Origin of the sequence: Gracilibacillus saliphilus (assembly GCF_010994085.1) — a bacterium.
Lineage (GTDB): Bacteria > Bacillota > Bacilli > Bacillales > Amphibacillaceae > Gracilibacillus > Gracilibacillus lacisalsi.
In genome coordinates this window covers 57,672-115,342 of sequence record NZ_WJEB01000006.1, presented here as the reverse complement: position 1 = coordinate 115,342, position 57,671 = coordinate 57,672, and the positions used below count along the sequence as shown (strand labels likewise).

At 37.4% G+C, this 57,671-nt stretch carries 49 protein-coding genes and 1 riboswitch; of the genes, 26 read left to right on the top strand and 23 right to left on the bottom strand.

Features of this window, described 5'->3' with window-relative positions:
* The first annotated feature begins 506 nt into the window (after positions 1-506).
* From GHT08_RS08625 to GHT08_RS08615, 3 genes are read left to right on the top strand one after another with little or no spacing between them, the layout of a single operon-like run.
* On the top strand, positions 507-2,930 hold the full coding sequence (locus GHT08_RS08625; protein ID WP_163581020.1) for a beta-glucosidase: 2,424 nt from the start codon (positions 507-509) through the stop codon (positions 2,928-2,930).
* Between the two features lie 29 nt (positions 2,931-2,959).
* The gene (locus GHT08_RS08620) at positions 2,960-3,595 is read left to right on the top strand and encodes a hypothetical protein (protein WP_163581019.1); all 636 of its coding nucleotides are present in this window, start codon (positions 2,960-2,962) and stop codon (positions 3,593-3,595) included.
* 13 nt (positions 3,596-3,608) lie between these two features.
* Complete coding sequence (locus GHT08_RS08615) at positions 3,609-4,625, top strand: glycosyltransferase family 2 protein (RefSeq protein ID WP_163581018.1); 1,017 nt, start codon at positions 3,609-3,611, stop codon at positions 4,623-4,625.
* Positions 4,626-4,729: 104 nt separating this feature from the next.
* Here the strand turns inward: GHT08_RS08615 and GHT08_RS08610 are convergent, their stop codons facing one another.
* Both GHT08_RS08610 and GHT08_RS08605 read right to left on the bottom strand, forming a co-directional pair.
* On the bottom strand, positions 4,730-6,109 hold the full coding sequence (locus GHT08_RS08610; RefSeq protein ID WP_163581017.1) for an alanine/glycine:cation symporter family protein: 1,380 nt from the start codon (positions 6,107-6,109) through the stop codon (positions 4,730-4,732).
* Between the two features lie 118 nt (positions 6,110-6,227).
* Entirely contained in the window at positions 6,228-6,461 is a 234-nt protein-coding gene (locus GHT08_RS08605; protein WP_163581016.1) for a hypothetical protein, read from the bottom strand.
* Between the two features lie 200 nt (positions 6,462-6,661).
* Here GHT08_RS08605 and fabI point away from each other — a divergent pair, with 200 nt between their 5' ends.
* Complete coding sequence (fabI, locus tag GHT08_RS08600; RefSeq protein WP_163581015.1) at positions 6,662-7,441, top strand: enoyl-ACP reductase FabI; 780 nt, start codon at positions 6,662-6,664, stop codon at positions 7,439-7,441.
* A gap of 309 nt (positions 7,442-7,750) precedes the next feature.
* Here fabI and GHT08_RS08595 read toward each other — a convergent pair whose 3' ends face one another.
* Positions 7,751-10,777, bottom strand: coding sequence for an efflux RND transporter permease subunit (locus tag GHT08_RS08595; protein ID WP_163581014.1), 3,027 nt, complete (start codon positions 10,775-10,777; stop codon positions 7,751-7,753).
* Positions 10,778-10,999: 222 nt separating this feature from the next.
* Here GHT08_RS08595 and GHT08_RS08590 point away from each other — a divergent pair, with 222 nt between their 5' ends.
* From GHT08_RS08590 to GHT08_RS08570, 5 genes are all read left to right on the top strand, one after another.
* Entirely contained in the window at positions 11,000-11,959 is a 960-nt protein-coding gene (locus GHT08_RS08590) for a D-alanyl-D-alanine carboxypeptidase family protein (protein ID WP_163581013.1), read from the top strand.
* Positions 11,960-12,045: 86 nt separating this feature from the next.
* Positions 12,046-14,292 carry a YhgE/Pip domain-containing protein gene (locus GHT08_RS08585; RefSeq protein ID WP_163581012.1) on the top strand — a complete coding sequence of 749 codons (2,247 nt, stop codon included), beginning with the start codon at positions 12,046-12,048 and terminating at the stop codon, positions 14,290-14,292.
* A 530-nt stretch (positions 14,293-14,822) separates the two neighbouring features.
* Positions 14,823-15,704 (top strand): ATP-grasp domain-containing protein, encoded by an 882-nt coding sequence (locus GHT08_RS08580; RefSeq protein ID WP_163581011.1) that lies wholly within the window; start codon positions 14,823-14,825, stop codon positions 15,702-15,704.
* A 99-nt stretch (positions 15,705-15,803) separates the two neighbouring features.
* Positions 15,804-17,315, top strand: a complete 1,512-nt coding sequence (locus GHT08_RS08575; RefSeq protein WP_153835507.1) for a spore germination protein — start codon at positions 15,804-15,806, stop codon at positions 17,313-17,315.
* 23 nt (positions 17,316-17,338) lie between these two features.
* On the top strand, positions 17,339-18,505 hold the full coding sequence (locus GHT08_RS08570; RefSeq protein ID WP_163581010.1) for a Ger(x)C family spore germination protein: 1,167 nt from the start codon (positions 17,339-17,341) through the stop codon (positions 18,503-18,505).
* A gap of 144 nt (positions 18,506-18,649) precedes the next feature.
* On the opposite strand, the gene GHT08_RS08565 is transcribed toward GHT08_RS08570, so the two are convergent.
* Positions 18,650-19,729, bottom strand: a complete 1,080-nt coding sequence (locus GHT08_RS08565; RefSeq protein ID WP_163581009.1) for a GerAB/ArcD/ProY family transporter — start codon at positions 19,727-19,729, stop codon at positions 18,650-18,652.
* Positions 19,730-19,885: 156 nt separating this feature from the next.
* Here GHT08_RS08565 and GHT08_RS08560 point away from each other — a divergent pair, with 156 nt between their 5' ends.
* The 4 genes from GHT08_RS08560 (at position 19,886) to GHT08_RS08545 (ending at position 24,160) form a co-directional block, all read left to right on the top strand.
* Complete coding sequence (locus GHT08_RS08560) at positions 19,886-20,713, top strand: ATP-grasp domain-containing protein (RefSeq protein ID WP_163581008.1); 828 nt, start codon at positions 19,886-19,888, stop codon at positions 20,711-20,713.
* Positions 20,714-20,974: 261 nt separating this feature from the next.
* Complete coding sequence (locus tag GHT08_RS08555; protein WP_163581007.1) at positions 20,975-22,456, top strand: DUF1538 domain-containing protein; 1,482 nt, start codon at positions 20,975-20,977, stop codon at positions 22,454-22,456.
* Positions 22,456-23,121 (top strand): P-II family nitrogen regulator, encoded by a 666-nt coding sequence (locus tag GHT08_RS08550; protein WP_163581006.1) that lies wholly within the window; start codon positions 22,456-22,458, stop codon positions 23,119-23,121. The genes GHT08_RS08555 and GHT08_RS08550 overlap by 1 nt, the downstream gene beginning before the upstream one ends.
* A 184-nt stretch (positions 23,122-23,305) precedes the next feature.
* On the top strand, positions 23,306-24,160 hold the full coding sequence (locus GHT08_RS08545) for an aminoglycoside 6-adenylyltransferase (RefSeq protein WP_163581005.1): 855 nt from the start codon (positions 23,306-23,308) through the stop codon (positions 24,158-24,160).
* Positions 24,161-24,328: 168 nt separating this feature from the next.
* Here GHT08_RS08545 and GHT08_RS08540 read toward each other — a convergent pair whose 3' ends face one another.
* Positions 24,329-24,913 (bottom strand): TetR/AcrR family transcriptional regulator, encoded by a 585-nt coding sequence (locus GHT08_RS08540; protein WP_153835500.1) that lies wholly within the window; start codon positions 24,911-24,913, stop codon positions 24,329-24,331.
* Positions 24,914-25,057: 144 nt separating this feature from the next.
* Between GHT08_RS08540 and GHT08_RS08535 the strand changes: the two genes are divergently transcribed.
* Together GHT08_RS08535 and GHT08_RS08530 are read left to right on the top strand one after the other, a co-directional pair.
* Entirely contained in the window at positions 25,058-25,957 is a 900-nt protein-coding gene (locus tag GHT08_RS08535; protein ID WP_163581004.1) for an ABC transporter ATP-binding protein, read from the top strand.
* Positions 25,958-25,961: 4 nt separating this feature from the next.
* Positions 25,962-27,557, top strand: a complete 1,596-nt coding sequence (locus GHT08_RS08530; RefSeq protein WP_163581003.1) for an ABC transporter permease — start codon at positions 25,962-25,964, stop codon at positions 27,555-27,557.
* Between the two features lie 10 nt (positions 27,558-27,567).
* On the opposite strand, the gene GHT08_RS08525 is transcribed toward GHT08_RS08530, so the two are convergent.
* The 5 genes from GHT08_RS08525 to GHT08_RS08505 form a co-directional block, all read right to left on the bottom strand.
* Positions 27,568-27,945, bottom strand: a complete 378-nt coding sequence (locus GHT08_RS08525; protein WP_163581002.1) for an SLAP domain-containing protein — start codon at positions 27,943-27,945, stop codon at positions 27,568-27,570.
* Positions 27,946-28,392: 447 nt separating this feature from the next.
* Positions 28,393-29,286, bottom strand: coding sequence for a MetQ/NlpA family ABC transporter substrate-binding protein (locus tag GHT08_RS08520; protein ID WP_163581001.1), 894 nt, complete (start codon positions 29,284-29,286; stop codon positions 28,393-28,395).
* Between the two features lie 30 nt (positions 29,287-29,316).
* Positions 29,317-29,985 (bottom strand): methionine ABC transporter permease, encoded by a 669-nt coding sequence (locus GHT08_RS08515; RefSeq protein ID WP_163581000.1) that lies wholly within the window; start codon positions 29,983-29,985, stop codon positions 29,317-29,319.
* Entirely contained in the window at positions 29,978-31,003 is a 1,026-nt protein-coding gene (locus GHT08_RS08510; protein ID WP_153835495.1) for a methionine ABC transporter ATP-binding protein, read from the bottom strand. The genes GHT08_RS08515 and GHT08_RS08510 overlap by 8 nt, the downstream gene beginning before the upstream one ends.
* An 88-nt stretch (positions 31,004-31,091) precedes the next feature.
* Positions 31,092-31,198, bottom strand: a riboswitch (SAM riboswitch).
* Positions 31,199-31,342: 144 nt separating this feature from the next.
* Complete coding sequence (locus tag GHT08_RS08505) at positions 31,343-32,011, bottom strand: SIMPL domain-containing protein (RefSeq protein ID WP_238343531.1); 669 nt, start codon at positions 32,009-32,011, stop codon at positions 31,343-31,345.
* A gap of 799 nt (positions 32,012-32,810) precedes the next feature.
* Here GHT08_RS08505 and GHT08_RS08500 point away from each other — a divergent pair.
* Positions 32,811-33,815, top strand: coding sequence for a DUF3231 family protein (locus tag GHT08_RS08500; RefSeq protein WP_163580999.1), 1,005 nt, complete (start codon positions 32,811-32,813; stop codon positions 33,813-33,815).
* A gap of 422 nt (positions 33,816-34,237) precedes the next feature.
* Here GHT08_RS08500 and GHT08_RS08495 read toward each other — a convergent pair whose 3' ends face one another.
* Positions 34,238-35,599 (bottom strand): PFL family protein, encoded by a 1,362-nt coding sequence (locus tag GHT08_RS08495; protein WP_163580998.1) that lies wholly within the window; start codon positions 35,597-35,599, stop codon positions 34,238-34,240.
* A gap of 12 nt (positions 35,600-35,611) precedes the next feature.
* Entirely contained in the window at positions 35,612-35,884 is a 273-nt protein-coding gene (locus GHT08_RS08490; RefSeq protein WP_153835491.1) for an ACT domain-containing protein, read from the bottom strand.
* 115 nt (positions 35,885-35,999) lie between these two features.
* Here GHT08_RS08490 and GHT08_RS08485 point away from each other — a divergent pair, with 115 nt between their 5' ends.
* Both GHT08_RS08485 and gndA read left to right on the top strand, forming a co-directional pair.
* Complete coding sequence (locus tag GHT08_RS08485) at positions 36,000-36,731, top strand: Cof-type HAD-IIB family hydrolase (protein WP_163580997.1); 732 nt, start codon at positions 36,000-36,002, stop codon at positions 36,729-36,731.
* Positions 36,732-36,903: 172 nt separating this feature from the next.
* Positions 36,904-38,325: an NADP-dependent phosphogluconate dehydrogenase gene (gene gndA / locus GHT08_RS08480; protein ID WP_163580996.1), complete on the top strand. Its 1,422-nt coding sequence runs from the start codon at positions 36,904-36,906 to the stop codon at positions 38,323-38,325.
* A 741-nt stretch (positions 38,326-39,066) separates the two neighbouring features.
* On the opposite strand, the gene GHT08_RS08475 is transcribed toward gndA, so the two are convergent.
* The 4 genes from GHT08_RS08475 to zwf form a co-directional block, all read right to left on the bottom strand.
* Positions 39,067-40,530: a potassium/proton antiporter gene (locus tag GHT08_RS08475; RefSeq protein WP_163580995.1), complete on the bottom strand. Its 1,464-nt coding sequence runs from the start codon at positions 40,528-40,530 to the stop codon at positions 39,067-39,069.
* A gap of 105 nt (positions 40,531-40,635) precedes the next feature.
* Positions 40,636-41,190 carry a tyrosine-type recombinase/integrase gene (locus GHT08_RS08470; RefSeq protein ID WP_163580994.1) on the bottom strand — a complete coding sequence of 185 codons (555 nt, stop codon included), beginning with the start codon at positions 41,188-41,190 and terminating at the stop codon, positions 40,636-40,638.
* A 194-nt stretch (positions 41,191-41,384) separates the two neighbouring features.
* Positions 41,385-42,014: a cyclase family protein gene (locus GHT08_RS08465; protein ID WP_163580993.1), complete on the bottom strand. Its 630-nt coding sequence runs from the start codon at positions 42,012-42,014 to the stop codon at positions 41,385-41,387.
* Between the two features lie 68 nt (positions 42,015-42,082).
* Positions 42,083-43,564: a glucose-6-phosphate dehydrogenase gene (gene zwf / locus GHT08_RS08460; protein WP_163580992.1), complete on the bottom strand. Its 1,482-nt coding sequence runs from the start codon at positions 43,562-43,564 to the stop codon at positions 42,083-42,085.
* A gap of 252 nt (positions 43,565-43,816) precedes the next feature.
* On the opposite strand from zwf, the gene GHT08_RS08455 reads away from it, so the two are divergent.
* A complete protein-coding gene (locus tag GHT08_RS08455; RefSeq protein WP_163580991.1) occupies positions 43,817-44,587 on the top strand; it encodes a TIGR01457 family HAD-type hydrolase in 771 nt (256 codons plus the stop codon).
* Between the two features lie 16 nt (positions 44,588-44,603).
* Here the strand turns inward: GHT08_RS08455 and GHT08_RS08450 are convergent, their stop codons facing one another.
* On the bottom strand, positions 44,604-45,494 hold the full coding sequence (locus GHT08_RS08450) for a DMT family transporter (protein WP_163580990.1): 891 nt from the start codon (positions 45,492-45,494) through the stop codon (positions 44,604-44,606).
* Between the two features lie 378 nt (positions 45,495-45,872).
* On the opposite strand from GHT08_RS08450, the gene GHT08_RS08445 reads away from it, so the two are divergent.
* On the top strand, positions 45,873-47,489 hold the full coding sequence (locus GHT08_RS08445; RefSeq protein WP_163580989.1) for an RICIN domain-containing protein: 1,617 nt from the start codon (positions 45,873-45,875) through the stop codon (positions 47,487-47,489).
* Between the two features lie 165 nt (positions 47,490-47,654).
* The gene (locus GHT08_RS08440; RefSeq protein WP_163580988.1) at positions 47,655-48,107 is read left to right on the top strand and encodes an immunoglobulin-like domain-containing protein; all 453 of its coding nucleotides are present in this window, start codon (positions 47,655-47,657) and stop codon (positions 48,105-48,107) included.
* Positions 48,108-48,362: 255 nt separating this feature from the next.
* On the opposite strand, the gene GHT08_RS08435 is transcribed toward GHT08_RS08440, so the two are convergent.
* The 3 genes from GHT08_RS08435 to GHT08_RS08425 are packed head-to-tail and all read right to left on the bottom strand — an operon-like array spanning position 48,363 to position 51,504.
* A complete protein-coding gene (locus GHT08_RS08435) occupies positions 48,363-49,349 on the bottom strand; it encodes an ABC transporter permease (RefSeq protein WP_163581050.1) in 987 nt (328 codons plus the stop codon).
* Between the two features lie 28 nt (positions 49,350-49,377).
* A complete protein-coding gene (locus tag GHT08_RS08430) occupies positions 49,378-50,340 on the bottom strand; it encodes an ABC transporter ATP-binding protein (protein ID WP_163580987.1) in 963 nt (320 codons plus the stop codon).
* Between the two features lie 3 nt (positions 50,341-50,343).
* Positions 50,344-51,504 carry a COG1470 family protein gene (locus GHT08_RS08425; protein WP_193568284.1) on the bottom strand — a complete coding sequence of 387 codons (1,161 nt, stop codon included), beginning with the start codon at positions 51,502-51,504 and terminating at the stop codon, positions 50,344-50,346.
* Between the two features lie 122 nt (positions 51,505-51,626).
* Between GHT08_RS08425 and GHT08_RS08420 the strand changes: the two genes are divergently transcribed.
* Together GHT08_RS08420 and GHT08_RS08415 are read left to right on the top strand one after the other, a co-directional pair.
* Positions 51,627-52,187, top strand: a complete 561-nt coding sequence (locus GHT08_RS08420) for an RNA polymerase sigma factor (RefSeq protein ID WP_163580986.1) — start codon at positions 51,627-51,629, stop codon at positions 52,185-52,187.
* Complete coding sequence (locus GHT08_RS08415) at positions 52,187-52,912, top strand: anti-sigma factor (protein ID WP_163580985.1); 726 nt, start codon at positions 52,187-52,189, stop codon at positions 52,910-52,912. The genes GHT08_RS08420 and GHT08_RS08415 overlap by 1 nt, the downstream gene beginning before the upstream one ends.
* A gap of 39 nt (positions 52,913-52,951) precedes the next feature.
* Here the strand turns inward: GHT08_RS08415 and GHT08_RS08410 are convergent, their stop codons facing one another.
* From GHT08_RS08410 to GHT08_RS08400, 3 genes are all read right to left on the bottom strand, one after another.
* Complete coding sequence (locus GHT08_RS08410; RefSeq protein WP_018932536.1) at positions 52,952-53,188, bottom strand: DUF2164 domain-containing protein; 237 nt, start codon at positions 53,186-53,188, stop codon at positions 52,952-52,954.
* Positions 53,189-53,224: 36 nt separating this feature from the next.
* Entirely contained in the window at positions 53,225-54,235 is a 1,011-nt protein-coding gene (mreBH, locus tag GHT08_RS08405) for a rod-share determining protein MreBH (RefSeq protein ID WP_163580984.1), read from the bottom strand.
* A 373-nt stretch (positions 54,236-54,608) separates the two neighbouring features.
* The gene (locus GHT08_RS08400) at positions 54,609-54,743 is read right to left on the bottom strand and encodes a YflJ family protein (protein ID WP_018932538.1); all 135 of its coding nucleotides are present in this window, start codon (positions 54,741-54,743) and stop codon (positions 54,609-54,611) included.
* A gap of 138 nt (positions 54,744-54,881) precedes the next feature.
* On the opposite strand from GHT08_RS08400, the gene GHT08_RS08395 reads away from it, so the two are divergent.
* From GHT08_RS08395 to GHT08_RS08385, 3 genes are all read left to right on the top strand, one after another.
* The gene (locus GHT08_RS08395) at positions 54,882-55,529 is read left to right on the top strand and encodes an MOSC domain-containing protein (RefSeq protein WP_163580983.1); all 648 of its coding nucleotides are present in this window, start codon (positions 54,882-54,884) and stop codon (positions 55,527-55,529) included.
* Between the two features lie 6 nt (positions 55,530-55,535).
* Positions 55,536-55,904, top strand: coding sequence for a DnaJ family domain-containing protein (locus GHT08_RS08390; protein WP_163580982.1), 369 nt, complete (start codon positions 55,536-55,538; stop codon positions 55,902-55,904).
* 90 nt (positions 55,905-55,994) lie between these two features.
* On the top strand, positions 55,995-57,656 hold the full coding sequence (locus GHT08_RS08385; RefSeq protein ID WP_163580981.1) for a putative bifunctional diguanylate cyclase/phosphodiesterase: 1,662 nt from the start codon (positions 55,995-55,997) through the stop codon (positions 57,654-57,656).
* Positions 57,657-57,671: the final 15 nt, after the last annotated feature.

The following is a 57,671-nucleotide window of genomic DNA, read 5'->3' as shown; positions in this document are numbered from 1 at the left end:
TGTTTGTAAGACCCTTACTTCAAATCTTCAAGAAACACAAAGATAAGTATAGGAATAACAGACGCTAACACCCCGATAAGTGTCACTAATAATCAGTGAGAGTCCACACTCCCATTGATCATAGTCTCACTTTATTTGTAATGGTGTTTAGCTTCTATTTTGTGAAATAGCATTAGCTTTAGTTTGATAGTCTGAGTTTAGAGACTTGTTGTAAGCGTTGTTAGTAATACATCATTATCATAAAATTTATCAAATGTTTAGCTCGAGAGCTTGAAAATCTAAAGGGAGGTTAGGCTGTTTATGGATTCAAGCGCTAATTACAGATTTACTTAAACATTAACAGTGCTACCACTATTATGTAAAAGCAGCAAGTAACTAATAATATACTTTATGTATAGTGGTGTTATGAAAATAATGATTCAACGACGATGGCAAGTTGGCTTATGAAAAATCCTAATCATGCAGCTTAAAAACACCAACAGTATCTAAGAAAATGAGGTAATACTATGAAATACAGAGAATTAATCAATAAGATGACACTGGAAGAAAAAGCATCACTAATGTCAGGGAAAGATTTTTGGCAAACAGAAAGTATTGATCGTCTAGGTATTAATAATATATTTCTTGCAGATGGACCACACGGTATTCGTAAACAAGCTGAAGCAGCTGACCATCTTGGTCTGAATGAAAGTATTCCTGCAACCTGTTTTCCAACTGCAGCAACGGTAGCGAATAGCTGGAATACAAATTTAGGAGAAGAAATCGGCGAATATTTAGGGGAAGAAGCAGTAGCTCAAAATGTCAATGTGTTATTAGGCCCAGGTATTAACATGAAAAGAGACCCGTTATGCGGAAGAAACTTTGAATACTTTAGTGAAGATCCGTATCATGCAGGCAAAATTGCTGCCAGTTATATAAAAGGTATTCAATCACATGGCATATCTGCTTGTGTGAAACATTTTGCAGCTAACAATCAAGAAGAGCGAAGAATGACTATTGATACGGTAGTCGACGAACGAACCTTACGCGAGATTTATTTAACGGCCTTTGAAATTGCTATAAAAGAAGGTAAAACAAAAACGGTCATGTCTTCTTATAATCGGTTAAACGGTGAATATACCAATGAAAATATCCATTTAATGCAGGAAATTTTACGTGATGAATGGGGTTATGACGGTGTTGTTGTTACTGACTGGGGAGGTAGTAATGATAGAGTCGCTGGACTTATTGCAGGAAATGAGTTAGAAATGCCGACAACAGCTGGTGAAACAGATAAGGATATTGTGCATGCTGTCAAAGAGGGGAAAATAAGTGAAGAAGTATTAGATGTTTGTGTTGATCGTCTTTTAGAGCTTGTTTTCTCAACTGAAAAGGTATTTGAACGGAATCCTAGTCTTACGTTTGATATAGAGAAACACCATCAAAAAGCACAGCAAGCGGCTGAGGAGTCTATCGTTCTATTAAAAAATGAGGAAAACATTTTACCATTACCACAAGGAATTAAAGTGGCAACTATCGGTGACTTTGCGAAAAATCCGCGATATCAAGGTGCAGGTTCTTCGATCGTTAATCCAACTAAATTGGATAACACATTAGATGTACTTGAACAATTACCAATCGATCATATTGGATATGAGCAAGGATTTGAACGGTACGGGAAACGAAATAAAGGGATGTTGAATAAGGCGTGCAAATTGGCAGCCGAAGCGGATGTTGTCCTCTTGTATATTGGTTTAGATGAGGCGACTGAAGCGGAAGGATTAGACAGAAATAGTATGAAAATACCTGGAAATCAATTGGAATTATTAGATGCAGTCCATCAGATCAATCCAAATATTGTAGCAGTGTTATCATGTGGGGCAGCTATTGAAATGCCATGGATCGATAAAGTGAAAGGTCTTGTTCATGGTTATTTAAGTGGACAAGCAGGAGCAAAAGCCGTTTTGAGTGTCATAACAGGTGAAGTGAATCCTTCTGGAAAATTAGCAGAGTCATACCCATTTCGGTATGTGGATACACCAGCCAGCCAACATTTTCCAGGTAAAGAATTGAGTGTTGAATACCGCGAAGGATTATTTATCGGCTATCGTTATTACGACACAGCTAATGTCAATGTCCTCTTCCCATTTGGATATGGATTAAGTTATACAACATTTGCATACGATGATATTCAAGTAACAAAGGACGGCGTGACATTTAAGATTACCAACACAGGTGATGTTGCAGGGGCGGAAATCGCACAACTCTATGTACAATGCCAGTCACAAGAAATATTCAGACCGAAAAAAGAATTAAAAGGATTTAGTAAAGTCTATCTTCAACCTAATGAAACAAAAGAAGTCTATATTCCGTTTGATGACAAAACATTTCGCTATTTCAATGTGAAAACAAATAAGTGGGAGATTGAAACAGCTGATTACGGGATTATGATTGGTACTTCCAGCAAAGACATAAGACTAGAGCAAACAATTTCGATTGAGGGAACGAGCGCTCCTGTACCATATGATAAGGCTAAGCTACCATCGTATTATTCTGGTAAAGCTAATCATGTTGAACAAGTAGAATTTGAACAATTGTTAGGAAGGAAAGTACCTGTAGCGAACTGGGATCGTTCTAAACCGTTAGGCTATAATGATACGATTGCGCAATGCCAGTATGCGAAAGGGATGGTAGCTAGATTTGCTTTTCATTTAATCTCTTTTTCTCATCGGTTTTTACAAAAAATCGGGAAGCGTGATACGGCGAACCTCATTATGATGTCTGTCTACCATATGCCTTTTAGAGGAATAGCCAGAATGACTGGCGGTATAGTAAATATGCCAATGCTAGATGGAATCTTGCAAATGGTAAATGGGAATTTCTTTAAAGGATTACGCCATTTCTTGAAAGAAAGAAGAAGAATGTTAAAGTCGCAAAAGGAAACGATTTGATATAGTCAATGCGACAAAGGAGCGATATAATGAGTAATGAAAAAGCAACAGATCATAAATTGGCTTCAGGTCCGCTAGGTTTTTGGGCTAGATATAAGGAAAAACATCCAAATATCGCCCAGTTCTTAGTGTTTTTTATGTTAAGTAATGGTGTGACCGTATTACAACTAGCGTTAATGCCAATTTTAAAGAGTATATTTGCCCAAACTTCATTAGTTAGTACTAATTTTCAGATCATGCAATTCGGGGAAAATTTCGATGGCAGTCCCTACTATGTATTTGATTATGCAGCTGGAGCTATGTCAGCAGGAGGAGGAGGTGGGCTCGCCTATTTCTTAGCTGTTCAAATAACGATCGCGATTGCCCAAATTCTTAACTTTTTTGCCCAAAGAAGTATTACATTTAAATCTAATAGTAACATATGGAAAGCAGCATTCTGGTATTTAGTAGCTTATGTTATTATTACAATCGGTGCTGCAGCAGCACAAGGATTTTATAAAGCACCGATATATGATTTATTAATGAACACATGGGGGATGGGATCATTCGGTGAAACAACAGCAGATGTGATTACAATGATCATTAACAGTGCCATTTCATTCTGGGTGTTCTTCCCGATATTTAAGATTATTTTCAAACAAGAGCCAGAAAAACAAGCAGAGTAAAGGTAGTGGAAGTATGAAATTATTATCAGTCGTAATACCGTGTTATAATTCACAAGATTATATGAGATATTGTGTAGAGTCGCTGTTGTCAGGTGGACAGGAAGTAGAAATTTTGCTAGTTAACGATGGTTCAAGTGACAGAACGGCAGAGATTGCCGAGGAATATGCGCATAAGTATCCTGATGTAGTGAAAGCAATTCACCAGTCAAATGGCGGGCACGGTGCAGCTGTTAATACAGGTATTCAACATGCAACAGGGCTTTATATTAAAGTAGTGGATAGTGATGATTGGGTAGATGTACGATCCTATATAAAAATATTGGATACATTGCGGCAATTTTCAATAGAAAACCAACAGGTAGATATGATAGTAAGTAACTTTGTATACGAAAAAGAAGGCGCAAGATATAAGAAGGTTATGAAGTATGAAAATGTTCTCCCGGAAGGTCGAATTTTTAGATGGGATGATATTAAGCATTTTCATAAAGGACAATATATCTTGATGCATTCCGTTATTTACCGGACTCGATTACTCCAAAATTGTGGGTTGGAATTACCAAGGCATACTTTCTATGTTGATAATTTATATGTATTTACTCCTTTAGAGTTTGTTGAGAAAATCTATTATATTAATGTAGATTTTTATAGATACTATATTGGTAGAGAGGATCAATCAGTTCAGGAGAATATAATGATCCAACGAATTGATCAACAAATTAAAGTCAATAAGTTAATGATAGATAGAGCACAGCAAATGAATATAAAAAATGAGAATTTACAGCATTATCTATTACGTCATTTAGAAATCGTTACAGTAGTCTCGGCAATCTTATTAATAAGATCTGGTACTGCTGAGAATCTTAGAAAGAAAAAAGAGTTAATGAGGTATATAAAAGAAAACGATCTGAGACTTTACCGAAGTCTAAAGTACGGTATAATGGGTAGGCTAATTAATTTGCCTGGCCGTGCTGGTCGAAAGATATCAGTGGGGGCTTATAAAATATCACAGCGGTTAGTAGGTTTTAATTAATATAGAGAGAACAGGAAAAGCAGGAAGCCAAATGGTTTCCTGCTTTTCACGCATAAGTATTCACTAAGAGACAAGGCGAATACCAAGTTTTTATTAAGTTAAAATTATTTTTCTTCTTTTTTAACCTTCAAAAACTTATTCGTTTCTGCCACGACAATTCCAGATAAGGCAAGTAGACCAATCAAGTTTGGAAAGGCCATTAAACCGTTCATCACGTCGGAGAAGTTGAACACAACATCTAGTGATACAACTGCGCCGATAAAGACGAAGGCGATGAAAATATAACGATAAACTCTGACACCTTTAGCACCCATCAAATAATGGATAGATTTTTCACCGTAATAAGACCATCCAAGAATCGTAGAAAAGGTAAAGAATAATATACCAAATGTTACAATATAAGACCCTGATGTCCCTAGGAATTGAGCAAAGGAAGCACTAGTTAATGCTGATCCATCCAATCCAGCGTCCCATTGACCTGCCATGACAATGGTAATACCTGTAATCGAGCAAACAATGATCGTATCAAAGAAAACTTGTGTCATCGAAACCAAAGCTTGTCTTGCTGGATAATCAGTTCTGGCTGCCGCTGCCGCAATTGGTGCAGAACCTAAACCAGCTTCGTTGGAGAATACACCACGTGCCACTCCATAGCGGATAACGGTACCAAGGATACCACCACCAACAGCACTACCAGTAAACGCATCTTCAAAAATAAAAGAGATCGCTCCAGGTACTAAATCAAAGTTCAAAACAATAAGAATAAGTCCACCCAAAATATAAAATGCACCCATCACCGGAACAAAGAAAGCTGTCACCTTACCAATACTTTTAATCCCGCCAATGATAACTAAAGCAGCTAATACAGTAAAGACAATACCAGTAATAAATGGACTAATAGAAAAAGATTCCTCTAATGATGAAGCTGCCGTATTAGACTGTACCATGTTCCCAATACCAAACGCCGCAATTGAAGCGAAAATCGCAAATAATACACCTAAAAATTTACCAATTGGTTTGTTTTTTAGTCCTCGTTCCAAATAGTACATCGGACCGCCGGACATTTCTCCATTTTCATTTTCAACACGGAATCTCACCGCTAACAATGCCTCCGCATATTTGGTAGCCATTCCGACTAATGCAGTAATCCACATCCAAAATACAGCCCCGGGTCCCCCTGCAACAACTGCTGTAGCGACACCGGCGATATTACCAGTACCAATGGTTGCTGCCATCGCTGTCGTTAATGCTTGATAATGACTAATATCCCCTTTGGATGATTTATCTTGTTTTTTGCTGAAGACTAGTTTTAATGCATAAGGTAACAACTTAAACTGCAAGAAGACGAGTCGGAATGTTAAATATAAACCTGTCCCGACTAATAAAATAAGTAGGGGAGGTCCCCACACCCATCCACCAATCTCACCAAGTATCGCTGCACCTTCTTCGTTAATTGTGCTTAACCAATCCAACAAAAAATCCATTACACATCCCTCCTATTATTTTAAGAAAAGCTTATTATTAAAATTATTCCAATAATAGTGAGAGAATGCAATAGTATAGGGAATGTTTTTAACATAAAAAAGCGCAGAGGTTGAAACATTAATAATATTTAGACGTGAGATAAAAAATAAATAGAATTAAACCTCCAAAGCCGAAAATATATGTTAAAAAAATCGGATTGAACAAAATGGGGTGTTTCGCCGTTGCTTTTGTATTTGTATCATGTTCACCTTTTTGTTGATTTACAGTTTTGCCGACCTTTAATGTGTAGAGTAGCGAAATGAGCGCAATGATAATACTGATAATTGCTAAGCCTATAATCACATCCATCACCTGTCTTTTTCCTTAACTTTATCTATTTCAAACGGTATTATACACATATGAATCATTTTTATTTCGGGAAAAATATGTTATAGTAAAGATAATTAGCAGTAGGTACTAACACCAAATATAAAGGTGAGACTTCCAGGGACTAAAGGTTAGCGAAACATTTCTGGGAGTTAGCGCGTGATCAAGTTCATTAGGAGGACGTTATGGAAGATTTATTAAAATTAAAAGGGAAGAATGTCGTAGTGATGGGCGTAGCAAATCAGAGAAGTCTGGCTTGGGGCGTTGCGCAATCCTTGCATCAAGCAGGTGCCAACCTAATTTTTACGTATCGTAAGGAGCGTTCTTTAGCAAAACTAACAAAATTGCTGGAAAAGTCAGACCTAGACGCAAAGCTAGTACTTCCTTGTGATGTCAACAATGATGATAGTATCAAGGAAGCGTTCGGTAAAATTGCTGATGAAGTCGGTACCATTCATGGTGTCGTGCACTCAATCGCTTTTGCACATGGAGAAGATCTGAAAAACCGTTTTGTTGAAACATCTCGTGACGGCTATGCATTTGCACAAGATACAAGTGCATATTCATTAATTGCAGTAGCTCGTGAAGCACAGTCTTTAATGGCTGAAGGTGGATCGATTATGGCAATGAGTTACTTAGGTGCAGAACGTGTAGTGCCAGGGTATAATGTGATGGGTGTTGCAAAAGCAGCATTGGAGTCTACTGTTAAATACTTAGCGATGGACTTAGGAGAACATAATATTCGTGTAAATGCTATTTCTGCTGGTGCAATCAAAACGTTAGCTGCCAAAGGTGTTCCATCGTTCAATGAGATTTTACACAAAATTGAGGCAGAATCGCCTCTAAAACGAAATGTGACACAAGAAGAAGTGGGAGATATGTCAGTAGCAATGCTGAGCCACTTATCCAGAGGTGTTACCGGAGAAATCGTTTATGTAGACTCTGGTTATAATATTTTAGGCTAATCTAAAAGACAAGCAGACCATTCAAGGTTTGTTTGTCTTTTTAATATGGAAAGAAGCTATTAATTGTAGAAAGTATCTTTGAGAACAGCTCTCGAGGGCAAAACAACATTCAAATAGGAAAAAGTGTCTTCGAGAAGGACTCTCGAAGACACAAGAACACTTAACTACGACATATTCGTACGCGTGGCAGTTCCCCTTGAAATCTGCATAATTTTCACCTCACTTGCCAGAAAACAGAAGCTACAACAAATTACGAACTCCAGGGGAAACGGCACTAGCAAGAAGATCTATTTCCCTTTTCAAATTAACTTAAGCAGACATAGAAGCTTCTTCTTTAGCTTCTTTATTTAATTTCTTATTAGAGCTAAACAATCGATAAATCGCAGGAATCAATAATAGTGTAATAAACGTTGCGAACAGTAATCCCGAAATGATAACCGTTGCCATTGGTGCTTGATAGTTACTTGACGTCCCAGTTGTAATCGCTAATGGTAGCATGCCGGCAGCGGTTGTAAAGCTAGTCATAAAAATAGGTCGGATTCGATTTCTTCCTGCTTCAACAAGTGCATCTGTAACGATATACCCTTCTTTTCTTAGTTGTTTCGTTCGATCGATAAACAGGATCGCATTATTGAGAACAATACCAATGAGCATGATAATCCCCATAGCTGACAATGCACTTAATTCCCGTTGAGTGAAGAATAAACCTAAGATCACACCAACGACTGTCATCGGAATAATGGACATCACAATAATTGGATGGAATAAGTGATCAAATTGCACAGCCATCACTAAATAAACAAGGAAAATGGCAATCCCGATAATGATTAGAATCTCCATCATTAATTCCTGCTGTTGTTCCAAGTCACCTGCAGTTTCGATTTGATAGCTGTCCGGTGTTTCAAAATCAGCAATTAACTGTTGGATGTCGCGATTAACTGAACCTAAATCCCTTCCTTCTAATTCAGCAGATACTGATACATATCGTGTTCCGTCATCGTGTGTGATCTGATTTGGAATTTCTGTTGTATTCAAACGAATAAATTCAGATAATGCTTTATCACCTTCCATTGTCGGTACTTCCATAGCCAATAAGGCATCTTTCTTATCAATTTCATCGTCCCATGCTACTTGAACAGGTATCTCTTTATCTTCCACAACGATTTCGTCAATCGGCATACCTAAAAATGCTTGCTCTATATAATTTTTAACATAGAGGGAACTAAGACCACTATCACTGATAGCATCGTCTTTCAATTCAATTACTTCGTCAAGGGAAGCACGTTCACCAGAGTGACTAACACCGACAACCCCTGGTACTTCTTCTAATTCACTGGAGAATTCAGTTGCAATGGATTCAAGTTCCTCCAATTTATCCCCTTTTATCATCACTTGGATTGGTTGCCCGCCACCTTCCGAGAACGTACTTTGCACACTTTTAATCGGCTGTGTATCTTGCAATTCTCGTAACGATTTCAGGATTTCTTCGTTAACTTCGCTTTGCTCTTTAGTAATGGCATCTCCTTTGGTCAAATTAATAATACTGAACAGTAAGCCACCATCGTCCATCGCATAGTTCGCTTCTACATCTTGTATCGCTTCTAGTTCTCGATTAATCTCTTGGACAACCTCATTCTTTTCAGAGATGGATACACCTGGTTCTAATTCAATCATCATTTCTGCATAACGGTTATACACATCTGGCATAATTGTCATTGGTATTTTCGAGACTAAAAAGAGTGAACCAGCAAACATAAAGATAAACAAGCTAATGATGGCGAAGCTATTACGTTTTTTCTTGACAATCCATTGAGCGAATCTGGTGTAGCTATTGATAATCCAACCATCTTTTGTTTTTGCACGGCTTTTACGGATTTTTAAAAAGCGATGAGCAAAAGTTGGAATAACGGTAAAGGAGATAAGGGCAGAGCTGACTAAGGTAATGGCTACTATCATCGATAAAATAATCATAAACCTTCCAATATCTCCACTAATTAATCCAATTGGTACAAATACGACAATCGTTGTTAGCATAGAGGCGATGACTGCAGTTGCTACTTCTTTTGTTCCTTCTAATATTGCTTCCAATTTCTCCAAGCCCTGTTCTTTCTTCCGATAGATTGATTCGAGAATAACGATAGAGGAGTCAACCATCATCCCAATCCCTAATCCTAAGCCAATTAACGTCAACATATTAAAACTATAATCAAACAGCCACATAGCAATAAAGGTAAGCAAAATAGAAGTCGGAATTGCAAAACCAATAATAAAAGTAGCTCTTATATTACGCAGGAAGAGAAATAGGATAAATATTGATAAAATCCCGCCAATAAGAATGTTTGCCGTTACGCCGTTAAGAGAATCTTCTACATAATCAGCTTGGGCTACAACCTCGTGTAGTTCAAATCCATTTATAAGTCCTTCCTCTCTTATCTCTTTTATTTCATCACGGACAGCGTGAGCCATTTCAATTTGAGTTACGTCTGCAACTCGACCAATTTGTATCATGATGAAATCCTTGGATCCATTCTTCCAAACGATAGAATTACTTTCTTGCGGTTGAAGGGAAACCTCTGCGATATCTTTTAATACAATCGTTTCATTTTGGCCTTGAATTGGTATATCCTCAATGCTCGAAGTTGAATCTAATGCGGAGTGCCATCTTAAGGACGGAGTATCTTCTTCTCCTTCGAATTGCCCAATAGCCGCTTCTCGGTTTACCTCTTGGATAGTAGTAATAATTTGCTGAAGGTCAAGTCCTTGCTCCATTATTTCATCTCGATCGAATGATACAATGATTTCCTGCTTGTAGCCTCCCTCTAAAGCAACATCTCTAACTTCCCGAAGGTTTTCTAATCGAGGTTCCAATATATTCTCAGCAAAATCTGTCATCTCCACCATATCTTCGCCAGATAAATCTAGGTAAAATTCATAATCTCCCTCTGTACTAAATTGACCTGCTTGATAATCTTGAATATTATCATTGCTAGAAGCTACAGTGTGGATGGTATTTTCTATCTCTTGAAAAACCTCATCCCCTCGGTCTGTTTCAATCATAATACTGACATTAGTTCTACCTATATAAGAGGTAGAAGCAACATTTTCTACTCCATCAATTCCTTTGATCTCATTCTCTAGGGGGTTGGTAATGGTTTGCTCAACATCAAGCGCAGACATATCTCCTGCCATGATATCAACAAATGCCCCATCCATATTGACTGATGGTAGCAGTTCCCTGTCTAACTTTAAAATTGACTGAATTCCTAAGACTAAAATAAGCACAACAAGCAAACTGACAAGGATTTTCCTTTCAATAATAAATCTTAACCACTTCAATGGTATCTCCTCCTGGATCATATTATTTACAGTGCTAAGTCCCCTGATAAAAGTTGTTTTTGAATGATTATCTAAGTTGTGGACAAACTATATCTACCTAGCGATTTCATTTTATACCTTAATTATCCAATTGGGTATTGCTCTTGAGACGTAACTTTTCTAAGTCTAGAGGCTTATGTAATTTATGCTATACTGAAAGAAAAAGTTTTGGTGGTATAAAAAATGAAACGATTATTACTCGTGGTGTTATTGTTGTTAAGTGGCTGTTATCAAGCGGGAGACCAAGCAGCATTACCATTTAACAAGGCTCCTCAGACAGAAAAAGTAAAAAAAGAGATGCTATATCCCGATCGACCATTAGACAGGTTTTGGCATATTACCGATATCGATTTAGAGGCAAGTTCTGTTCTTTTAATAAATGCCGATACAGGACATGTTATTTATGAAAAAAATAGTGATATACCATTACCTACAGCAAGCATGTCAAAGATGATGACGGAATTACTTGTTTTAGAAGCAATTGAGAATGGAGAACTGAAATGGGAGCGTGATGTAGAAATAAGTGATTATGCATACACTATCTCCCGCCAACCAGGATATGCTTCAGTAGATTTATCGAAAGAACGTGATTATACGGTGGCAGAATTGTTTCAGGCGATGGCAATTCACTCTGCAAATGGTGCAACCATCGCATTAGCGGAAGAATTAGCTGGAAGTGAAGAAGTTTTTGTACAGCAAATGAATCAGCGAGCCCAAGAGTTACAGCTGGAGGATACACAGTTTGTAAACAGCACTGGATTAGATAATTTGCATTTGGGTGATTATTATTCTGTCGGGAGTGTAGATGATACAAATATGATGTCGGCACAGGATTTAGCGAAACTTGCGGAGCATTTGATTACGACATATCCGGAATTGTTAGAGACTAGTAATCAGCCTACATATTTTTTAAATAACAGGGAATATGATAATACGAATTGGATGCTGAAAGGAGACTTAGCTTTTGATGGGGTAGACGGCTTGAAGACTGGATATACCGATCTTGCTGGCTATTGTTTCACCGGAACTGTTGAGAGGAACGGTGTAAGACTTATCTCAGTTGTAATGGGAACGTCCTCAGAAATCGAACGGTTTATCGAAACAGCGAGATTATACGAAAAAGCCTTTGAACAGATTGAATAATGTCTAAAAAATAATTAACATTTGTTTCGAAAGATGTAGTTGGGTATAATTGGTTTTGTTGATTTTAAGTAGAAGAAGGCGAAAATATGAAAAATAGTTTACATCTATACAAAACCGATATGAAGAATATTATTACTAATTGGGTTGCTGCAATTTTAATAGGCGGCCTCATGATCCTTCCCTCGTTATATGCTTGGATGAATATTGAAGCAGCATGGGATCCGTATGGTCAAACTGATCAAATTAAAGTCGGGGTAGTGAATAACGATACCGGTGCCTCCGTTCGTGAGGAGGACATCGATGTCGGCAAAGAATTAGTAGAAACACTAAAAAGTAATGACTCTATGGATTGGCAGTTCGTCGATGAAGAAGGGGCCATAGACAAATTAGAATATGGAGACTACTTTGCTGTCATTGTGGTTCCGGAAGATTTTTCGGAGAAGTTGGCTACAGTGATCAGTGGTCAGCCAGAAAAAGCAGAGGTAGAGTATTACGTAAATGAAAAAATAAACGCAATTGCTCCAAAAATAACCGATAAAGGAGCTACCGTAATTGTTGAAGAAATAAGCTCAAGCTTTATTTCAACTGTTAATGGCGTTATCTTTGATATGTTTAACCAGATCGGTATTGAATTGGAAAGTTCACTGCCAGACATTAAAAAATTTGAAGACTATATTTATACAATCGAAGAAAAGCTGCCGGAAATTAAAAATTCCTTAGATGAAACGTTGGCAGATGCAGAAAATGCAGAAGGTATGATCGATGATGCTAATAGTCTTATTCCTAGAGTGAAAGAGGCAACCGATCAAGGACTTTCAACCGTAAATGAGACGTTAGCATTTATAGATGAAGCAGAAGGACGCTTAGATGAAATAGCTCCACGTGTAAACGAAGACTTAGAAACGATTCAGCAAGCAGTGCAGGATACCAATGAATTTTTGGAATCTGTCGATCTCTCTTCACAGGAGTTGCCAGATATCAATCAACAAATAAACAATTGGAATGATCAAATAGATAGTACCATTACGTCGATTGAATCTATCGAGGAAATTTTACGGCAAGTGCAAGATCAAGAGCCAAATCAGGATGAAGAAACAGCGGATAATCCAGATCAAAATGGAGAAGACAATCAGGGAGCTGAAGGAAATACAAATGAAGAAGACAATCAGCAAAATAATCAAGAGCAGATAGAAGATGCACTAAATCAAGTGACTGCGATGAAAGCAACATTACAAGAATTACAAGCACAATTGAACCAAGCTGATGAGTTGATTGCAGAACATAATGAAGCATTAGAAGAAATGATGGCGAACTTAAAAGAAACGGCACAATTTACAAATGACCGATTGGATGCCTTTATTACTGAGTATCAAGAAACGATTGAACCGAGAATCAAAGAAGAAATTCAGCATGCTAAAAGTACGTTAGAGTCAGCTAGAAATATCTTAACAGAAGTTCAAGATACGATACCAGAAGCACAAGAAATATTAAATAGAACAGCAGCTAATTTAACAGATGGAGAAGAGATGCTGCAAAATGTATTAGCAGAATATCCTTACATTCATAGCAAAATTAATGAACTCGCAGATAAAATCCGAAGTGTCGAAGGGGAAACGGATTTAGAAGAAATTATTGATTTATTGCAAAATGATCCTGATGCGGAACGAACCTTTTTTGAGGAACCAGTCATGTTAAATCAAAATAAGTTATTCCCCATTGATAATTATGGAACGGGAATGACGCCATTCTACACGGTTTTAGCGATATGGGTCGGTGGATTGCTGTTAATTTCACTGTTGGCAACAGATCCTCACCATGTAGAGACCTATACAGGAAGACAGATTTATTTTGGCAGATTATTCACCTTTATCACAATCGGGTTCTTTCAAACCATTATCGTGACATTAGGTGACATGTATTTTCTTGGTGTAGAAATAAGGGAACCAATATGGTTTATATTATTTGGCTTGTTATCAAGCATTGTATTTATTTTGATTGTATATACCTTAGTATCGGTTTTTGGTGACATTGGTAAAGCATTGGCTATCGTATTTCTTGTTTTACAAATTGCTGGTGCTGGTGGAACTTACCCAGTCGACTTATTGCCAGAGTTTTTCCAGGCAATTAACCCTTATCTTCCTTTCACCTATGCGATTAATTTGATGAGAGAGGCAGTAGGAGGAATTGTATGGAGTAAAGTCCAGCATGATGTCATCGTTCTATCGGCATTCGGACTTGTTGCCTTGATTGTTGGAGCCCTGTTCAAAGCACGCTTGAATAAGTATACACATCAATTAATGAAGAAATCGAGAGAAACCGGCTTGTTCCATTAATCATATAAACCTCACTGGGCGTGCTGAGGGAGTCTCACGTTATTAGCATATCCCCATGCTAAATCTGTTGCGCTTCACTAGGGTAATAAGCCAAGTTGCCAGATCTGACAAAGGTTGTAGCACATGCATAAAGCGAAGGCCGCCCACTTTCACTCCTGTGGGAATCGTTTGGCCTGAAGATCCACTTTTTCGAGCGGTTTTGGCTCGAAAAAGTTAGCTGAAGGACAAACCCCACGGAAAGGGAAGTGGGCAGCCGGAGCGGTGGTAAAGCTGTTCAAATATTTCATCATTACTACTAAAGTAATAAAGGACCGGCGGGGTTTGCCGGTTTTTCCTAGTGAGACAAGAAAGTATAAAATTTGCGCAGATGTCTAGCTCCGAACGCCCAGAAACTAGGCGACTTCACGAATCGCCCTACGATAAGTCATCATCGGTTCGTAAACTCACCGTGATTCCTTTATCTCAGTTGATGCGTTCCAGTCGCTACGTTTCTAAACGGGCGCTCTGCGCTTTTCTTAGGAGGTTTTGCAATGGGGAAGAGAGGCTGGATTATTTACAATGGTAATCTATACACAAAGAAATTTGCCGAACAAATCGAATGGTTACGAGAAACAGCGGAGACGTTTGACTTTGAAATAGATGTGCTCGCTAATAATCAATTACTCGTTGCTATCGAAGAAGGTGAAACAAGAATATTAACGAAAAAAACTGATCCAGACTTTGTATTCTTCTGGGATAAGGATTTATTTTTGGCAAGGCAATTGGAAGTACAGGGATTGCGTTTATTTAATTCTGCAAAAGCGATTGAAATATGTGATGATAAAGCATTAACCTATCAACAGTTAGCGAATCATGGTATTCGAATGCCGAAGACGATCATTGCCCCGAAGGTTTTTGTTTCGTTAGAAGACGACAGTCATCTTGATCAAGTAATCGAAACATTGGGCTTTCCTATGGTTATTAAAGAAGCATTTGGATCCTTTGGTGAACAAGTATATTTAATGGAAAATGAGCAGCAATTACGTCAAAAAGTGAAAGAATTACAGCATAAGCCACACCTTTATCAAGAATACATTGCATCAAGCTATGGTCGAGATGTGCGCTTAAATGTTGTTGGAGACCAAGTAGTGGCAGCTATGTTAAGAAAATCAGAGCAAGATTTCCGTGCAAATGTGACTGCAGGTGGTAAAATGTTTCGTTACCAGCCATCAGAAAGAGAGCAGGAGTTGGCGGTTCGTTGTAGTCAATTAGTTGGTGCAGATTTTGCAGGTGTTGATCTCCTTTTTGGAGAAAATGATGAACCGATTTTGTGTGAAATCAATTCCAACGCCCATTTTAAAAACATTTATGATTGCACAGGTGTTGATATTACACAAAATATGATGGCTTTTATTAAAGAGAGCATTGACTGAGTGTTAAACCGGGCAAATTTTTGCTCGGTTTTTTGTATCTATTCTATCTTTCTACAAATAATACAACTATGTATGTCAACAAGAGATGAGGTAGAAAAAATGAGGAGACATTGGAAAGTCCGAAAGAATAATCAATCTCAACAACCTAAGCAAAAGAATCAAACAGTGAAAACGGTGCTCGAGGATAATCGTTCAACATTAAAGAGTATCTTTAAAAATAGTGTTGATATCCAATTCAGAGATTTGCAGTTAAAGGATAAGAAGAATACTGAGTCATTTATTTGTTATACAGAAGGTATCGTTAGAGAAGAGTTTATTCATGATAATGTCTTAGAGCCGTTATTAGGAATTGATTTATTGGAGGAGGAAATAAACGATCATTCATTAGTTTCCTATATGGATTCTAATATTATCAAAGCATCTTCTGTAGATAAGACTTCTAATCTTGATCATGTTATCGAAAAAATACTTCGGGGACAAACCGCAATATTTATCGATGGGTTTGACAGTGCATTACTAATCAGTACAGAATCTTATGAGTCGCGAGGGGTAGAAGAACCTAACACGGAATCAACGGTCCGAGGATCAAGAGAAGGTTTTAACGAAGTCATTACTACTAACACTTCTTTAATCCGCCGGAAGATAAATAATCCTCATTTAATTTTTGAAGAGTTCATCATTGGCGGAAATACGAAAACTCCAGTTCGGATTGGCTACATAGATGGTATTGCTAAGCAAGAGACAGTAGATGAATTAAGAAAACGGCTTGAATCGATCGAGACGGATGTTGTATTAGAATCTGGTTATCTAGAGCAATATATTGAAGATCATCCTAAGTCTATCTTTCAGACGGTAGGTAACAGTGAAAAACCTGACAAAGTTGCTGCAAAGTTACTGGAAGGTCGAGTGGCGATATTGTGTGATGGGACCCCATTTGTATTAACCATACCTTACTTATTTATTGAATCAATGCAAGTGCCAGAAGACTATTATACCAAGTTTCAATTTACATCATTAATTCGTTTTATTCGAATGATCGCTTTATTTCTAACTGTTGCTACTCCAGCAGTATTTGTAGCGGCGGCTACATTTCATCATGAAATGGTGCCAGCTTTATTATTAACAACGATGGCTGCTGCTGAGGAAAGAGTACCTTTTCCGATTTTATTAGAAGCCTTAATCATGACTGTTATTTTTGAGCTGCTTCGTGAAGCTGGGGTCCGAATGCCTCGACCTATCGGTTCAGCTGTAAGTATTGTGGGAGCATTAGTAATTGGTGAAGCTGCAGTACAGGCTGGGTTAGTAGGAGCACCAATGGTTATTGTAGTAGCATTGACAGCTATTACCGGTTTTGTTGTGACTGCAATCAATAATGCTGTCATTTTAGTTCGCTTTTTCCTGATGTTGTTAGCAGGAACCTTCGGATTCTATGGTTTACTGCTCGGGACAATGTTTATCGTTGCCCATCTTTGTTCCTTAAGATCGTTTGGTGTTCCTTATCTTACACCGTTCGCACCCGCAGTGCTGAAGGAATGGAGAGATACATTTGTGAGAACGCCATTGAAGAGTTTACAAAGTAAGCCAAGATCCGTTCTTCGCAAGAAATATTAAATACATCCTAGGAGTGACAACTTATGAAGAAAATAGTACCTTTTTTTATGGTGATTTTGTTGAGTGGGTGTTGGGATGTAGAGGAATTAACAGAGGTTGGGATTGTGGCTGCGATGGCAATTGATATGGATCAACAATCAGGGGAATATCAGCTTACCTCAGAATTTTTAAGGCCATCAGCTGAGAGTACATTTGTCTCTTCTCAAGACGAACCTTTTTTAACGGTCTCGGTATCAGGAAGGTCGATGTCTGAATTATTAAGGAAAACAAATCATAAAATAGATCGAAAAGGCTTCTATGCACATAACAAAGTAGTGATTGTCAGTGAAGAAGTTGCCCGAGAAGGATTACTACCCATATTCGAAACATTTCAACGAGAACAGGTAGTGAGAAGTTATGTGTGGCTAGGCGTGACAAGGGGGACAAGTGCTTCTTCCGTTCTGGAGAAGCAAAAAAATAGTATCGCAAAGGTTCCTGCCGATTTTCTTAATGGTTTATTTGACAATGCAGAGTATGAAGCTGTTTCGTTTAATTTATTGAAGTTTTATAAGCAATCATTGAGGCAAGGGCAAAATCCCGTATTAGGTGTTATAACTTTTCAACAGAATGAACAGAGTGCAGAACCTGATGTGCATTTGTCTGGTGGAGCAGCTTTTAAAAAAGATAAACTTGTTGGGTTTATGAATAATGATGAAACAAGTGCGTATAATTGGATCACTACCATTCACAGAAATAGCCAACAAGGTGCACTAACTTTTCCTTATAAAGAGGATAAATTTATTACACTGAATTTAGTTAATATTAATTCAACTATTAAGCCCGAAGTAACGAATCAAAAGGATATCTCCTTTACAGTTGAAATAAAGCAACAATTGGAAGTTGCAGAACGTCAGGAATTACAAAAAACCGAAACAAGAAAAGAACTTGCGCAAGTAACAGTAGAACTTGAAAAAACGGCAGAAAAAGAAGTGAAAGATAAGGTAGAACAAGTTATAACGAAAGCACAGGAAGAATTTCAAGCAGATATTTTTGGGTTTGGGGCAGCGCTACGCAATAAGTATCCCAAAGTCTGGAACAACGTAAAAGATAATTGGAGTGAAGAATTTGCCAATGTTCCCTATGAAATAAAGGTGGAGATCGAAGTTTTAAATACCGGGTTACTAGATGGATCATTACATCCTAACGAATAATTTAGTGAAAGATCCTTTTAAATATGTGATATATAAGTACGAGTAATAAGATGACAGCATAAGCTAACCCTCCGAATATTAAAAAGCCTAAGAAAGGGTCAGCTTTCAGTAATTCCATAGTTATAGGCATGGATATCCTCCTTTTTACTTTCTATGTTTCTGCTTTACTTTAATAATGAGCAATATGAGTAAGGGGAGGAGTGCATATATCCAGATATTGTAGATACCTCCCTCCATCCCTTTCCATCGTTGATCATCTAAATTTTCAAAGCGTAGTATGGAAAGAAACGGAAGTGCTAAACCAAAAATAGTAATAACCCATTTAGCGTTGGATTTATTTATTAACCATGTAAAAGCTAAAGCAAAGCCATAAAAATGGATAGCAGTTTTGTAAAATCCGCCGATAAACATAATAAACACACCGATTATATCAAGGTTGGTAAAAATCATCGCAATATGAACCGAGAGCATTGTCTCGAGCAATGGTATTTCCGAACTTGCTGTCAGTTCAGCACCTAAGACAGCAATAAAGACAATATTAGCTATTAATAATAAAAATGTCGAAACCGTAACAGCAATATACGTTGTTTTACGAATACCTTTCTGCTTGTTGACATAATGCCAAATGACGAGAAAGACAACCATCTCACCAAAGGGGAACGCAACAACTTTTGGGATTTCTTTAAGGACTGGTTGGTATCCCTCGCCTAGAATGGGTAATAAATTTGTTATCTCAAACTCACCGGAAATCATATTCATAAAATAAGCAGCGAGTAAGATAAAGAAAAGATAGGGGAGAAATATTTCAATTGATCGACCAAGGACCTCAATTCCTTTATGTAAAATATAAACCATGACGACGATGAATAAATACAGAGTAACGAGAAGTGGTGTTCTAGGTAGTGCCGTCATTTGAATCAAGGCACCAAATTCATAGAAATTATGTGTCGATTGACCTAGAAAATACATACTATACATGAATAATAACGGTTTAGCTAGTATCACACCAAGACAGTCGTTTAAAATTTCGGAAAAATTTTGTTTAGGGTAATGTTTCGGTATTTCAGTATATACCCATAATAAAATAAAGCTGAGAACAAAAGACACTAACACAACGATCCATGCATCCCTTTTAGCTCCTACACCTAGGGCAAACAATGTCGTACTTCCAATCTCAAATGTTACGATGAGTGCAAAAAGCTGAATATTTGATATTTGTCTCATGTCTCATTACTCCCAAGGAAAAGATTATGGATTTCTTTTTATGCATACCAGTATAGCTTTAACATTTTTGCCATAATAACTGAAAAATATAACGTATCTGTCAATAAAGGTACATGCTATACTGAGAATAAAGTGGAACAAAGGAGAAGTAATCGTATGAATGGTTGGCTGATTTACCGAAAAGAGGACGCCGAGAAGAATAAGACTTTTATTGATTGGCTACAAACAGAAGCAGAAGCGCTCGAAATAGAGTTAGAGCTTGTTATCTATCATGAGCTGACATATGGTATTCAGGATCGTCGCCTTTTTATAGATTGGAAAGGGCAAGATTACCCGGATTTTGTAATGATGAGAGCAATCGATCCACTCCTCTCTCAGCAATTCGAGTTACTAGGTATCCGGGTTTATAACGATTCAAGAGTGGCTACTATTGCTAATGATAAAGCACAAACACATCAACTATTTGCTAGCTATGGAATTCCAATGGTTGATACATACTTTATAAAAAAAGCTGAATTAATGGAGTACTCATTTTGTTTTCCCATTATAGTAAAAGCCGTTAATGGAAGAAGCGGAAATCAAGTACATATGCTTGATTCGTTAGCAGATTTACCGCCGTTAACGAGTGAGAGATACATTGTCCAATCGTTAGCAATACCTGGAAAAGATCTGCGCGTCTTTGCCATGGGTGGTAAAGTGATTGGAAGTGTACTTCGAGAATCAGATAGCGATTTTCGTGCAAATTATACACTTGGTGGAAAAGCAACACTGTATCCATTATCTTCGTCAGAGCAGGAATTGGTGGATAAAATCATTTCTATTTTACCAGCTGATTTTATAGGAATTGATTTTGTCTTTGATAAACAAGGGGGACTTTTGTTCAATGAAATAGAAGATATAGTCGGAAGCAGAACACTCACGAGTCTAACAGATATAAATATTGCGAAACTATATTTGGAACACATTTTGAAAAGTGCCCGATAAGTAAACGAAAGTGCCCGATATCAATTGAAAAGCGCCCGGAAAATGTCCAAAAGTGCCCGATATCTCTCTGAAAACGCCCGATATCCACCAAAAAGTGCCCGATACTAAAGCAGACGGAATCAAGAGGTGTCTGCTTTGTGGGAACTTATTTTCTTATGCTATACTATTTTTAACTACATTTATTCCCCATATTTCCGTTCTATTTTTATTACATATCATAGAGAACAATAACCATCTGAAGAAGAGAGGAATGTATCTGGTTTGAATATTTTATTATCAAAACTCCTGGAAGTTGTACTAGCAGTACTTCCCATAACAATTATTGTCGTCATTTTAAATTTTACCCTGACTTCACTTGATGTTACCTTAATTATCCGCTTTTTAATTGGAGCAGTCTTTATTATTATCGGTTTATCGATCTTCTTATTAGGTGTTGATCTTGGAATCACCCCGATTGGTAAACACCTTGGAAAAACGATTGCGAAATCAAATCGCTTATGGATTGTGATCATTGCCGGATTATGTTTAGGGTTTATTATTTCCATTGCGGAACCAGACCTACACATTTTAGCAGGACAGGTTGAGATGGTAACCGCAGGAGCAATCGGGAAATTTATCTTAGTTGTGGTAGTATCACTTGGTATTGCAGTTTTGCTTTCGCTTGGTCTCGTAAGAATTGTTCACAACATACCTTTATTTAAAATACTCACAGTGCTGTATGGGATTGTCTTTATAATAGCAATCTTTACTTCACCACAACTTTTAGCGATTTCTTTTGATGCATCTGGTGCGACTACAGGTGCGATGACGGTACCTTTTATTCTCGCATTATCGATTGGTATCTCTGTATTGAAAAAGGATAGCAAAGCATCAGAGAAAGACAGTTTCGGGCTTGTAGCGATTGCGTCTGTCGGTGCGATTATTGCAGTTATGTTGATGAGTATCATTACCAACCAAGCGAAATTGACAGGAACAATGGAACAAGATCATCCTGTTTCAGATTCTGTATTTGCACCATTTCTTCACGAATTTGGTCATATTGCGCAAGAAGTAATCCTCGCGTTGTCACCAATCATCGTGATATTTTTAGTATTCCAAAAACTATCATTTAAACTGTCAAAAACTAATTTCCGTAAAATTATCACAGGTCTTGTCTTTACTTTTATTGGGTTGGTCCTTTTTCTAGTCGGAGTAAATGCAGGATTTATGGAATTAGGTACCGAATTAGGACATAGTATTGCCTCCTTGGACAATAAAGCGTATATTGTTATTATTGGTTTAATCTTAGGGATTGTTACGATATTGGCAGAGCCTGCTGTGTATGTATTAACAAATCAGATTGAAGATGTAACAAGTGGTTATGTTAAACGTAAAGTGGTCCTCTTTACATTAGCAATCGGAGTCGGAATTGCTGTTGCCTTATCAATGCTGCGAATTTTAGTTCCAGAATTACAATTGTGGCATTATCTTTTACCAGGTTACCTAATAGCAGTTGCGTTAATGTATGTGGCACCGAAATTATTTGTTGGTATCGCATTTGACTCTGGTGGTGTTGCATCAGGACCGATGACTGCAACTTTTATTCTGGCATTTACCCATGGAGCAGCGGATGCGATTGAAGGGGCAGATGTTATTGTTGACGGATTCGGGATGATAGCAATGGTAGCATTAACACCACTTATTACACTACAATTATTAGGGCTGATCTTTAAGATGAAGTCACGAAAAGGAGGCATGGAATAATGTTGCCTAATAAGAAAACACCTCAATTTGAAATCATACATGTCATTGTCAAATTCGGCATAGGAAGTAAAATTTTAAAAGAAGCTAAAAAGTGCGGTGTGAAAGGTGGAACCCTTTTTCTTGGAAAAGGAACGATCAGTAATAAATTGTTAAATTTATTGTCGATCACAGACATGCGTAAAGAGATTGTCATGATGATCTCCAATCGCAAAACAAGTAAAAAAACTTTAGAACATTTAAATAAAGTGTTTCGTTTCGATAAGCCTAACCACGGGATCATTTTTACTACATCTTTAACGAGTTTGATGGGAACAAGAAGCTGTCAAATAGACGAGGATGAGGAAAGAGGTGAAGAAGAGATCATGTACCAGAATATTATGGTTGTAGTTGATAAAGGAAAAGCGGAAGAGGTTATTGAAGCAGCGCAAAAAGGTGGTTCTAAAGGTGGAACAATTATCAATGCACGTGGATCGGGCGTCCACGAGACGAGTAAGTTGTTCTCCATGGATATTGAACCTGAAAAAGAAGTCGTGATGATACTGTCAGATGAAAATTATACCGATGCCATTTGTGAAAAAATTAGTGAAGATCTGAAAATAAATGAACCCGGTAACGGCATCATCTTCGTACAAGATGTAAATAGAACATACGGAATTTATGAGTAAATCTTTTTTTTCGGGGACGCTCCTCAACTAACTTGCCAGAGAAGCTCGCTATTTACTTAGTAAAAAAGTAAGTATGTTATTTCTTGTTAGCGTTGTAGAGCATGATGATAGCGAAGACCGACCACTTTAACTCATGTAGGCAGCTAGAGTGGTGGTCAAGCAGTTGAAAAAAGGAGAATTATAAATGCGTAATGAAAAGGAAATGATCGATTTAGTGATGGATTTTGCTAAAGCAGATGATAGAGTTCGTGTAGTAGGAATGAATGGTTCCCGTACCAATCCTAATATTAAAAAAGATCGATTCCAGGATTATGACATCGTTTACCTAGTAACAGACATGGCTTCTTTTCTGGAAAACAGGGAGTGGATTGATTATTTTGGGGAGCGCATGATTATGCAAACACCGGAAGAATCAGCATTATTTCCTGCTACTTTAGGTAACTGGTTTACCTTTTTGATGCAATTTACTGATGGAAACAGAATCGATTTAATGCTTATTCCTTTAGAAGAGTTAGATCTTTATCTGCAAAATGATAGCTTAACCGAAATATTATTAGATAAAGATAACCTAATAGCAAACCGCCCGGTCCCGGATGAGAGCAGTCATTTTCTGAAAAAGCCGTCAGAGCAGCATTTTACTGATTCCTGTAATGAATTTTGGTGGGTATCTCCATATGTAGCCAAAGGGCTGTGCCGAGGAGAATTTTTTTATGCGACCTTTCATCTTGATAGAGTATTACGAGAGGAATTGTTACGAATAATAGCATGGAATGTTGGTGCGGAGCATGATTTCAAAGTGAATCTTGGTGCTGTTAATAAGTTTCTCCATCATTATCTAGATAATGATGTATTGAAAGCGTTACAAGAAACCTATCACATAAATTCGTTGGACAAATGTTGGGAAGCATTATTTTCAATGCAAGAAATATTTCGTCAACAGGCAAAGCAATTAGCAAATCGCCTTGGATTCGATTATCCTGATCAGTTTGAAAAAGTTATACCATATATTCATAATCTTCATCAGCAATACAGCAATTGAAATCACAATAGAAAAACAAAGGAATGTTAAAAATGATCTTCATTTTTGCGGACATTTAGTACGTTATTTCGACTGAAATATGCCTATATGAGGAGTTCGTCAACACCTCTTGATGTGAGAACGGTGACTGGTACGATGATGTCATCGAAGCTCCTCCTTGCTAAACCGTTAATTTCTTTTCCCCATCATACCATAGAAGAACAGCTTAGTAATATCTTCAGCTAACGGTAAAATATAGTCGCTGACATTGTCTTGTTTCATATAATCTTTAAACATATGAATATAGATCATAATCGCTTCTGTTGAAATATCTTGATGAATATATCCTGTGCTTTTCCCTTCCTCTATCAGCTGGTTGAATAAAGGGAGTGCTTTTTCCTGATATGCCATATCAATATATGACCCTTCATTTGTAAAATCATTCATCAGATAGTGATAAAATTCCTCATTTATTTTTGCTGCATCATCCGTTTTGTTGAAAATAATCTGTTCAATTTTCTCCGGAAACTGAACATCACTGTCTATTATATCTAGGAATTTTTGATATTCCTTTTCGACGAAATAAATCATTGTTTCATGAATCAGTTTTTCTTTGCTTTCGAAATAATTATATATGGTAACCTGGGAGACATTCGCTTCACTTGCTATTTTGGCGATCGGAACATTTTTAATTCCGTCATTAGAAAATAGTTGAAGTGATGCTTCCAGGATTTTATTCATCTTTCGTTGAGTTCTTTTTTTGAATCCATCCATTGTTGTCACCTCTTATATAGTATTTTAAGTTAAATTATGAAATATAACAACAGATTTATTTCAAAAAATCCTTGATAATAGTCATATACTTCTATAATATGAAATATATAAGTTAATATATTTCAAAACTTAGGAGGTTTTGATATGAATATGATTGATGTAAAAGGAGTAACTAAGAAATTTGGTAAGTTCACTGCTCTTAATGGGATTGATTTAGAAGTTAGGAAAGGCGAAGTTTATGGTTTTATCGGCCCGAATGGTGCTGGAAAATCGACGACTATACGTGTCTTATTAGGGATTATTCAAGCAACGTCAGGAACGGCGAAAATATTTGGAAAGGACGCCTGGAAAGATGCGGTAGAGATTCATCGTAAAGTGGTTTATGTACCGGGAGATGTCCATCTTTGGGAAAATTTAACCGGAGGAGAAATTATTGATACCTTTTTAAAATTACGTGGTGGAATTAATAAGACAAAGCGTGATGCATTAATAGAGCGATTTCAGTTAGATCCGCGAAAAAAAGCTGGGACGTATTCGAAAGGGAACAGACAAAAAGTAGCATTAATTGCTGCTTTTGCATCTGAGGCAGATTTGTTTATCTTAGATGAACCGACTTCTGGACTGGATCCTTTAATGGAAAATATTTTTCAGCAATGTGTAGAAGAAGTGAAGTATGAAGGGAAAAGTGTCCTGTTATCCAGTCATATTTTATCCGAGGTGGAAAAACTTTGTGACCGTGTCGGTATTATCAGACAAGGAGAAATGATTGAAACTGGTTCGTTAGATGAATTACGTCATTTAACAAGAACGAACATTATTATCGAAACGGAAAAATCTGCGGCAAGCTTAAGCAATCAATCAGGCATTCATCAATTTACAGAGGAAGACGGCGTATATTCATTCCAAGTAGATCCTGAAAGCCTATCGAGCGTTATGCTGAAGGTTGGTGAGTTAGGTGTCAAACGAATTGAAAGTACACCACCAACATTAGAGGATTTATTTATGCGTCATTACGAAACAGACAGTGTAGCGGAAAAGGGGTGACGGAATGCTTTTTCATCAATTGAAATTTTTGCTCAGATTTAATGCGCGTCAAAATTGGCTTGCCAGTATTATTTGGACATTGTCAATTGTTGGGATTACAGTGGTGGTAGCAGGCGCTTTTGTGAACCTTTTCGGATCTGCACAAGAACGCGATACAATGGCTCAAACGCTTGAAAACCCTGCAATGGTTGCGATGGTTGGACCGGTATATGGGATTGACAACTATACGACAGGTGCAATGATGGCGAATCAAATGCTATTGTTTACTGCTATTGTGCTCGGAATTATGAGTATATTAATGATAACCAAGTTAACTCGGAAGCAAGAGGAAGAAGGGAAATTTGAATTAATTCGCTCGATGCCGGTTGGTCGCTTATCAAGTTTGAGCAGTGCGTTAATTGTAGTTGCACTGGTTAATTTGATTATTGGATTGATAACTTCTATTGGTTTGATTCTGATTAATGTAGAAAGTATTGATGTAGAAGGTTCGATCATGTATGGAGCAGTTTTAGCGGTAACGGGCCTCATGTTTACCGGCATTACGGCAGTGATAACCCAGTTAACGGAAACATCCCGCGGTGCAATAGGGTTATCAATAGCTGTATTGCTTTTGGCTTATTTTGTTCGTGCGATTGGAGATGTCAGTAGTGAAGCGTTAAGTTTGCTATCACCATTAGGCTTAATTTTACGGACAGAAGTTTACGTGGAAAACATTTGGTGGCCAATTATCGTTTCGGTTGTGATTGCATTGGTGTTTACAGTACTAGCTTTTTACTTGCATAACCGAAGAGACCTAGGGGCAGGTTTACTGCCGTCTAAGCCTGGTAAAAAAGAAGCTTCCAAACTCTTATTATCACCACTTGGTCTCATATTACGGTTACAACGTACGCAGATCATTTCCTGGCTGGTGGCGATGCTTTTTTTAGGTGCCTCATATGGATCGGTCTTAGGTGATTTGGAATCATTCTTTGCAGATAATGAAATGTTCCAGCAACTCCTAGGAGATAATTCGGAATATACAATGACAGAACAATTTATGACGATGCTAATGGTGATTCTATCGATATTTGCGACAATCCCAATGGTCATTTCTTTTTTGAGAGTACGTGGGGAAGAGAAGAAAGAGCGTAATGACCACCTATTAACTACAGGCATTTCAAGATATAAATTACTAAGCTATTATCTTGGTGTATCAGTAGTAATAGGTGCAGTTTCATTATTTATTGCACTATATGGATTATGGGCAGCAGGAGCGGCGGTAATGGACGATCCGATTCCTTTGAAAAATATCTTGAAAGCGGGGATGTCTTATGTACCTGCGATGCTTATTATCTTAGCGCTTGCCAATCTGTTATTTGCGTTTCTGCCAAAATGGACATCATTAGTATGGGCATATCTGGTATTTTCGTTCTTCACTGTATACTTAGGTGGGATGATAGACATACCAGAATGGTTAGCAAACATTTCGAGTTTTAACCACATCCCACAAATTCCGGTAGAAGCATTTACGTGGACACCATTAGTGGTTTTGCTAGTAATTGGCCTAGTCGCTTTAATAACTAGTCAATTCGGCTATCGGAATCGAGATGAGGTAGGGTAGTGGGACAGGATTAATGTCCCACTTTCAATGAATAGGGGACATTTCGTTTATTTTCATCTCCCATTTCAGGAAAGATAAATGTCCACGGCATGCTTGTTTTAGCTGGAAAGCATAATCTGGATTCCTCAATATACTGGCTGGCTATTTGCTTGTTGTCTTGAAAGAGTTGGATGTTGATATTGGTTAAGTCCGTTTCTTCCGATTGGAAGTTATGAATTAATGTTGTAATGAGTAAGTCATTGCGGTGATTTACTGCTGTTCTGACCGGAACAAACGTGACTCCATCTTCCGCATCCTTTTTTGTTTGCTCAAAAATCTTCTTTATATCTAAACGATCTTCATTACTAATGGTTCTGTTCCACGCATCTTCAAAGTGTAATTGCTGCATAATTGTCAGCTCCTCAAAATAATTAATTGAAAGGTGTGCCTATATAGAAAGAAATCGGGAGATTCTACGAATCAAATGATTGATCGTCAATCAACAACTATCAACGAAACTGTATTTGCTTTTTACTAAGATAGTTTACAACTAGTAGAGCTTTACTTATATCATTATTTTATCAATAACTCATCGGTTACAACAACAACTTTATGTTTGCCCAGTTTTTCTTATTAGCAAAGAAAGTATAAGAATTGGGTGCCTGTCTACGCAAGCGCCCAGAAACTAGGCGATTTCACGAATCGCCCTGCGATAAGTCATCATCGGTTCGTAAGCTCACCGTGATTCCTTTATCTCAGTTGATTCTGACGCCGCTACGTTTCTAAACGGGCACTCTGCGCTTTTCTTATTAAGTTTAAAAAACACCTAGTTTCATAACTAGGTGTTGTAGTTTACTTATTCAGATACAGGAATGATTGCTCCGTCGTATTCTTCTTCCATAAATGTTTGGATTTCTTCAGAACGTAGTACATCTACTAATGTTTGGAGTGCTTCATTATCTTCATCTTCAGAACGAGCAACAATTAAGTTAGCATATGGTGAGTCAGGACTTTCAAGAATGATGGCATCTTCTGTTGGTACTAAGCCATGTTCAATTGCATAGTTCGTGTTGATTGCCACAACTGTATCTTCTTCTCTTTCATAATTTTGCGTTAAAAGCGCAGGTTCAATACTTGTATCAAACTCCAAGTTTAATGGGTTTTCTACAATATCTTCAACTGTGGCTTCAGTTGGATCAACATCTTCGTCAAGAGTAATAAGTCCTTCTTCTTGTAATAGTAACAAATTACGACCATGGTCTGGAACATTACGACTCATAATAATGGTTGTTCCTTCTTCAATATCTTCTACACTTTCAACGTTTTTAGAGTAAAATCCTATTGGTTCAATGTGAACTCCACCAAGGTCGACAAAGTCATAACCTTTTTGTTCTTTTTCAGTTTCCAAGAATGGCGTATGTTGGTAATAGTTAGCATCCAATAATCCACTATCTAAGTCTTGGTTTGGTAGTACATATTCTTGATATGTTTCAATTTGAAGCTCGATACCTTGTTCCTCTAATAATGGTGCAGCTTGTTCAAGTACTTCAGAGTGAGGAACTGCTGACGCCCCAACAACAATCTTTGTTAACTCTTCATTTTCTTCAGTTGCACCTTCATCGTTAGTTTCTTCTGTGTTTTCTTCACCATTGCTAGTGTCTTCTGCACCTTCCTCATTGTCTGCTGTACCACATGCTACAAGTGCTAAAGACAGTAATGCTGTAAGTAAAAAAATAATTAGTTTTTTCACAATAGATCATCCCTTCTTAAATTTAAAATTTTATCTTTTATCTATCACTTTGGATAGGAAATCCCCAATAAATTGAACAATAAACACGATAACTACAATAAATACAGTACAGAGAAATACTACATCAAAATCCCAGCGTTGGAAACCTTTCATATAAGCAAGGTCACCTAATCCACCAGCACCAATTACACCTGCCATCGCTGTATAGCTGATTAGGGCAATTAATGTAACGGTAAGCCCAGAAATAATCGCTGGCATCGATTCAGGTAATAATACTTTAAAAATAATCGTAGAAGCTTTTGCTCCCATAGATTTCGCAGCCTCGATAACCCCTTTATCCACTTCTTTCAAACCGATTTCGACAAGACGTGCGTAGAAAGGAGCTGATCCAATAATTAAAGCAGGTAATGCCGCTTTCCAACCACGAATTGTACCAATTAAAAAGTCAGTAAAAGGGAAAAGTAATAAAATTAATATAATAAATGGTATTGCTCGAAATACGTTAACAATAGTTGCCGAAATAAAGTTTATCCATCTATTTTGCCAAAGGTTACCTTGGTCAGTTAGGAAAAGCAATAATCCAAGTATAATCCCAAGAACAAAGGTACCAATACCGGCAAAAATGGTCATGTATAGTGTTTCCCAAGTAGCTTGCCACATATCATCCATTACTACATTTGGAAATAATTGCTCAAACATGTCTTAACACCTCTACTTCCACTCCGGTGCCTTCTAGAAAAGTAATAGTCTCCTCTAAGATTTTTTTATCACCATTTATTTCAACATATAGGGTACCATATGCCCCTTCCTGTGTTGGCGCAATCGATCCTTGTAAAATGTTTATCTCAACATCAAATTTCTTAGCTACTTCACTAATAACTGCGCGTTTTGCATTATTTCCTATAAAGTGTAATTTGACAACCTCACTATCTTCCTTGTCATTAATAAATTCTACTAAGTTTTCCTTTTCGTATTCTAAAGGATTGAGTTGCTGTACAAATCGTTTGGTCGTTTTTGATTGTGGTTTTACGAAAACATCTAGTACGTCACCTGTTTCCACAACATTACCATTTTCCATTACAGCAACACGGTGACAAATCTTTTGAATAACGTGCATTTCATGTGTAATTAATATAACAGTTAGGTTTAACTTTTTATTAATAGATACTAACAAATCTAGGATATCATCGGTAGTTTCAGGATCTAGCGCTGAAGTCGCCTCATCACAAAGTAATACTTCAGGATCATTGGCAAGTGCTCGAGCAATTCCTACACGTTGCTTCTGTCCACCACTTAATTGTGATGGGTAAGCATTCTCTTTTCCTGCAAGTCCAACAAGATTAATTAACTCTTGTACTTTCTTTTTTTGCTCTGTTTTCGAAACACTAGCGATTTCAAGTGGAAATGCAATGTTATCGAAAACGGTTCGAGACCATAGCAAGTTAAAATGTTGGAAAATCATACCTATTTTTTGGCGTTTTTTACGTAATTGGTTCGTTGACATTTTGGTAATATCTTTCTCATGGATAACAACCGAGCCATTGGTTGGCTCCTCTAATCGATTAATTAATCGAACGAAAGTACTTTTACCAGCACCACTATAACCAATAACGCCAAATATTTCGCCTTGTTCTATATTAAGTGAAACATTATCGACAGCTTGCACTTGTTGTTTTTTTGTTTGATAAAGTTTCGATAAGTTTTTTATGCGAATCATTCTTTCACTCTCCTTCGTTTACAATATCGTAAACACATAAAAAAACCTTTCTGCACTAAGAGGACAGAAAGGATGATTATTCGTTGTCCTCTTATCTTTCAAAGCATAACGCTTTGATGGATTTAGCACCTATCAGTGTAAACTGACGGTTGCCGGGTTTCATAGGGCCATTCCCTCCACCACTCTTGATAAGAGCTTTCATATACAATTCATAACCAATATAATATCATCACGGATGACATTCGTCAATTCTTTTTGAAAAAGTAAAACTATTCAGAAAATTGGAGAGGAGGAGAGTTTGTGAGTGCAAGAAATAGATAGGGAGAGCATCGAGTGTACCTAATAACGAAATTCAGCTTCCACTTTAGCTTTAATCGCTAGTCTACCTGGTTCGATAGGGGTGATAGGACTGTCTGTGGAAACTCCTAAAACTACTGGTCGGCTTTCACTTTCTTCACGTCTGGAAATTTCTTTTAAGGAATACGGAATAGAACTAATGCTTACACCTAACTCCTGCGCAATAATGCTAGCTTTTATCTGCGTATTTTCCACCGCTTTTTGGAGCGCTTCTAGATAATATCGATCTTGATTTGCTACCGTTAATTGAATGTTACGGACAGTATTTGCACCGTAATCAACGGCTGTATCAATGATTAGTCCAACTTTGTCAATTGGTTCGATAATAACCTCTAACAAATTCGTTACACGATAACCTCTAAAAATTTGAATGCCTTCATCATAGTCATACTGAATATCCATCCGGTAATCATATGTCTGGATATGATGACGGGGGATATTCTCTTGAAGCAGTGCTTGAATAATGTTGTTGGTAGACTCAGCATTCTCGCGTTGCGCTTTTTGGAGATTGGAATCTTCTGTTATAACGCCAAGGGTAACCACTGCTTGATTTGGTTCAACTGACACCGTACCATCGCCTGTTACTAGTATCGAATAATCAGTCTGACGTACTTGTGAATGAGACCTTATATTTGGGTTAGCATAATACATTGTTTTCACCTTTTCTTGTTTATTATTACTTCTACTTTATTCGGAATAAGGTGAATACATGCTTTTTCATACTAAAAAAGAAACGGAGAAATAACTAGTCGAGATAATCGGGACTTGCTTTTCGTAGTAAAAAAACCGCACAACTAATGCAAAGCAGTGGAGAATATAGAGAATAGATCTATTTTGATAAACGTCTTGCATATCAGAAGTATAAAGAGTATAAAAACAGCTAAAGATAAAAGTGGATTTTGAAAAAACACCTAAAAAACGTGCTATGCAATGTTGATACGGATTTTCCACAGTATGAACTCCTATTAAATTAACCTCCATTAATGAAAATTTCACGTGGGAAAAAACAGTATGTTAAAACCGTTACATTCAGGGCAGATGATAAACAAATGAAAATTATATAGTCTAATATTAAAGTAATGGATAAAAAGATAATTGTTCAACTAATGATTAATGTATGCGCACTTACAGATACAAATAACCAGTACATTGGGTATTGCAATCAATATACGGTTTCCAAGAATAAAATAAACGGCACACCCACTTTTAACATAGATGGACCAAACTATACCCATTAGCTTCTTTTCATGGTATAGCGACAGGGGTATCGCCTTCAGAAATACCTCTTTCCCATTTCGGAGGGGCTAAAAATGCTCAGGGTGAAAAAATTATTACTTGCTTAATTAGATATCAATTATTAGCCAGTAGCTATTGATTCATTGTTTCGGAAGAAGAGATAATATTAAACCAAGAATTTTAGACATAGTATTTACAAAAGGAATGATAGGTTATGGAAACAGATAAATCACAACTAACAGCAGCCGAAATGGGAAAACTTTGGGCAGTTTATAATGGGAATACCATGGGCAAGTGTGTACTTAGCTACTATCTTAAACATGTGGGTGATGTGGATATTAAAAAAGTTTTAGAACAAGCTTTGAATTTATCTCATTCACTTAATCAAGATATCAAACAAATATTTAATCAGGCGAACTTTCCAATCCCAGTTGGATTTACCGATGATGACGTTAACTTGGGTGCACCAAGGTTATTTTACGATGAGTTTTATCTCCATTATTTGAAATATTTAGGGAAAGCGGGGATGAGTATTTATAGCGCTGCTATTCCTTTGGTTACAAGGAAAGATGTAAGAAAGTTTTTCCTTAATGCTCTTAGTGAAACTGCCCAATTAATGGCTGCAGTCGATGACGTATTAATAGTAAAAGGAGAATTAATGAATTCACCAACCATACCCGTTCCTGAAAAAGTTGATTTTATTAAAAAACAACACTTTTTGAATGGTTTTTTGGGAGACGTTCGTCCTCTCCATGGACTAGAGATTGCTCACCTTTATGGTAACATTAACAACGATATTACAAGTAAAGCGCTCATTATAGGCTTTAGTCAGGGAGCAAGAAATGAAAAAGTTAGAACGTATTTAGAGAGAGGAAAGAATATCAATCAAAAACATATTGAAATGTTGTCAAGCAAACTGCATAAAGATAATGTTCCTGCGCCATCGCTTATAGACCATTTAGTAACTACATCGATTACGCCGGCATTCTCAGATAAACTTATGGTTTATCATAAAATAGACATGTTCTCCATGAAAATCAGAGAATATGCCAATGGTGCTTCACTGAATGGAAGAAGGGATATCGGAGCATTGTATGGACGATGTTTAATGGATGTTTCACTTTATGTAGAAGACGGTGCTAATATTATGATTGATAATGGTTGGATGGAACAACCACCAGAAGCGGTTGACCGAGAAGACCTGTCTTCAAAAGAATAATAATAGCATAACTCCTAGTCGAAGTTTAAAGTTTAATATGGTGATAAAAAAACAGAACGCTTACATTTAATGTTGAACTGCACCCCAATTGTTGGACACAATCTAACAATTGGGGTGCAGTTTTTTATGCTAAAACTACTGTGATTTAGTATCGGAACTATTTCACCAAAGGCCCATTTCTTTAATTAAGATAAGAAAGTATAAATTTTGCGCAGATGTCTAGCTCCGAGCGCCCAGAAACTAGGCGACTTCACGAATTGCCCTACGATAAAGAAGACTTGCCGATTGGTGAAACCAGAGGCTTAGTCGCACTTATGCCTTTAGGTGAAAGTCATCATCGGTTCGTAAACTCACCGTGATTCCTTTATCTCAGTTAATTCGTTCCAGTCGCTACGTTTCTAATCGGGCGCTCTGCGCTTTTCTTAATTAATCAATGATTGTAATGGTGCAGGAATTCTGCCACCACGTTGAATTAATTTATCAGAAGAAAATTCACTCACACCGATAATGGGTGCGCGACCAAGCAGCCCACCGAACTCTACGGTTTCTCCTTCTTTTTTGCCAATCACTGGTATGACCCTTACTGCAGTTGTTTTTTTATTAATCATACCAATCGCCGCTTCATCTGCAATAATGGCGGATAAAGTCTCTGGACTGGCATTGCCTTCTAAGGCGATCATATCTAATCCAACTGAGCAGACGCATGTCATTGCCTCTAATTTAGAAAGGTTTAGTGCTCCTTCTTCAATTCCACGGATCATGCCGTTATCTTCACTAACTGGAATAAAAGCGCCACTTAACCCGCCAACATAGGAACTTGCCATTGCACCACCTTTTTTAACAGCATCATTCATCAATGCTAAGGCTGCGATCGTACCGTGCGTTCCGACACGTTCTAATCCAATTTCTTCTAATATTTCAGCAACACTATCATTCATTGCATTAGTAGGTGCTAGGGAAAGGTCCATAATTCCAAAAGGTACATTTAAGCGCTCCGCGACAACACGCCCGATTATTTCGCCAGCTCTTGTAATTTTAAAAGCTGTCTTCTTAATCACGTCGGAGACTTCACCCAAATCCGCATCAGGATAACGTTTCAGGGCATGAAGGACAACACCAGGTCCACTTACTCCAACACTTAGGACTGCTTCTCCTTCACCAGCACCATGAAAAGCTCCTGCCATAAATGGATTATCCTCAACAGGATTACAGAAAACGACTAGTTTAGCGCAACCGATACTATTGTTATCTTGCGTGAATTTAGCTGTGTCGTGTATGATCTGTCCCATTTGGCGGACTGCATCCATATTAATGCCTGTTCTAGTTGTTGCAACTGAGATCGAAGAACAAACGCGCTCCGTTTTACTTAGTGCCTCGGGTAAAGCATCAAGTAGTATTTGATCTCCTTTAGAAATGCCTTTATGCACTAGGGCTGAAAAGCCACCAATAAAGTCTACATCTAAAGTTTGTGCTGCTTTGTCCAATGTTTCGGCAAGTTCAATGGCTTGTTCTTTTGTCGCGTTCCCTAACAGTTCAGCAGCAGGAGAAATCGCGATTCGTTTATTAATAATCGGAACACCATATTCTTTTGCTACTTGATTCGCAGTTGTTTGTAAGTCTTTCGCATAACTGGTGATCTTTTCGTACACTTTTTGTTTTACTTTTTCAAAATCATGATCAGCACAATCACGTAAGCTTATTCCCATTGTTACCGTACGAATATCAAGGTGCTCCATTTCTACCATACGTATTGTTTCTTGAATTTCGGTAAAAGCTATTGGCATCTGTTACCCTCCTTAGACACGATGCATTGCTTGAAAAACATCTTCTAGTTGAATATTAATTTTTAAACCTAATTCTTGCTCAACAGGTTTGAATTTTTCCTGTAACGTTTCAAGATTACTGGGATCATTGATTTCAATTAACATGATCATCGTAAAAAATCCTTCTAAAATAGTCTGACTAATATCTAAAATATTGATATTATTATCTGATATTACAGTGGTTACTTTGGCGATGATACCTACCTGGTCTTTGCCAACTACACTGACTACAGCTCGTTTTTGCATTTATGTCACCTCATTTTTTATTGTTATACTTTATTATACCCAAAGCATCCTTTTTTGCTAAATTATACAGCATCGCATAAAATAAAAGGGAATGCATGATGAGAGGAGCTTATATATGAAAAAGGATATACAATTGATTGCTCTAGACATGGACGGAACCTTGTTAGGCAATGACCATCGAGTCTCGGAAACAAATAAAGAAGCCATTATAAAAGCACGAGAAAAAGGTGTAGAAGTGATTATTTCTACAGGAAGACATTATCAAACAAGCTCTGATATTGCAAAAGAATTGGATATCCATTATCTGATAACGGTAAATGGCAGTGAAATCTGGACCATGACTGGAGAATTGATTGCTCGTCAAACGCTTGATGCACGGGTCATTGAGAAGCTTGTAGCATTAAAAGAAGAACATCAAACATGGGCATGGCTTTCTTCCACAGATCAAATATGGCGTGGTGAAGTACCAGAGGATATTTTAGCACATGAGTGGTTAAAATTTGGATTTGATACAAAAGATCCGGAAACAAAAGGGAAGATCATGGAGACCATTGCGAGCTGGGAAGAAATTGAGTTAAGTAATTCTAGCCCGACAAATATTGAGGTAAATGCTGTTGGTGTCAATAAAGCAGCAGCGATTGAAATCGTATGTGAGCGGTTAGGAATTAATATGTCCCAAGTAATGGCGATGGGTGACAGTTTGAATGATATTAAAATGATCGAACAAGCAGGATTAGGAATTGCCATGGGAAATGCTCAGGAAGAAGTTAAAAAAGTGGCTGACTCTGAAACGACAGGAAACGATCAAGACGGTGTAGCAAGAGCTATTGAGAAATGGGTACTGTAACTCTAATGTGTAAATTTTCAGAAAATTAATGGTTAACACTTGCAGAGGGTGTGTCAATATAATAACTTATTATATGGAGTGAATTTTTCAGATCACTACAGTAATATTCGATTTCGTGCTAAAATAGATAATGGAATAATACATAGTGACAAAAAAAGGAGCGAATAAGAGAATGGCAAAACAACAATTTGGTGTGATAGGTCTTGCTGTTATGGGTAAAAACCTTGCGCTTAACGTGGAAAGCAGAGGATACTCTGTAGCAGTATTTAATAGAACTTATCAAAAAACAGAAGACTTTTTAAATAATGAAGCAAAAGGTAAAAACTTTGTTGGGGCTGAAACAATCGAAGAATTTGTAGAATCTTTAGAAAAACCTCGTAAGATCATGCTTATGGTACAAGCAGGCCCAGCAACAGATGCAACGATTGCTTCACTTAAACCACTTCTTGATAAAGGAGATATTTTGATTGACGGTGGTAACACATTCTTTAAAGATACGATGCGTCGTAACGCAGAGTTAGACGAATCTGGTATCCACTTTATCGGAACTGGTGTATCTGGAGGGGAAGAAGGGGCACTTAAAGGACCTTCTATTATGCCAGGTGGACAAAAAGAAGCTTATGATAAAGTAGCGCCTATTTTTGAGGCAATTTCTGCAAAAGTTAACGGCGACCCTTGTGTAACATACATCGGACCAAACGGTGCTGGTCACTATGTCAAAATGGTACACAACGGTATCGAGTATGGCGATATGCAGTTAATCTGTGAAGCATATTTCATTATGAAACACGTACTTGGACTTAGTGCAGAGGAGCTTCATGAAGTATTTGGCGAATGGAACAAAGGGGAATTAGACAGTTACCTGATCGAAATTACCACAGATATCTTCAAGAAGAAAGATAAAGAAACAGGTAAACCAATGGTAGATGTGATCCTTGATACAGCAGGTCAAAAAGGTACAGGTAAATGGACAAGCCAAAGCTCCCTAGACTTAGGAGTACCATTACCGGTTATCACTGAATCTGTGTTTGCACGCTTCATCTCTGCCATGAAAGAAGAGCGTGTAGCAGCAAGTAAAGTACTACAAGGGCCATCTGCTGGAGACAAGCCATATGAAGGTGACAAAGACGAGCTTATCGAAGCTATCCGTAAAGCACTTTATATGAGTAAAATTGTTTCTTATGCACAAGGTTTCGCGCAAATGCGTGCAGCTTCTGAAGAAAATGACTGGAACTTGCGCTATGGTGACATCTCAATGATCTTCCGCGGCGGATGTATCATTCGTGCACAATTCCTTCAAAAAATTAAAGAAGCATATGATCGTGATCCAGGACTTGCGAACTTACTACTTGATCCGTATTTCAAAGAGATCGTGGAAAGCTATCAAACATCACTACGTAAAGTACTTTCTATCGCAATGGAACGCGGTATTCCAGTACCAGGCTTTGCAAGTGCATTAGCTTACTATGACAGCTACCGTACAGAAACATTGCCAGCAAACTTACTACAAGCACAACGCGACTACTTCGGTGCTCATACGTATCAACGTAACGACAAAGAAGGCGTGTTCCATACAGAGTGGTTAGAAGATTAATATTGAGAAAACCTCTTGCTTAAAAGCAAGAGGTTTTTCTTAAAGGTAAGAAAGTATATAATCAGCTCGATGACCGTGTTTAACGAAGTAGTTATTTTGACATATTTTTTGGTGGTTGAAAACGCTCCGACTAATTACTTCGCTTTCCGCGGGCACGGCCTCAACTAACTTTGCAAAGAAAAACACTTTGCAAAGTGGATTTTCGGCTCGCGCTATTCCCGCAGGAGTCTACGTAATTAGTCTCCGCTATAAGAGATGCAACAACTATTGTGATAAGTAATAGGTTGCTTTTTTTACAATGGACCGCTATCCATGAGTATAAAAGCAGCTGTGTTACTTCATGCTAGCGTTGTAGAGCCTGATAATAGCGTAGGCCGCCCCCTTCCACTCCTGTGGGAATCGTTTGACCTGAAGATCCACTTTTTTGAGCGAGTTTTGCTCAAAAAAGTTAGCTGAAGGACAAACCCCACGGAAAGGGAAGTGGGCAGCCGAAGCGGTTGTTACGCCTATTATTTATGTCAAAATAACTACTTTGGGCTTTCCTAGTTTTTCTTGTAAGACTTGTAAGATAGGAAAGTATAAATTTTGCGCAGATGTCTAGCTCCGAGCGCCCAGAAACTTGGCGACTTCACGAATTGCCCTACGATAAGTCATCATCGGTTCGTAAACTCACCGTGATTCCTTTATCTCAGTTGATTCGTTCCATCCGCTACGTTTCTAGACGGGCGCTCTTCGCTTTTCTTATCTTAATAATTTCTTCAATTGTGTCTTGTTCTTTTTAGATACTAGAATAAATAGAATATCACCTTTTTTAATGATAGTGTCACCTGTTGGGGTAACCAATTCATTATTTCTTATAATTGCACTTATTAAAGCATCCTTAGGAAAATCAATATTTACTAATTGTTCACCTATCAAATTTACTTGATCACGCACCTCATACTCAACCATTTCTGCATTTGCTTTTCCAATCGAAATGAGCTCTAGGCTGTGCATCGGTTCAACCCGAGTGCGCCCTGATAATCCGAGTTTATCAGCAACAACTGAGATAGTAGAGCCCTGGATTACAGCGGATAATAGCACAACGAAGAACACAACATTAAAAAATAACTGTCCATTATCTAATTCTGCTACCATCGGGAAGGTGGCTAATACGATAGGAACTGCACCCTTTAAACCTGCCCACGATAGAAAGATTTTTTCTTTGAAATTGTAATTTTGCTTTATCGTACTGATAAAAACAGCAATAGGACGAGCCAACAAAATTAAGATTAGGGAAATAACTAGTCCTTGCCAAATAATATCAAATGAAAATAAATCATTTGGAAAAACAAGAAGTCCTAATATCGTAAACATCAGAATTTGCGCAATCCATGCAATCCCTTCATTAAAACGGAAAATCGAATGGCGATAAGCTATTTCTGCATTTCCAATATACACGGCTAGTACATAAACAGCTAATAGGCCACTAGCCTGGATAAGGTCAGAAAAACTAAATGTTAATAATGCAAATGCCAGACCAAATACCGGGTATAATCCACTTGAATCTAGATTTATTTTGTTGATGGAATAAACTGCTATAAATCCCATTAGGAGACCGATTAAAACACCAACTAGCATTTGCCAAAAAAACGTACCGATTAGAGAAAAGTAAGATGCTTGTTCATTCGTGATCAATTCGATGAAAGATATAGTTAGGATCATCGCCATCGGATCATTAGACCCTGACTCAGCTTCTAATGTCGATCCAATTCTTTGCTTAATATTTTGACCTTTCAGAACAGCAAAAACAGCTGCTGCATCAGTAGAACCAACGATTGCACCAAACAAGAAGCCCTCTAACCAAGTAACATCCAGAATGAATTTCGCAGCAATTGCAACAACTACTGAAGTAATTAGGACACCTAATGTCGCTAATGAGATAGAAGGGCCAATTACTGGGCGGATATTCTTCCATTCTGTTTGGAGACCACCTTCAAATAGGATAATAATAAGGGCTAACATCCCAATTAGTTGGGTAAGATTATAATCACTAAAGTAAATAAAATTTAGTCCATCACTGCCAAATAGCATACCAATAGCAATGTATAGTATTAGCACAGGTACGCCAATTCTACTGGAGAATTTAGTCGTCATAACGCCAATAATAAACAATAATCCTATCGTTAAAATAAAGTACTCTGTCGTAAATAAATCACCTATCATAGGCATTTCCCCTTTTTGTTTATCACAATGTAATTGTCTGAAAGACCACACACAACAGAAATGTTGTAGGGTAACAGACGCTAACATCTTGATCATAGTCTTATTTTATAAATTTACATCTACTTTAATCGTTGTTGACTCTTTTTTGTCTATTCCAATATAGTGAAGTGTTTCTGATGTAGAGGAATGACTATAAATATCCCTTATGAGCGAGATAGCTATTCCTTTTTTATAAGCGTGATAACCGAATGTTTTTCGTAATGTATGGGTGCCTATCTTATCATGAATGCCAATTTCTCGTGCCGCCTTATTGATGATACGGTATGCCTGCTGACGTGTAATAGGGGATGTTCCATTTTTCGTTATAAATAAGTAGTCTTCAGAAGATAGAGTGGATTGAAGCATATATTGCTTTATAGCAGAACGGATTTTTGTGTTTAAATAAATAGATGAAGTTTTATCACTGGTGGATTCGATAAATTCCCTTGGTGTTTCACCATCCCACACTTGTTCAACTTTAATTGCTAATAGTTCGTTGATACGAAGACCTGTATTAATTTCAAATACAAATAACAGGTAGTCACGAAAAGAGCGCTTTTTTAGATAGGCTTTTAATTTTTTTATATGATTTACATCCTTTATAGGCATCACAAATTCCATTATCATCGCTCCATTTAGGTTACTTAATATAAATTATATCATGGGTTATGTAACATATAAAATAATTTGCATTAATAAGTACCTTACGGACAACTAATTGAAAGTTTATGAAACACTGTCCGTAAAAACCAATTTTTACGGACAGAAAAAAGTAACATTAGGTGGAATTGTTCTTAAGAACCTCCAAGCTAAAATTAAGTACTTGGCCATTGATCAAACAGCAACACTCTCGCTGGCGCTGCTTCTGTTCCGACTAATTTCAATGGAGCTGCCACCATAAAGTAATTCCCTGGTTCCACACTTTCTAAGCGTAGCCCCTCTACAATGATGATGTCATCACGAAACAATTTTCGATGAGTGGGATTACCTTCTTGGCTCCGCTCAATTCCTATTGTATCAATACCGATACCTTCAATTCCTTTTTTCACTAGGTAATCTGCGCCATCTTCTTTTAAATAAATAAAGTTAAAGTCAAAATGTTCACTAGTATAATAAGAATTTTTCGTTTTACATAGCAGAAAATCGCCTGATTCAATCGTATGCGCTTCCAAATCTGATCGAGTAATCCCATCTTCTGCGTTTTCCAAATCGAGCACTTTCACTTTTCGTACCAGTCGTTCTAATTGGATCGTTTCAAAGGTATCGGCATTATTAATCATGTGTAATGGTGCGTCGATATGGGTGCCAGTGTGCAATCCAAGTGTAGCAGTAGTTGCAGTAACATAACCATTTGTTTGTCTATCAAAAACGGGTTTATTCTCTTTTATATCCTCCCAGACTTGCATGTTAGGGTAAACATCCATCGAGATATCATAAAATTTCATCTAAACTCCTCCTCTTTGATATGAAAAAGCAATCAACCAACGTAACATTGATTGATTGCCTTGTATCTTTATTCAGACTTAACGTCCCACCATTCGAAACCATCTTTATTTAATAAAAGATCTGCTTCTTCTGGACCATTTGATCCTGATGTATAGTTAGGGAAATCAGCTTTTTTCTTCGACCATGCGTTTGCTATTACATCAACAAACTGCCATGATAATGCAACCTCATCCCAGTGAGTAAAGTTAGTAGAATCACCGCGCATACAGTCATGTAATAACGTCTCATATGCTTCCGGCGTATTCATTTTATCTTCTGAGTTATTATCATAGCTTAATGTGATTGGTGTAGAAGACGCATTATAGTCGCCTTTCTTCGCATTTACATGTAACGTAATCCCTTCATCTGGCTGGACATGAATCACTAAAAGGTTTGATTTTGTTTCATGTTCTTTATCATAGTATAGGTTCATTGGTAAATCTTTAAATTCTACTACGATTTCCGTTGATTTACGATTCATCCGTTTTCCGGTGCGGATGTAGAAAGGAACACCTGCCCAGCGGAAGTTATCGATCATTAATTTCGCTGCAACAAAAGTATCTGTATTAGATTCAGGATCTACACCGTTACCATCACGGTATGCAGGTAGTTCCTCACCATTTACAATCCCTTTGTCATATTGACCGCGAACAAAGTAATCATCCACTTCGTTTTCATTTAACTTACGTAAAGCACGTAATACTTTTACTTTTTCACCGCGAATTTCTTCTGGTGTTAATTTAATTGGCGGATCCATTGCAATCAGTGCAAGCATTTGCAGCATGTGGTTTTGGACCATATCTTTTAATGCACCTGCACCATCATAATAACGTCCGCGTTCTTCAACACCTAGAACTTCACTTGAGGTAATTTGGATATTAGAAATATATTGGTTATTCCATAATGGTTCAAATAAGGCGTTGGCAAAACGGATAACCTCGATATTTTGGACCATTTCTTTCCCAAGGTAATGGTCAATACGGTAAATCTGATCCTCCGAAAATGCTTCGCGAATTTGGTCATTCAACTCTTTTGCTGATTGGTAATCATGACCAAACGGTTTTTCGATAACAAGGCGAGTCCAACCTTGGGTCGTTGTCAAACCTTCTGATTTAAGATTCGCTGCAAGCGTTCCGAAGAAATTAGGTGCCATAGAGAAATAGAATAGACGATTGCCATCTGTTTCATGCTTAGCATCTAATTCTTTAATTAATGCTTCCAATTCTTGATAGTGTTCAAGGTCTTGGATATCAAATGGATTGTAGTGGAAGTGACTTGCGAATTCATCTTTGTCAATATGAGGATCATCGAAATTATCGATTGATTCTTTTACTTTGTCACGGAATACGTCATTTGTCCATGGACGTCTTGCCACACCAATTACGGCAAAGTTATCGGATAACTTTCCATTTCGGTAAAGTCTGTAAATGGAAGGATAAAGTTTTCTATTAGCTAGATCCCCTGTTGCACCAAAAATCACAATTACTGCTTTTGGGTTATTCGTTGTCATGAACTTTAACTACCTTTCTACTTGTTTATTTACGAGTTAAGCGCATATGTGTCACGATATGCTTAACTATGTAATTCACTAAAGTAACAGCATACTTAAATATTTTACCATGTTAAATACTTCTGTTAAATTATTTAACATGATAACATACAAATAACTGCTAAGTCTTTATTGTCATAAATATATACTATCATGTATTGTGAAAATGACAAATGAAATACATGGAATTTTCAAAAAATTCAGGAGGATATCATGCAAAAATATAAAGGATTTTTAATCGATCTTGATGGGACAGTCTATAAAGGAACCGAAAAAATAATCGAAGCCATTGATTTTGTGAAAGAGTTAGACCGTAGAGGTTTACCATATCTTTTTTTAACGAATAATTCGACGAAGCATCCAAGTGATGTTTCGAAAAAATTAGTCGATATGGGTGTGCCAAGTACGACAGAGCACGTTTTTACAACGAGCATGGCAACCGCAAGCTACATAAAAGAACAAAAAGCAGATGCGAAGGTCTACCCAATTGGTGAAGAAGGTCTACATATGGCGCTAGAAGAATGTGGTTTGGAAATCGTTGAGGAAGGGGCAGAGTTTGTTGTAATGGGATTGGACCGCACTATTAATTATGAGAAATTAGCAAAAGGTGCGCTAAATATCCGTGCTGGTGCAAGTTTTGTTGCGACAAATGGAGATGTAGCACTGCCAACAGAACGAGGATTTTTACCTGGAGCTGGTTCCTTGATTTCTGTATTATGGGTAACTACAGGTGCCCGTCCTAAATTTATCGGAAAACCAGAATCGATTATTGTTGACCAGGCACTTGAAGTATTAGGTACTGCAAAAGAAGAAACCTTAATGGTCGGGGATAATTATGCGACAGATATTTTGGCAGGGATAAATGCAGGGATAGATTCGTTGCTGGTATATACTGGTGTAACTACAAAAGAAGATCTTAAATCAATCGAAAAACAGCCAACATTTACGATTGATAGCTTAGCAGAATGGACATTTGATGAATAAAAATTATGAGCCGTTATCATGACGGCTCATTTGTTGTCTTTACTCGATTTGTGATCAGGACGCCAAAGATAACGAATAACGCTCCAACCACTTGAATCCATGTGAGTTGCTCTCCTAAAAAGATTACGGCACCGATCATGGTAAAGACCGGGATGAGATTAAGAAAGACTGATGCTCTCGATGGTCCGATCGCTGCAATTCCTTTGTTATAAGCAATCAGTGCAGCAAGGGAAGGAAATATCCCCAAATAAAGCAGGCCAGAGATAACCTCCCAAGACCAGTTAATTGTTTGGATTTGTCCGATTTCGATTGACATTAATGGAATGAACATGATAATAGCGACCACTGTCATAACAAGTAACGCACCATAAGTAGGAAATTTCCAAGTATGCTGTTTGATAAAAATCGAATAAAACGCCCACGTAATCATGGCTAGAATCATGATTAGATCCCCACTATTAAACTGTAAACTCATAATAACTTCCAATGAACCTTTCGTAATCACAAAGAAGACCCCAAATAAGGAAATAAACACGCCAATCAATTGCTTATGTGAAAAACGTTCATTAAACAATAAAAAGGTCAGAATTAAGGTGAAAATAGGGGCGGTTGCCTCGACAATCCCAGCATTGATGGATGTGGTATAGTTTAATGCTAAATATACGAAAATATTAAATAATACAAGTCCTGTAGCAGATAAAGCAAGAATCGCTTTCCATTCCTTTTTCCATAAATCCTTATTGTTTTTCCACTCCCGATAACCAAAGGGAAAAATTACTACCAATGCAATAAGGTAACGGAATAAAGACAAAGTAATCGGAGGTATTTCCTGTGCAACAGGCTTCCCGACAATTAGATTACCTGCATAAAAAATCGCTGCTAATATTAAAAGAAGATAAGCCTTCATGTTTCCACCTCCAACAGAAGGAGCATAACATTTTTTCATAGAAGAAGGAAGGGGAAGTGGCTGATATCGTTTTAAAACCGCCAATAGATACCATAAGTTAGAGTTATGCAATAATGTGCTATTTTGGCAAAAATGTCCTATTGATGGGGAAAATGGCATGTGCTAAGTTCTAAATAATACTTGATAGAAAGTAGGTGAAATGATAAGAACTTATCCCTCTTTTGCTAATCTTAAACATTACCTCAACCATTCTGCTTAAACAATTCTAAAAAACTACTACTGACTTATTGTTTGTAACCACTTCTTGAATGAAACTGATTAAAGCTAACTTCCATAACTTTGCGGCATATTTAAAACTTAATTAAGGAGCGTTTAAAATTGAAATTTTATAAACTGATAAGCTGTTTTGTGTTAATAAGCATTTTTGCAATTGGATTTGTTAACTCTAGTGTCCATGCAGAAACTGTAAATGCAACTGATTTTGGTGTAACGGCAGGGGAGAATTCATCTCAAACGGAAGCACTTCACGACGCTATGCGCTATTTTTATGACCAAGGTGAAGAAGGAACCGTTTATATTCCCGCTGGTACCTATTATGTAGATGAAGCACTTCGTTTCCATGAGGGAGTTAACTTGGTTGGTGATGGAAGAGGACAAACTATCATAAAAAAAATGGGTACCAGTACTAATTATGTAGTAGGCAATCCAATTTTACATTCCAATTCTGTTAACTTAAATGTAACCGTTTCAGATATAACATTTGATGCTGATAGAGTGAATCGATCTTCGCAGGGATTAAGTCAAATAGGTGGAATCAATATTGATGCAGAGGTTAGTAATTTAAGATTAGACGGTATTGAAATTAAAGATGCTACAAATGGTGCCATATTAAGAAGAATGCGAGATTCCGTTATTACGAATAGTGTGTTTGACCAAACAAGTGGTCACTCGATCGCAACCGGAGATGAAAACTATCCGGTTGGTGAATTTACTAATGTAGAAATCACTAACAACGTAATCACGAATTCAACGGGTGGAAGTGGAATTAATTTATCACGTGCTACTTATACAACTGTTAGAAACAATCAGGTAATCAATACCCAACAACAGCAAGATAGCTATGGCGGGATTCGGATACCTAATGGTGGGGCATATAATATAGTAGAAGATAACGTGATTCAAAGTTATCCAAGGGGGATTTTTGTTTTAACAGGTGCGAATAATAATACAATAAATGGAAACACGGTTATTGATTCAAGAATTCATGGTATTTTAATTCAGGCTAATGACAATACCTTTACTAATAATACGATTGTCCAAAATAACACGTCACTAAATCCTGAATCAATGATACGCCTTGCTCCTGGAAGTAATAATACGATCTCAAACAATTTGATGTCAACCTATTCAGGGTACAGCAATCCAGGAATTCGCCTTACGGGTGAATCTGATTATAACGAAATCACTAACAATAATATAGATACAGATGGCGCGTTAGTAAGCAATGAGGCTGGAAGTAACAATACGATTTCAGGAAATAACAAATTTAATTCAGTATCCTTTGATTCTAATTCTTCTTATCAAATAGTAAATAGAAATAGTGGAAAGCTTTTAGAAGTCACTAATGCAAGTACAAGTGATGGAGCAAATATTCAACAATGGACTGCAAATGGTTGTTCGTGCCAGAATTGGTCAATTGTCCGGAATGGTGATGGATATTACAATATTCTAAATCAAAATAGTGGTAAGGCGATAGACGTCTACGATTTCTCAACTGCTAACGGAGCAAACATAGTACAGTGGTCGAACTTAAATGGCATAAATCAACAATGGTCAATTATTCAAAATACTGATGGCTACTTAAGATTTATAAATCGTAATAGTGGGAAAACACTCGAAGTAGAAGCAAAGTCAAGTGAAGATGGAGGGAACGTGGTACAGTGGAGTGATAATAAAGGTGCTAATCAGCAATGGAACATTGAACAGGTAAACTAGTAAGCAGAAAATAGCTAATCACTTAACTAAAAAGTGGTTAGCTATTTTGTATATTTTGGTGATTGTGAAAAAGGAAGTTAATATGGTGCAAATCACTCGATGTTTAGGAGAGTAGTAAATATGATGTTATAATAGATGGAATAGCTTATCTGAAAGGAGTTTATGATGAACGTTAAACAATTTCAAAGTTTTGTTTATATATTATCGTTCGTATTGATTTTACTAGCTGGCTGTAACAAGGATTTAACAGAAGAGTTACCAAAGTCTGATTATGGTGAAATACTTGAGCAAGACAATTATGAATTGAAACTAGATAAAAATAAATATTCTAATGAAGTAGACCAGATAACATTAGAGTTAACGAACAATAGTGCCTCTAACTTAAATTTCGGTCTTATATATTATATGGAAAGATACATAGACGGCTCCTGGTATCAAATTCCGTTCAAAGATGATACAGAATTTCAAACGATTGGTATTATGGTAAAACCAAATGAATCATATACCCAAAACATTTCCACTAATCATTTAAAACATGATCTTTCATCCGGAAAATATCGAGTAGTAAAACCAATAAGCGAGGAAATTACTTTAGCAACAGAATTTGAGGTCGAATAACTAAGAGAAATAATGCAGTTTACGTCTTTGTAGTGGGAGGGCTTACTATTAAATGTTCGAAAACGATGATGTTCATTCTATTACTTGTAGTTTGTGCTAGTTGTGCTAACGATCAAGCTGAGGTACCTCCTATTTCGGTGAATGCCGATTCGAATATGAGAACATAATCTAGTGAAAGTGCCCGATATCTTCAAAAAAGTGCCCGATAAAAAACCAGTGAGTGTGAGCGCTCACTGGTTTTGACAGTCCATTGTTTTATTTTGATCGAATTTCTTGGCGCATAAATAACAAATATGAAATCGCAAAACAGATTAACGTTGCTGCGATTAAGCCTGTTAATTGTGGCCAAATTAACATTAAGCTTTGACTTAATGGCAATGGACCAGCAATCGCTCCTGTCGTTTGTTCAACGGTTAATGGTCCTAAGCTTCGAACTGACGGTGACAAAAGTGTTGTCGTCGATTCCGTGAATAGGTAGTTTGGGGATAGTCTCATTAGATTAAGGACAACCCCCTGTCTACTAATAGCATCAACTGTACTTGTAATGTTTTCGGGATTCAAAATCGACTTTGACAACAATTCCACAATCATCTGATAAAAAATGTTAAAGAAAATCCAGACAGCAATTGCTGCTAAAGCAGAAGTTGCAGGTTGTTTAAAGCGTACAGAAAAAAGAATTCCTAGATTTAGCCAAAAGGCGATATAGGCAATACATAAAACAAGAAAGCAAAGAATCCGCAAAAATTCTTCACCGGTCGGAGGGATACCAAGAATCAAGATCCCGAGTGCCATTACCATAAACCCTAATGCAACAAAAAGTACCGTATTTAACAATAAGGCTGCCGCAAATTTTGCGTTTAATACATAGTCGCGCGGGATTGGTTGTGCCATAAGTCGGCTTAATGTCCCTTTGTTACGTTCAGAATTAATCGCATCAAAGCCAAGCGCAATTCCTAGAAGTGGACCTAAAAACGAAACAAAGGTAATAAAAGATGGCAACGTACCATCAGAAATCGTAAATAATTTTAAGAAAAGAAAGGAGCTTTTGGCGATTTCTTTAGCTTCTTCATTGGCATCTATTGCATCTTGAATTGAAGTAATTGCAGTATAAAGGGAACCAACACACGTCAGCACAATTAAAGCTAACATAATGATGATTCGCCAACTTGTCATATAGTCTGTGAACTCCTTGCGAACAAGTGCTTTAAATGCTTGGAGATTGTCATTATTATTTGATCGCATTTCTAAGTTTATTTCAGGTATCCACTTTTTAAGCGCTTGAAGCTTTACCACCTTCGTCACCCCCTTCAAAATAACGGTGATAGATTTCATCTAAACCGTAATTTTTCTTTCTGATGTACAATAAATCAGAGCCTGCTTCTACAACGGTTCTTGCTACTACAGAAGAGATATCTGTTTCGGCATAGATTTCTACATGTTCATCGGTTTCCACAACTCGATTTACTCCCGCTAAACCCTGTAATTGTTCGTTTAATTTGTTATCAACTGGATTAGCCTTGGCATAGACCACAAATGAATCTTCAAAAAATAATTGTTTCGCTAAACCTTCGACATTACCTTCCGCGAGTAATTTTCCTTTAACAAAAATACCAACACGGTCACAAATTTGTTGTACTTGATGGAGCTGGTGAGAGGAAAGAAGTACCGTAATTCCTTCCTCTTGGTTTAGCCTTTTTATTAATGCAAGTAATTCGCGAACACCTTCAGGGTCAATCCCAAGTGTAGGTTCATCTAGAATGATTACTTCAGGGTCTTTCATTAAAACGTCGGCCAATCCTAAACGTTGACGCATACCACGTGAATATTTGCCGGCCTTTTTATCGCCTGATTCTTTCAGACCGACTTTTGTTAATAAATCCCTTGCCCGCTCTTCTGCGATAGCACGAGGAATAGCATTTAAACTAGCAGTGAAAAGTAAATTCTCATAGCCTGTCATCTGCTCATAAAAACCAAGATCATCTGGTAAATAACCGACTCTTTTCTTAACAGCGAGTGGATTGGTTGTTGAGTCCATACCACATACTTTGACACTACCACTTGTCGGCTCACTTAATCCTAACATCATTAGAATAGAAGTAGATTTACCTGCACCGTTAGGACCCAATAGACCAAAAATTTCCCCTTTTTCAATTGATAGTGTCAGCTCATTGACCGCATATTGTTGATCATATTTTTTGGAGATACGATCGAGTTGAATAATCGGTTCAACCATTGATTATCTCCTCCCGTATTTTCTAATAATAAAGTATAGCCCACCTACTACTGCTATGATGATTAATACACTTATAATTCCCCATAACGTCGATGTTTCCACAGATACTCGGAAGTCCGCGTCAGAAGATGCTTCAGACGTTTCCGCTGTAAAGGTAGTGACATAATCACCGGCAATAGCATCATCCGGTGCTGTTAACGTTGCTTTCACTGTTTTCGATTCACCTGCTTCTAACGTAGCAATGGAGCTCTCGTCAAATTCAGATTCCCAATTTGGCGGAGTGGAGGCAGAAATGGAAATATCATTTAGCGTTGCAGTTCCGGTATTCTCTACCACGAGATCAATGGTTCGATCATTTCCAGCTGTAACATTTGCACTTAAGTTTCCATCAGGTGTTGACACAGCAATTTCATAAGATCCAGTAATAACCGCCTCCAGTGTCAGTTCAGATGATGTTGAACTATTGGCGGCACTGATTGGTATTTCATAGGTGTCTGCTTTCACATCTGTTGGTGGTGTTACTTCTACTGTGATATCCTTCGATCCATCCGGTTCCAATGTGACAGAAGTTACATTGTTACCATCAGCTTGAAATTGAACACCCCAGCCTTCACCTGCTCCTGCTGATAAAGCATAGGTCTGTTCATCTGCTGTCCGATTACGTAATGTGGCAGAATAAGAGAAAGTAGCATCCGCATGTCCTTCCATATTCGGTTGATCAGAACTAAACTCGGAATTAAACGTTCCTTCCTCTGTAACCCTTGTGACAAATGGTAATTCTGCATAAGCATCACCTTCCCCATCAGCAACAAGTTCGAATGAGTAATCATCTTTTTCAACTTCAAGCGGAACCGTCACTTCTAGAGAAATTTGCTGCTCATTATTTCCACGAATCGATAGTTGACTAATATCATTCCCGCCGGCTGTGATTGCAGAATCCCATCCCTCCGGCAGACCATTCACATCAAAAGACACATTCTGAATCGAAGAATTGTCATTAATAACCGTGACATCATACGTTAATGTTTCACCAGGTGTAACTGATAATCCTGTGTAAGGTGTGTACAAGGTTAGACCACCAGCAGCAAACACACTGCTAAGCGGAGCAAAAAGTGATAAGCCTAATAAAATAGTTAACGAGATCGCTAATTTTTTGCGAAGCATTTTAATTCCCCCTTATGTTTATTGGTTGTTCATCAAGTGATACGGAGGAAAAAAGATTTTGGATTTGTCTTTTTCAAAAAAATTTGTAAAATAGAAATTAAAAAGGGAAGGGGGCGGTGTATGTGGATGATTATTTGTTGTTGGAACACGTGCGTGCAGGTAATCAAGAAGCATTCGACGAATTTTATCAACGATATCATCAATATATTTTTCAAATTGCCTATAAAGTGTTAGCGAATCGCCCGGAAGCAGAAGATGTTACTCAGGAAGTATTTATTGAAATCTATCAAAAGTGTGATCAATATCAAGCATCTAGAGGTAGTATTAAAGCCTGGGTTGCGGTGAAGACTAGATCGAGAGCGATCGACAGGTTACGGAAAAAACCTGAGGTGCTAGCCGATAAACTGGAAGATATCATTACCAATGCCAGTCCGGCAGCAGATCAATTTGTAATAGAGAAAATGGAGAAAGATATCCTGCGGGCAGCCCTTCTTAAGCTTCCTTTACCACAGCAGCAGGCTATTTATCATATGTATTATGACCATTTCACTCAAAAAGAGATTTCCTTAAAAACCAATCGTCCACTAGGTTCAGTGAAATCATCGATTCGTTATGGTTTACAAAATTTAAAAAAACAAAAATCATTATTGCGTTGGATCGGTTCTGGTGGAGGTGACAAGTAATGGTGAGGGATAACCATATATTAGAAGAAAAGTTAGTTGATTATCTAGAAGGTCAGCTATCAGAATCAGAATCTCAAGACATTCAACGCCATGTAGATGATTGTGTGAAATGTCAACAAACATTAGCTTTTTGGCAGGAAACATTAGAAATGGATGAAGATCTTCAACCTTCATCTGAGCTAAAAGAAAAAATGGATCAATCACTACTTGCGGAGCGATCTCCTAAGCAACATCTGGTCAAATGGAAAAGGCCTTTGTTCGCATTAGCTGGTGTAATGGTTGTAGTGATTCTATGCTTTAGTTTGGCAGACATTTTGAAAGTACAGCAGACAGTGGAACATGATTATGAAGTATATCAAAATCAAGATATCATGAGTGATCAAGTGTTTATGAATAATCCGGTCGTCGACAGCCAACCGATTAAGCCTTATGAAGATTTTGATGATATGGAAGGAATGGTCTGGATTAATCCACAAACACAAGAAATTTTATTAGAGATGGAAGGGTTAACTAATATTTATAATAATGATTATCAGATTTGGATAATCGATAAGAATGGAAACATAAATGGTGATCTCATTATGGTTGAAAATGGATCAGCCCGGGTGTTATATCGAGTTGAAGACTTGTCTGATTTCCGTTTTATGAAAGGAAGCGTCGAACCACCGGGAGGTAGCCATCGACCAACTGGGCCAGAAACATTCTATGTAGATATTGAAAAGTAAGTCTGTTCACGGGATATTATTCTCGTGAACAGAAGCTAACTACTTTTCGACTTTCTCAATCTCAAACACATCTTCTAATTTCTCACTTAAAAACTGATGTGCGTCTTTTACTCCTTGGTTATAAAAGAAAGGTGCCAACTCTACCATGAAAAAATCAAGTATAAATTCGGCCTCTAAATTGCCCAATTCTTCCTGTCGTTCAGCGGCAAAATAATCCTGAATCGCAATAATCATTTCATCCCGTTTCTCTTTTGGTAAGGAAAAAGGTGTCTGCATGGAAAAACTCCTTTCGTTTTTCCTCATTATACCAGACTATTTAACTGCTTTTTGCAATTTTTGAATCATTTGTAAGGAACGACCTGTACCAACTGCCACAGATTCCAATGGATTTTCAGCAAGATGTACAGGTACATCATTGATTTCGTTAGATAGCCATTGCTGCATACCTTTTAATAATGCACCACCACCAGTAATCGTAATACCTTGGTCAACAATATCACCACTTAATTCCGGAGGACAGCTTTCAAGTGTTTCCGTAATTGCATGTAAAATCGATTCTAATACTTCTTTGAACGCATCGTGCACTTCAGAGGAACGTAACGTAATCACTTTTGGTAAACCTGTTACGAGATCCCGACCTCTGACATCCATTTCTTCTTCAGGATGGTCTTTATGTGCATAACCGATTTCCATTTTTACTTTTTCAGCCGTACTTTCCCCGATTAGAACATTGTGTTGACGCTTAGTATATTGAATAATTTCTTCATCCATATGGTCACCACCTACACGAACAGACCTACTAGCAACAACACCACCAAATGAAATAATACCTACTTCACTCGTACCACCACCAATATCAACAATCATACTAGCTTGTGGCTCTGCTACTGGTAGATCAGCACCAATTGCAGCTGCTACCGGTTCTTCAATAAGATGTACTTCTTTAGCACCAAAGCTTTTGACTGCATTATCAATTGCTCTTCGTTCAACAGCGGTACTTCCGGATGGTGTACACACAACAACGCTCGGTTTACGTGTAGATACACCAGCCTTCTTACTGACTTTCTTCAAGAAAGCCTTAAGCATTTGCGTCGTCATATCAAAATCTGCGATGACCCCGTCTTTTAATGGACGGATAGGGACAATGTTTCTCGGTGTTTTCCCGATCATATTTTTGGCTTCATTACCGACTGCTACAACTTGATTTGTTCTGGTGTCGACCGCAACGACGGATGGTTCATTTAAGATGATGCCTTTATTTTTTGTATATATAAGAATATTTGCTGTTCCTAAATCTATTCCAATTTCTGTATTTGAAAACATGATGTTACCTCCAATTAAGTATAATCTCTTTCTATAGTTATTCTGTTTTTTGTAAGGAATTATGACCGTAGATGGCATGGAGGATTTTGACAATTTTGTTACAAGAGAAAAGCTGTCTTGTTTTTTAACGTTTGTTGGGCGGACACTTGGTACATTATTTAATGAAATAACACCCAATCTTCAATGCTAGTGGACATTGAGTCCTCATTTTGGCTTGAATTAGTATGAATAGCGGAATGGATGTCGGATGAGCCTTAAAAAGAGCACTTTTATCACAAATAACGGAACGAATGTCCGCGTTCACTTTTGTAAGACTCATCGTCTTTGTGGGCAACAAACAAAAAACAGGTCGATCACTCGACCTGTTAATATATTAATTATTTTCTTTTTCATCTAATAAATTAGCAAGGATATGTGCTTTATATTTTTCAATTTTTCTACCTTCAATATAGCGCACACCTTTTTCCTTCAATTTTTCAACGTACCAGCCTTTGCTTCCTACATGCATCGCTCAACACCCCTTACCATTAATATTGCAGGTGCCATTTTATCATCTGTAACATTCATTGAAAAGAGTTTATTATTAATTCTTTCTAGAAATTTTTAGTATAATGATAATAAGTATGTTGAAAAAGGAGTTTTGGACGTGTCATATGTAATTGCATCCTTAAATGTAGGAAAACCTACAGTCCACCATTTGGACGGACAGGAGATTAAAACAGGCTTTAAAAAAACACCTACACATCACCCCAACTATTTAACGATCACAGGGTTTGAGGATGATGGACAAGCGGACCTTAAAAACCATGGTGGAGAAGAAAAAGCGTTATTAATGTATCCGAGCAGTCATTATCAGTATTGGGAGGAAAAGTATCAGCGAAGTTTTTCATATCCGGCCTTTGGTGAGAATATAACAATCGATGGTTTAACAGAGCAGGATTTATATATTGGAGACATTTTTCAGCTTGGGGAAGCAGAAATTCAAGTTTCACAGCCAAGACAGCCGTGCTATAAAATAGCCAAAGTCCACGGTATTCCAGATATGCCAGCTGTCGTAACGAAAACAGGTTATAGTGGTTATTACTTCCGTGTGCTCAAAGAAGGGGTAGTAAAGCCTACCGACAGATTAATCAAAGTGAAAGAAGATCCACAAAAGGTAACACCAGTGGACGTATTTGATTGTTTATTTCATGACCGAAAAAACAAAGAAAGAATGGAACGGTACCTTCAATTAGATGCTTTAGCAGCCAATGTCAAAAGAAGTTTAACGAAACGAATCGAAAAGTTAGGATGATACAAGATGGACGTATTTTCACAACTTGCAGAAGAACGAATTAAACAAGCAATGAAAGATGGTGAGTTTGATCAGATAGAAGGAAAGGGTAAACCACTAAAGAAAGACCCGCTAGAGCATGTCCCAGCAGAACTACGAATGAGTTATCGTATCATGAAGAATAGCGGATATTTGCCTGAAGAAGTACAAATAAACAAAGAGTTAGCGTCATTACGAGATTTGCTGAAATATTGTACAGACGATCAGGACAAACAAAGTCTCGAGAAACGAATATCTGAAAAAGAATTACAATTTCAAATGCTCCTAGACAAAAGAAATATGAAACAATCTTCCGCATACAAAAGATATAGCAGTAAAATTAATCGGTTATTTTAAGGAAAAATGTAGAAAAGTTAGGATCTAGTACTTTTTTCATGTAACTTTTTCACGTATACTAGAAGAAAATAAAAAATAAAGGTGACTATTATGCCACGCGAAAACAATCTATATTCAAGTACTAACGATTTATTAAGAATATTACATCATAACATGAATCTCATGTTCGTAATTAGGAGGCGGAAAGGGCAATTCTATTGTTCATTTCTATCGGGAAAGTTGAAAGAACAATTGGAATTGCCTGATATAATTCCATCTGCTGATCAGGAATTCAACCCGGAATTTTTATCGTTACAGAATAGTAAGCTTACCCAGGCATTTACAGGTAAAGAAATCACGTATAGACACCATTTTCATAATCATTATTTATACACCATGTTATCCCCAGTTATAAAAGATGGCGAAGTGATAGAGGTAGTAGGGACTACTATTGACATTACGTCATTTGAAAAATCTGAACAACAGCTAGAATTTATGGCAACCCACGACATCCTTACCAAGCTTCCTAATCGACAAAAGTTACTTGATGATTTAGATAGAATGATACATAATAATCAACATGAAAAACCGAAAGCAATCATGATTTGTGATTTGGATCGGTTAAAGAATGTGAATGATACGTTAGGACAATTTGCTGGTGATCAGGTAATCACATTAATAGCAGACCGTTTGAAGGAAGCTATCCGGGAAACCTGTTCAGTCTATCGCTTGGGTGGAGATGAGTTTGTTATCGTTATTGACCAAGAAGTAGCGGATGTAAAAGCATTTGCAGAACAGATTTTACAGGTGGTCAGACAACCAATTATTATCTCTAAGCATGATTTTTATATGACAGCGACGATTGGGATATGTTGTATGAACGAAAAAGCTTGCAAAACAGAGGACTATATCAATCGAGCAAGTGTAGCTGTTCATTATGGTAAAGTCCAAGGTGGCAATCGTATTAGTGAATATACGGATGAAATGAGTAAACAATATAATGAACTGATATTATTAGAATCAGATATTCGTAAAGCATTCAAATTTAACGAATTTACTCTATCCTATCAGCCTAAAGTGGATGTACATACTAATGAGATTGTTGGAGTAGAAGCATTGATTCGCTGGGAACATGGGAAGAAAGGCAAAATACCGCCATCTCTTTTTATCCCAATTGCTGAAGAAATTGGGATGATCGATCAAATTGGGGAATGGGTGTTACGTGAAGCGTGTAAGCAATTTGTAAGATGGCAGGAGAGCGGGGCAAATCCAGTAATGGTTGCAGTTAATATTTCTGCTGTTGAATTACAGAACCCAGATTTTCTGTCACGAGTCAAACAAGTTATAAAAGAAACCGGCATGGATCCAAATTATTTAGAAATAGAGATTACGGAAAACAGTGTGATGCAAAATACCGAAGAATGTATCGAAATGATGAATGAGCTACGTTCTATGGGTGTCTCCTTATCGATCGATGACTTCGGGACAGGGTACTCTTCGATGGGATATTTGCAAAAGTTTCCGATTAATTATTTGAAAATAGATCAATCTTTTATTAAGGAATTGTTTGAAGAATCCGGAAGTGCGGAAATTATAAAAGCAATGATTCAATTAGGGCATACGTTTGGTTTGAAGGTAGTAGCAGAAGGTGTGGAAGGCGAACAAATCCTTTCATTTATTAGAAATCAGAAATGTGATTATTATCAAGGGTATTTTTATAGTAAGCCGCTTGAGGCGGATTTGATTGAAGAGAAATTATTAGCATTTTCATAGGACTTCTTGAAGAAA

Excerpts from the sequence above, each read along its gene's own strand:
- mreBH (WP_163580984.1), bottom strand. The coding sequence starts at position 54,235 with ATGTTTTCAAATACAGAAATTGGAATAGATTTAGGAACAGCAAATATT.
- GHT08_RS08410 (WP_018932536.1), bottom strand. The coding sequence starts at position 53,188 with ATGCAGACACCTTTTTCCTTACCAAAAGAGAAACGGGATGAAATGATT.
- GHT08_RS08450 (WP_163580990.1), bottom strand. The coding sequence starts at position 45,494 with ATGAAGGCTTATCTTCTTTTAATATTAGCAGCGATTTTTTATGCAGGT.
- GHT08_RS08425 (WP_193568284.1), bottom strand. The coding sequence starts at position 51,504 with ATGCTTCGCAAAAAATTAGCGATCTCGTTAACTATTTTATTAGGCTTA.
- GHT08_RS08625 (WP_163581020.1), top strand. The coding sequence starts at position 507 with ATGAAATACAGAGAATTAATCAATAAGATGACACTGGAAGAAAAAGCA.
- GHT08_RS08620 (WP_163581019.1), top strand. The coding sequence starts at position 2,960 with ATGAGTAATGAAAAAGCAACAGATCATAAATTGGCTTCAGGTCCGCTA.
- GHT08_RS08575 (WP_153835507.1), top strand. The coding sequence starts at position 15,804 with ATGAGGAGACATTGGAAAGTCCGAAAGAATAATCAATCTCAACAACCT.
- GHT08_RS08615 (WP_163581018.1), top strand. The coding sequence starts at position 3,609 with ATGAAATTATTATCAGTCGTAATACCGTGTTATAATTCACAAGATTAT.
- GHT08_RS08560 (WP_163581008.1), top strand. The coding sequence starts at position 19,886 with ATGAATGGTTGGCTGATTTACCGAAAAGAGGACGCCGAGAAGAATAAG.
- GHT08_RS08565 (WP_163581009.1), bottom strand. The coding sequence starts at position 19,729 with ATGAGACAAATATCAAATATTCAGCTTTTTGCACTCATCGTAACATTT.
- GHT08_RS08435 (WP_163581050.1), bottom strand. The coding sequence starts at position 49,349 with ATGCGATCAAATAATAATGACAATCTCCAAGCATTTAAAGCACTTGTT.
- GHT08_RS08530 (WP_163581003.1), top strand. The coding sequence starts at position 25,962 with ATGCTTTTTCATCAATTGAAATTTTTGCTCAGATTTAATGCGCGTCAA.
- GHT08_RS08610 (WP_163581017.1), bottom strand. The coding sequence starts at position 6,109 with ATGGATTTTTTGTTGGATTGGTTAAGCACAATTAACGAAGAAGGTGCA.
- GHT08_RS08525 (WP_163581002.1), bottom strand. The coding sequence starts at position 27,945 with ATGCAGCAATTACACTTTGAAGATGCGTGGAACAGAACCATTAGTAAT.
- GHT08_RS08495 (WP_163580998.1), bottom strand. The coding sequence starts at position 35,599 with ATGCCAATAGCTTTTACCGAAATTCAAGAAACAATACGTATGGTAGAA.
- GHT08_RS08515 (WP_163581000.1), bottom strand. The coding sequence starts at position 29,985 with ATGTTTGAGCAATTATTTCCAAATGTAGTAATGGATGATATGTGGCAA.
- GHT08_RS08570 (WP_163581010.1), top strand. The coding sequence starts at position 17,339 with ATGAAGAAAATAGTACCTTTTTTTATGGTGATTTTGTTGAGTGGGTGT.
- GHT08_RS08550 (WP_163581006.1), top strand. The coding sequence starts at position 22,456 with ATGTTGCCTAATAAGAAAACACCTCAATTTGAAATCATACATGTCATT.
- GHT08_RS08440 (WP_163580988.1), top strand. The coding sequence starts at position 47,655 with ATGAACGTTAAACAATTTCAAAGTTTTGTTTATATATTATCGTTCGTA.
- GHT08_RS08490 (WP_153835491.1), bottom strand. The coding sequence starts at position 35,884 with ATGCAAAAACGAGCTGTAGTCAGTGTAGTTGGCAAAGACCAGGTAGGT.
- GHT08_RS08585 (WP_163581012.1), top strand. The coding sequence starts at position 12,046 with ATGAAAAATAGTTTACATCTATACAAAACCGATATGAAGAATATTATT.
- GHT08_RS08475 (WP_163580995.1), bottom strand. The coding sequence starts at position 40,530 with ATGATAGGTGATTTATTTACGACAGAGTACTTTATTTTAACGATAGGA.
- GHT08_RS08400 (WP_018932538.1), bottom strand. The coding sequence starts at position 54,743 with ATGCATGTAGGAAGCAAAGGCTGGTACGTTGAAAAATTGAAGGAAAAA.
- GHT08_RS08455 (WP_163580991.1), top strand. The coding sequence starts at position 43,817 with ATGCAAAAATATAAAGGATTTTTAATCGATCTTGATGGGACAGTCTAT.
- GHT08_RS08385 (WP_163580981.1), top strand. The coding sequence starts at position 55,995 with ATGCCACGCGAAAACAATCTATATTCAAGTACTAACGATTTATTAAGA.
- GHT08_RS08390 (WP_163580982.1), top strand. The coding sequence starts at position 55,536 with ATGGACGTATTTTCACAACTTGCAGAAGAACGAATTAAACAAGCAATG.
- GHT08_RS08545 (WP_163581005.1), top strand. The coding sequence starts at position 23,306 with ATGCGTAATGAAAAGGAAATGATCGATTTAGTGATGGATTTTGCTAAA.
- fabI (WP_163581015.1), top strand. The coding sequence starts at position 6,662 with ATGGAAGATTTATTAAAATTAAAAGGGAAGAATGTCGTAGTGATGGGC.
- zwf (WP_163580992.1), bottom strand. The coding sequence starts at position 43,564 with ATGACAACGAATAACCCAAAAGCAGTAATTGTGATTTTTGGTGCAACA.
- GHT08_RS08510 (WP_153835495.1), bottom strand. The coding sequence starts at position 31,003 with ATGATTCGCATAAAAAACTTATCGAAACTTTATCAAACAAAAAAACAA.
- GHT08_RS08470 (WP_163580994.1), bottom strand. The coding sequence starts at position 41,190 with ATGGAATTTGTGATGCCTATAAAGGATGTAAATCATATAAAAAAATTA.
- GHT08_RS08500 (WP_163580999.1), top strand. The coding sequence starts at position 32,811 with ATGGAAACAGATAAATCACAACTAACAGCAGCCGAAATGGGAAAACTT.
- GHT08_RS08505 (WP_238343531.1), bottom strand. The coding sequence starts at position 32,011 with ATGTATTATGCTAACCCAAATATAAGGTCTCATTCACAAGTACGTCAG.
- GHT08_RS08540 (WP_153835500.1), bottom strand. The coding sequence starts at position 24,913 with ATGGATGGATTCAAAAAAAGAACTCAACGAAAGATGAATAAAATCCTG.
- GHT08_RS08485 (WP_163580997.1), top strand. The coding sequence starts at position 36,000 with ATGAAAAAGGATATACAATTGATTGCTCTAGACATGGACGGAACCTTG.
- GHT08_RS08535 (WP_163581004.1), top strand. The coding sequence starts at position 25,058 with ATGAATATGATTGATGTAAAAGGAGTAACTAAGAAATTTGGTAAGTTC.
- GHT08_RS08580 (WP_163581011.1), top strand. The coding sequence starts at position 14,823 with ATGGGGAAGAGAGGCTGGATTATTTACAATGGTAATCTATACACAAAG.
- gndA (WP_163580996.1), top strand. The coding sequence starts at position 36,904 with ATGGCAAAACAACAATTTGGTGTGATAGGTCTTGCTGTTATGGGTAAA.
- GHT08_RS08590 (WP_163581013.1), top strand. The coding sequence starts at position 11,000 with ATGAAACGATTATTACTCGTGGTGTTATTGTTGTTAAGTGGCTGTTAT.
- GHT08_RS08465 (WP_163580993.1), bottom strand. The coding sequence starts at position 42,014 with ATGAAATTTTATGATATCTCGATGGATGTTTACCCTAACATGCAAGTC.
- GHT08_RS08430 (WP_163580987.1), bottom strand. The coding sequence starts at position 50,340 with ATGGTTGAACCGATTATTCAACTCGATCGTATCTCCAAAAAATATGAT.
- GHT08_RS08415 (WP_163580985.1), top strand. The coding sequence starts at position 52,187 with ATGGTGAGGGATAACCATATATTAGAAGAAAAGTTAGTTGATTATCTA.